Source organism: Azonexus hydrophilus, assembly GCF_905120355.1.
In the GTDB taxonomy this organism is placed as follows: Bacteria; Pseudomonadota; Gammaproteobacteria; order Burkholderiales; family Rhodocyclaceae; genus Azonexus.
In genome coordinates, this window is the sequence record NZ_CAJHOB010000012.1 from 1 (window position 1) to 57671 (window position 57671).

A 57671-nucleotide genomic window follows, 5' to 3' on the forward strand; every position below is an offset into this window, starting at 1 on the left:
TATCGCCCCTCAATTCAAGATTCTATCGAAGCGACAACTATTCTGACCCAGGGGGGCTGCGTGGGAAACTTCTCCAAAATGGCCGTTTGGGGGGATGAACTGTCGAACTCGGGGGGGCAGATCGTAACGCTGTTTGCGCTGGCCAATCTGTGGCTGGTGCGCAGGCGATTGCTGCCTCTGCTGGGCGAGGTACGTCCGTGAAGTGGGAAATACCGGGGAAAACTCCGAAATTTCACGGTCGACCGTCGAAAACCCTCTGTTTTTCATCCTCTTTATGACAGCCTCCGCAAAAACAACGGGTTGTTCAGAGAATCCCTAGGTGCAGTTCTTGAACTATCGAGAGAACAGTTGAAGCACTCGATCAAACTCAACAGACGGCGTACCTTGCTCAATATGTTTCAGAATTGCCACATATTCAGCCGTGACGCGGTATTGATTCAGTGTCGGCTTTTTGGGGTCAACATACTCTTCGATCACTTTGCCCTTTAGCAGCGTGGGGAGATATGCTCCTGAGAACGGCTTGCCCTTGATGAACTCTTGTTTCTGAGGGTAGAAGTTGCCTCTCGACAGAAAGAGGTTGAACATCTTGGTTAGGCCTGCTCGGACTTCATCTGTTCGTCTCTCAGCAGACTCTTCTCTCTTGGCAATAATGTGAGCGATGCCAGAAGTGTTGCAGGTGTTCGAGAATGTCTTTGGATAAAAAGTCGGATTGACGCCTTTTCTTGGTTCAAGGAGGTTGAACGTACATTCCTCAAAGCGGGTAAATTCGTCGATGGAGCATTCCCAAAAGAAATCAAACCGCTCGAAGTGGCAATTTTCTAGACGAAGGCCGCGAAAATCAAATATTGGCTTAGTTGCAGAATTGCTTCCAACATTGATAAGAGACAGCCTGCTCACGATATTCTTTTCCTTGAAGAAATCGTTCATCGCCTCTGTGCAGAGACTCATGTCAAATTTATTTTTAGAATTTCTCAGCAAGCTCAGATAAAGCGAAAATACGCCAGAGCACGCCCTCTGCTGAAGAGTTTCATCTTTCTCTTTCAGCGTTGGGTTGCTGAACTGAATCGCCTCAATCGTTTCTGAAAGGAACAGAAAAAGTTCATCATTCAAACTTATGCGGTCACAAATTGATTTGACGAATTCGCTATCAAAACGCAAGTAGTCTGCGGCAATATTGATCATTTTCCAGTCCAAAGCGTCTATTGAACACGTTAGGAAATAGTCAACCGCAAAGAGTGCTTTGAAATATTCATTGAAAAAGTCATATCGGAAGGCTAGTCGATCATTGCGCAACGCTAGCAACGGATGACCTTGCAACCGCTGAATCTCATCTGCCTCAAGCTCTGCACCTTGGCCGGATACCTTCGCGAGAACGTTTTTCACATCATAAATAGATATCTCTCCTTCCTCGGCAACCGACAGTTCCGCGAAAAACGCAATTTGCGTTGCCACCGACAAACTGTCCAGTTTTATGATTTCACGATGGCAGACATTTGCTACCAGAAAGTCATTGGATAGCTCAAAATTGAGCAGCCTTTTCGGGCCAGGTAGCGCATTTAAGTCCCCATTTGCGGGAGAGTCGGGGCGTCGCTTGATGAGATAAACAATCAGGTCAAGGATGTATGGGATATAGATCTCATCTTGTAGCTGCTTGTTGCGCAGTGCGAGTTTGTCGGCAGTCGCCATCGCGCGATCGATTTTTCCAGCCTCGACCGACTGGCGGAAAAAATCCTCCGCCATGACTCTAGTGAAGGGTTGCAAATCTAGGTGCTCAACAGGGGCAGTGTGCTGTCTCGAGTCCCAGAAATAGTCGCGACAAGTAATCAAGATCTTGGCACGCTTCAGATTGGTCGAGTACCCGGTAGAAATGGAGTTGATGAAGCTGATGCTGTCAAATTTTTGCCCGAGTTTCGCGATGACCTCATCGATGCCATCAAGAACGATCACGAGGCTACCATTGTCCACCGAAAGCGATAATAGGTCCTTCGACAGCGGCGTGTCGTCTACCGAATGCCTTTCATGTTGTGCATGGTAGAAGTCATATACGTCGTCGATTTTTTTCTTCAGTCGTGATCGTTTCTCTAACTCTCCGATGATTTCATGAGAATCGATAAATAGAATGCCGACCTCGCTATTTTCTTTGTAAATTTCATTTAGAAATTTCTTGACGAGGGTCGTTTTACCTATGCCACCATGGCCCTTGACGATCAAAAGAGGGTTAGCTTCAAATTTGTACCATTTCTTCAGCTCTTGCAAAGCGGATGCAGATTGAGTCGATGCCGAAGTTTCTGCTGAGCCCTCGATGTAGACGGGCAAGGTAAATGGGATGAATTCTTTAATGTGGTCACGATAAAGAAACTGACTACCAAATTCATCAATGAAATAGACGGTCGGCGTCCCAAACTGGGCGCGAAGATTGTTTTTTCTCTTCTCGACGTCTAGAACACTTGCTGGTTTCTCCGTCAAAATGACGAGGTTAGATTCTTTTGAAACGATCTGATTATTGATGAGATATTGGTGAGTAGCGCTCTGGCTTGCTTCCTCATGAAAATACAGGAATTGTCGTGTCCCCCCAAGTTCATCGGTCAAGAGATAAAACTCAAAGATGACATTCGTATTCCAGTCTCGTCGGACTAATGGATAGCCCACTTCGATGGTCAGACTAGAGTTCTTTGCAATATATGCATCAACGGTGCTTCGAATCCCCCGTTCGGGCTTCGCCTCCCCCCGGTCGACTTCAAGCAAATTACTATTTTGATCAAGGTGGCCTGCTCGGAGGCTTCTGCTGCTATCCCTGCTAGGCGACGAATTGCGAGTCAGTCGGAATCGGGAAATTGTAGCTACGCAAAGGTCAGCAGCTTCGCGCGCAGCATGCTCTTGGTTTCGCTCTTTCTCCGCGCGATCGACGTTTTTCTTGTATCCCCAGTCACAGATACCTTTAACGATGATCCAATCAACGGTATGTTCTACTCTCTTAAGTGCCCTGAGGAGGCCACTGCCCTCCATTTCTCCACCAACAGCCGTGGGCTCCGCTTTCAGAATCGCAGTGCGCGCATCTAAGCTGTCAAATAAAGTTTCGATGGAAAGAAGCAGCCCTTCGTGCACGCGTTTACCGCTGATTTCCGCAGCAGTAGAGAAAGTCTTAATTAAAGTGCCACGGGCAGACGAGACGTCTCCTCGTAAGTGGGTCCCTCCATCAGTCACCTTGTGGTGTTGGGCATCTCGGATTTGAGTCGAGATAAGCACGTCACCGATCTGCTGGCCGTCAGCATCACGCGCACCCCAAGCAATACCTACAGCCACTATTACCAAGGGACTAAAATCCGAAACCGCATTGCTTACAGTATCGAATGATGCCCCGTCTCCTGTAGCGCCCATCAGAGACTTGGCGACGACAACCTTCTGTCCGTTCAAATCACCGTAGTCCCAGTAAATCTCGTTGCTCGGCCCCTGCACTGGAGCACCATCGCAGCCAGTTTTATCCTTCAGTGCTTTGCGAAGCTGCGCTTGTTCGTGCGCGTTGACTGTGAGAAGAATGACATCCGCTTTAAGTTGATCGAACATTGTATTTTCTAATACTCCCTAAAAATTTCTCGGATGGCACAGCACATCCTGTGATATTCCACTCTAGTGGACGATTGTAAGTCGGCTTGTGCCCCAACCGCACACTGTGTTGAATCGACCTCGTGAGCATCGTGAGTGCATAGCACCGCATCTCGGCGGCAGATCAAAAGCGCGCCAGCGGCAAGGAATCGCAAGAGTCCCGCGTTTAGGTGAGCGATTCGTCGAATGCGAACGAACGTCTGGTTGCGGATGATGTCCGCATTCCGATGCCCAGCCGTCGTTCATGAAATACGGCTTCACCGTCCGCTCAGGCCGATCAGTTGTCGGTGAGCAGAAGTATCGTGCGACTGCTCAACTTAGAAACCTGCCGTTGGCCAGCGGTGGCAACAGGTTAGTGGCTCCAGTTCGCAGGATGCAAGAGTGGTCGTTCGCCGTTGCCTGACGGTCGAGCGACAGGCGACCACCACATTGCTACCCGACTTCACCCCACAGGCCACCAAATACTGAGGCCAACGAGCCAAAATCATGCTGCCAGCAGCGATCCCTCATCAACTAGCCTATTGCCAACTTCGCCGCAAGCTTCTCGGCTTGCAAGTGGGTATAGCGTTTCAAGACTTGTAGGCTTTTGTGCCCACTGACAGCGGCCAGTTCGAGTACTGAAAAATCTCCTCTTTCCGCCAGGCGGGAAAGCGCTTCGTGACGCAAATCGTGAAACGTCAGTTCGCTGATTTCTGCTCGTTGGCAGGCGCGCTCAAAGGCCTTGTACAAGGTCATGCGTGATAGAGGCAAGACTTCTCCTGTCAATGCTGTCGGCAAGCCTTGCAACACGGCTAGCGCGGCAGGCGACAGCGGAATCGTGCGAGCTTCGCCATTTTTGGTCATGGGCAGAAGGGCAATGCGTCGTTTGAAATCGACATGCTTCCAGTTGAGGGCGAGCAGTTCGCCCTGTCGCATTGCGGTTTCAATCGCCAGGCGAACGGCTGCTCCCAGCCAAGGATTGCCCGAAGTATCGCACTCCGCCAAAAGACGCTGCTCTTCGTCGCCGTGTAGGCGCCTCTCCCTGCCTTGCCCGCCTTGTGGTTTGCGTACCCCTTTGACCGGATTGCCATTGGGTAGGGTAATGCCAAATTCCTTGCTGCCGACATCAAGCACCTTGGACAACAAGTCAATTTCAGTCTTGACCGTTGCCGGAGACACACGAGGCGCAGCCTTGGGATCGCTACGAAAACGTGGATCAGGCTGTTGCAGACGTTCATCGCGGTAACTTGCCACCAGCGCTGATGTGATGGCGGCTAGCGAATATTTGCCAAATGCCGCTATCAAATGTTGCAACTTGTATTTCCAGCCATTGCCTCGATAGTGGTGGGGGGCGAATTCGGCCTTGAAACGTTCGGCCAGTTCTTCAAAGGTGGTTTTTTCTGCTTCCCGGCGTGGCAAATATAGACCTCGATCCAGTTCGGCCTCCATCTGGCGCGCCCATTTCTCGGCATCGCTTTTGTAGTTGAAGGTTTTGAACATTGGTGGCTGACCTTTGCGTCTGACCTGCACACGCCAGCTGTATTCGCCTCGTTTGGTAATCGTCGCCATGGCACACTCGGAAGTTGTGTTGTGCCAAAATTGTGCCATTAAATTTTTAGTGCGTCGATAATCCTTGTGGTTAAGCTATTTTACACTCCCCTGCTAAGGGAGCATGCGGGCAAAACCTGCATCGAGGGTTCGAATCCCTCCGTCTCCGCCAGAAGTTTTGCAAAAAAGCGCCTTTTGGGCGTTTTTTTGTTTTGTGCGCCCAGCATGGGCGCACTCCTGCGGGTGTAAGTCCCGCCCAACTGCGTGAGGCTGACCGAGCGTGGGGAGGGCGAGGCAGGGTTTCGCAACGCATGCGTTGCGCTGCCGCAGCTGGAATCCTGTGCAAAGGATTCCGTGGGCGGCGTGGAACGTAATCTGCGAGCCGATGAACAAGAATCGGATAGAAGGTGCTGTGAAGCGGAGCGAGAAGTTAGCAGAGGCCATGGTGGTTGCCTGTTTGGGGCGAAGGGCCGAAGGAATGGGGGAGTGGCTACCGAGTTTTCGAGAGCGGGGAGTCCCAGATGTTCACTAACCTGGAGCTCGCCATATATTCAGGGTGGGTGAAGCCCTCAATGGTCTGGCAGCGAGATAACCAATCTTGCTGAACTCGAACTGGCGAAACCGGGAGTGTGCGGGAGGGTTTGCCTGCGTACCACCTCAACCATTCCAACCGCCCGGTGCGGGCCCGCATGCCGGGTGGTGTGGCAGGGGCGCAGTCTACAATGGCTGCCCCCTATCCCGATTGCGGTCGCACCGGGAGTGACTGGTCTTTACCGATGGAATCAGCGGTTCATTGTGCCGGGAACAAATCGGTAAAGCGCGGTCAAATAAAACCGGTGCAGGTGGCTGGTGTCAGCTTGTGCGCCGATCAGTTCTGTTGCTCCAGTTTCTGTCTGATCTCAACTTTTCCCGATTTTGTAACGAACTCCACTCCCGCGACTTGTTGGAGTGCCTGCAGCGCCATGTTTTCGTCGTCAATCAGGAACACGCCGCTGATACGTATGCTCTCCAATGGCGGATCAGAGAGTTTGATCGGGGTTTTGCGGTAGCGGTTTAATTCCTCCACGACCGCCGCCAGCGGCGCGGCATCGAACAGGAGCTGCCCGGTTGCCCAGGCTAGTGCAGTCGTATCTACCGGGCGGGCATTGGATATGTTCCGCGCGTTAAATTCGGTCATTTCGCCAGCACCGACTCTGTGCGGCGGCGTATTGGAAGAGGGAAGGTCGATCTCGACCATGCCTTCGGCCACGGAGACGCGTGTCCGAACCTCGTCGACATCGACTTCAAAGCGGGTACCGATGTCTCGGATCACGCCTGCGTCGGTGGCTACTTCAAAGGGGCGCGAGCGGTCGCTGGCGACCGCGACGACGATCCGTCCCTTGTCGAGTTCGATACGACGCCGTTCAGTATCGAATTTCACCCATAGGCGCGTTTCCGGAGCCACGTCTAGAATGCTGCCATCAGCTAGCGTTACATGCCTCAATTCGCCCGAATCGGTTGCCATTTGACCATCGAGCCATCCCAGACTGACCCAGCCACTGATCAATGTGATGCCGGCAAGTCCGGACAGCGTCCGCAATACCTGCCTTCGCCGGGGCTTTGTTGGGCGAAGCTCGGCAGATGCATCCCACATGCGCTGGAAAGCGTCATATTCACTGCGATGACGTGCATCGGCGCTGAGCCAGGCGGCGAAGTCGGCATGTTCGGAATCGGAAACCTCGTCGCCGCGCAAGCGCGCAAACCACAACGCAGCTTCCTCCTGGATGCGTTCGTCGACAGGAGAATTCGTGGTGTGTGGCGAAGAAGCAACTGGCATGCGTGGAATTTTCCGACATGGCACAGGTGGCTGTCAAAAGCAATACACGCTCAGGTCGACCAAAGACGGCGCAAATACAGTATGGCGCGGGCAAAATTGGCCTCTACTGCCTTGACCGATATGCCGAGTCGGAAAGATATCTCAGTTTGTGTCAACCCTTCGAAACGATGCAGGAAAAACACTTCGCGACATCGTGCCGGCAAGGTGTCGATGCCGTTTGCCAAGACTCGCAGGCGTTGGCGTGCTTCGGCAATACGCGCCGGATCGGACACCGGATCAACTAGTACGCTTTCGTAGTCCTCAATGGGTTCGATGGTCGGCCGTATGCGTTGGGCACGCATAAGATCAACGGCAAGGTTGTGCGCCGCGCGCAGCAGAAAACCTCGGGGATTCACAATCGGAACGCTCAGTGGATGCAACAGGAGGCGCAGAAAGATGTCCTGGGCAGCCTCTCGCCCGGCCTCCGGGCATCCCAGCCTGCGGGCGAGAAAAGTGCGTACTACGCCGAAATGCTCTCGATAGAGCTCTGGCAGTAGCGTCTCGGCAGAAGAGGTAACGGAATCGGTGACGTCAGACATGGCTGGATCGTAATGCTTGTTCCCCCTGTGCTAGTGCGGCACGTTGTCGCACTAGCGTAAGCGGACATAGGGGAGGGGGGAAAAATTTCGTCTGTATGGGTAGAGGGCGCTTTTTGCCTCGCATTCATTGATCCAGGGAGAAAACATGTTTCGAAGCAAGTTGACCGCCGGGGGGCGGAACACAATCGCCACCACTTTATTGATTACGGTACTGTGGGCCACCCCGGCTTGGGCCGGTCCTTCCGCCAGTTTCGACGTTCCCGAGCAGCCGCTGTCCTCGGCCTTGCGCGCTGTAGCCAGTCAGGCCGGCGTACAACTGGTATTTACGCCGGAAACCGTTGGCGCTGCCCAGGGGGCGGCGGTCAAAGGCGAGATGAGCGTCGAGATGGCGCTTGAGCAACTACTTGCCGGCAGTGGCCTGAAATTTCGGCGGGAAGGCGAGCGCAATTACGTGATAGCAGATGTTTCCAGACCAGCGAACGACAGTGTGCTGTCGGAAACGGTGGTTACGGCGACGCGGACGGAGCGACGGGTAGATGAAGTGCCCAGCAGCGTTACAGTGATCGATAGTCGGGATATCGCAATTCAGCAACCGCAGCATGTGGCTGATTTGTTGCGTAATGTCGAAGGGGTGGACGTGCTCGGCTACGGTTCTCCAGCCTCCCTTCCTAACGTGACTTTACGTGGTGTGGGCGGTTCATTTGGTGGTTCGACCAGTCAGATGCTTATTGACGGCATGCCCATCGAATCGCCGGTGGCAGGGATCCATCTGGGTATGCATTCCCTGGGGTTACAGGATTTGGAGCGGGTGGAAATTCTGAGGGGGCCTGCCTCGGCTCTCTACGGTCCCAGTGCAGTTGGGGGTGTAGTGAACTTCATTCCGAAACGTTGGCAGGGGGCTCCGGGGGCCGAGATCAATCTGGGTGCAGGCTCCCATGGAGCCACTCAGCTTGCAGGAGCTATAGGTGGAGTCTGGGATGTGATTGACTTTCGCCTTTCCGCGAGCAATTACCAAACTGACGGCTATAAACCTCAGCGCGATGCTGATCCCTGGGGTTCAAGGGATTTGTCTTCTCGGGAGGGTAAGCAGAGGAAAATGGGCCTGACGATAGGTTTGCGGCCGACTGATAATCAGGAATTGACCTTGGTTGCTCGCAGTGGCGATGGCAGCTCCGACTGGCTGGGAGGGCATTCTAATTACCGATTCGATAACGAATCCGAGAGCTACGATCTGGGGTACCGCTACGAGACAGACAGCGGAAGTGCCTTTAAAGTCCGCTATCGCCATACTCGTCAGAAGACTCATATTCTTTTCGACGACGAACAAGTCAATGGCAATGCCGGTAGCCTGATTCTGGCAGAAGTGGATGATCGTGTCGAAGATAGCGACTATTTCGACTTGCAGGCAGACCTGCGCCTGCATGCGGCCAATACCCTGACTCTGGGTTATACCTACAACGTCGGGAAATACACTTCGCGTTGGGAAGATGTGATCTTTGGGGGCGGTGGCAAGAGCGTCTCAAAGAGTCGCCTGAGCGGCATCTTCCTGCAAGATGAACACCATTTCTCTGATGCTTTGACGCTCTTCGCTGGCGGACGCTGGGATCATTTCAAATTCCACGGGGATACGCAGGATGGCCGCCCTACCGGCAAGAACTCCAGTGACAGTGTTTTTAATCCGCGTCTGGGCGTCCGCTACAAATTGAATGAAAATTCATCGCTCTATGTGACCGCTGGCACGGCCTATGTGCCAGCGCTCAATTTCCTGAAGTTCCGCAGCAATGCCAACTGGCTCGACAACCCAGGGCTGGATCCGGAAACCTCGACTTCTTATGAGGTTGGTGCCAATCATCTCCAGGGGAACTGGTCGATACGGGCTGCTCTGTTCCATACTGACTACGAGGACAAAATTTCTTCCATCCGAGTTGGCAATCGTTGGCAGTTCCAGAACATTGGCAAGGTGGAGGTAGATGGGCTGGAACTGGCCGTGGAGGGGCGGCTGGGTAACTGGCATCCCTATGCTAACTACAGCTATACGGATTCGCGCATCAAGAAAAACCCCAGCGACCCATTGACCGAAGGCAAAAGGGTGCAGCGGATTGCGCCACATAAATTCAACCTCGGTGTGACCTATGCTCCCTCCGGTCAATTTTATATCCGGGTCTCGGGTCGTTATGTGGACGACTACTACTTCAACGATCGTAACACCGCTGTCGCCCGCAATCCCGCCCATTTCGTCGCCGACGCCAAGATCGGCTGGCAACTGCCCGGACTGAGCCTGATGCGCAAGGCCGAACTCAGCCTGGCGATCAACAACCTCTTCGACCGGCACTACCGCGAACAGCAGTACGAGTACGCGGATCGCCGCAATGTCTGGCTTGGTTTGTCTGCCCGCTTCTAGGCGTCAACTCCGCCCCCCCCTTTTTGTCCGGCCATTTCACAACGTAGTTCTTTCTTGAATCAAGGGATCCATCATGCAAATCGAAGAAATCGTTTTTGAAGCTCTCGAAGACTGCAATGAAGCATGTGAAGAACTGACCGCCTGTGTTTGCTGTGGTACCCGAGGCGGCAACATGTGTGGTTGTGGACCGAAGCGCTGATCCCTGTAAGGCAGTAACTGTTCTTTAGGAAGTAAAGCCCGAAATGGCCGGGCATCCCATTACAGGAGCATCACGATGATTCAGCGTCAGGACTTCCACGTATTCGCCAGGGGCGACCAGCACTACCTTTTTCTGACCCAGCCGGTCGCCCTGTTCAAGGTGGATGCAGAGACGGGAGCAGCCTTGCAGCAACTGGAAGCAGGCGAGTCCGTAGCCCTGGGTGCGGCAGGTGAACGGGCCCGAGAGGCTGCCGCCTTTATGGATGATTATTGCCGCAAGGCGCCGCCTGCCAGGAAACTGCGGGCGCCCGGGGACATCTCCGACAAGGTCTGGGGGCTCTACCTGTTCGTGTCGCAGGAGTGCAACCTTAAATGCGCCTACTGCTACGGTCATGAAGGCGAATACGGCCAGCGGGGGCGCATGAACGAGACCACCCTGTGGCAGATCGGACAATGGCTCATCGCCTGAGTAATTTCACATGGTAAGAAACGGTGGGTGGTCAATACTGTTTCTTGCGAGCGCTGTCTGGGCAAGTAGCGGGGAGGATATTTCACTCATCACCGCCGCCGACATTGCACGTGAAAAACCAGCGGATGTGATGGAAATGTTGCGAGCCCGCGTCGGGCTGGACGTGAGCAACAGCGTTATCACCATGCGCGGCGTGAAGGGTATCGCCGTCTTCGTCGACGGCTTCGCCTCTTCGTCCACCGAATTTTCCCGGTTGCGTCCCGAACAGGTCGAGCAGATCGAGATCTTACGGGGAGCTGCTTCGGCCCGTTTCGGTGCCGAAGCCATGGGGGGCGCCATTGCTATCACCACGCGTGGCGCCCACCGCGTGCACGGTAACCTGACTCAGGGTATCGATTCACGCAATGGTCGCTTCACCCGTATTGCTGGTGGCGGAGAAAATGGCCGGTTTGGTTGGTCGCTGATGGCGGAAGACAAGGTCGACAACGGCTTCCGTACCGTACCGGACTCCCCCTTCCCCTACCAGATTACCGTTGCCGATGAACGCGGCAAGACGCAGTTGATTGATGGCAAATTCGGTTGGCGTGGCCGCAGTCTGGAAGCTTCGTTGAACATCAAGCGTACTGATGGCTGGTCTTTCTTCGGCCGCCCGAGTTGGGCTTTCGATTGGCGAACCGACAATATTCGCGCCCAGATGACTTGGCAGGTATTCGATAGATTTGCGGTCGAAGCCTCTCTTGGTGAGGAACGCTACGAAACAACCGGCGTGCGCGACCGTGGCACCGGCGTCGACGCGGTGGGCCTGGCTCCGCAAAATCGGTTGGTCAGCAGTTACCGTCAGAGGGAGTTGACCCTTGCCGCAAGCATGCGCGACCGTACTTGGAGCGTACGCAGTGGCATCAACCGCGTTCATCTTGCGGAGAATTTCGCCAATGCTGATTACGCGACGCATTTGGAAAAAATGTCGGCTGACTCGACTATCCGCAAGGAGGCGTTATTTGCTTCTGCGGAGTTCCCGGTCGGCGCAGGCCGCCTGGAACTGGGCCTGCGTCGCGACTTGCAGCGCTATCTGTCATCGCGGGTCTACAACGCTGGACCGCCAGCGCAGACAACGGAAGGGGGAGGTGCGCTGAAATCCGCGACCAGCCCGAAGATCGCTCTCTCCTGGCCGTTGGGGGATGGAACCCGGTTGCGTGGTAGCCTTGGTAGTGGTTTTTCGCCGCCGCAGGCATCCCAACTCTACAACGGCTACGTCAGTGCTGGTAGCGTCACGCTGGCTAATCCTGGTCTGAAGCCCGAGATGTCCGCGACCGCTGATTTGGGGCTGGCACATACCGGTCCGACTGGCGATTGGGGACTTACACTCTTCGCCACACGCTGGCAAGACAAGATTGCTACACGTATCGTCAGTTACGGCATGCCCAACGTTTCCCAGCCGCAGAATGTCGGTGAAGTGGTAGCGCGGGGAGTGGAAGCGAACTGGTCACGGCGCATGGCGAATGGCTGGTCGTTGGCAGCGAACTACACCTATAACCGAACCCGTGTCCTGAAAAACGAAGCAGATCCGTCAGTGGTCGGTAACGAACTCCCAGACATGCCGCGCCACAAGGCAAATCTCTCTTTTACTTACGAGCCATCAGCCGGGTTTGCCGTGCGAATGAAACTGCGGGCGGTCGGTAGTGCCTTCACCGATGACGCGAACACCGTCGTCGATGGCCGGGGTTACCGCTGGAAAAAAGCAGGTTATGCCGTACTCGATCTGGCTGCTACCTGGCGGCGGCCGTGGTGGGAACTCACTCTTGCCCTGGACAACGCGACCAACCGTGATTACGTCCAAGGGTTCTTCTGGCACGGTGAGCCACGCATTCTGCGCGGCGAACTGATCTTGCGTTACTGATGGAGGTACTTAAGCATGAAAGCAACAATCGTCATTTTAATGACAGCAGTTCTGCTCGGCGCTCTTTCCCTTCCGGCTTCTGCCTGCCGCCCCTTTGGCTCCTACCAATTTGCCGAAGACATGGATGGCGGCATTTGGTTCACCGAGGGCGACAACAATTCAGTTTCTCGCTTGGCGCCGGATGGAGCGGTCATTGCGCACAAGCTGCCGACTCCGGCTGCTGAACCATCGTCCGTGACCGTGGATGCCAAGGGCAACGTCTGGTTCGTCGAGTCGGATGCGGCCAAGATCGGTCGGCTGGACAAAGATGGGAGCATCGTTGAGTTTCCCGTACCAAATGGTCATCCGATTTCCGTGAAAGTCGACAGCCGTGGTGAGGTATGGTTTAACCAGATGGCGGGCAATGAAAACGGCAAGGAACACGGTGACCACGCCAGTCATGGCAATCATCGTGTTGCTGCAATCGGGCGAATCGATACCAAAGGCAACCTGCATATTTATCCGACTCCAGCAGGTTGGCCGACCTCTGTCGTATTGGGGCCGCGTGATGAAGCTTGGGTCACGTTGCTTATTCCTGGCGGCAAGGAGGGGAGTCCGGAGGGGCAATTGGCGAGGTTGTCACGTTCTGGCCAGTGGACCATCGTCGAGACGTGGAAAAATAGCTGCCCTAGTTGGTTGACGCGCGATGCAGGCGGGGGGCTTGCTTTTTCTGACCATTGTCGGGGAATACTTGGTCGTGTGTTCTCTGGAGAGAGAGTCGTGGAACAGCGTCTTCCGGGAAAAACTTACATTCAACAAATGGCAGCGGCACCGGATGGCACGCTTTGGTTCACTGGCGACGAGAAAAGTCGCTTAGGTCGCATTGCCCCGAATGGGGACGTGACCTATCTTGACCGACCGGAAAACGGTGATACCACCATGGCCTTGCTGGTGACGCGTAAAGGTGATGTGGTGTTCTCGGAGTTCTACAACTACAACATCAATCGCCTGACGAGGAACGGCGAATACGTTGAACATTTGGTAAGCATCGATGAACGCAAGGACGAGCGCGAAGTGAAGGAAGGCGAGGTTTGCTACGTGCAATTCGGCGCGCGTATTGCTGCCAAGGCCGAGATGGATGCGAAGCGTGCCGAGGAAGTCAGGAATGGTCGTTTCAAGCCGGACGGCAAGGGCACCGAGAAACTCGTCGAGCAGAAGTGTCTGATTTGCCACGATAGCCGCCGCCTGCTGCTTTCGCGGCGCAGTGATTGGACGCCAAGCCTGACGCGCATGCATAGCTATCGTGACCTGCGCGGTGTCGAGCAGTTGACTGCTGATGAAACGACTCGGTTGGTGCGATATTTCAACGAGTACTATGGCTTGGAGCGATAATCTACAGGAAGGGGGTAATCTCCCCACTTCTGGCAGCGGTCAGAAGTAGAGTGGGTTGATGGCCAAGTCCTCCCGGTTGAAATCGTCGATGACATTGAACGAGCTGTAACTCCGGTACTCGGCTTGGCGTGACATTCACGTGCCCCCCCTGCCTGCAAGGCTGTGTCGCGCTCTAATCAACAAAAAACGCTCTTCAGGCACTTTTTTGTTTTCCGCTGACTCAGTTGGCGCAAGGCGAACGGCTGCGCTGCAGTCCTTTTAGCGCATCTCGAAGGCTTCCTGGTGGAAGCGCAGGCGTGTCTGCCCTAGGGTTTTGATTCCCTGACGTAACACTTCGGCCAGCCCGGATGGGCCGCAGAACCAGATTTCGCTGGCATTTTCCGGGGCGACGTTCCTGAGTAGGGTGCTGGCGTCCAGGGTATCGCCCTGCTGCGCGCCGTGGATATGTAGGCGGATCGTCGGCAGGCTGGCGCACAGCGAAGTCAGTTCGGGCACGAAGGGGTCATTGACACAATTGCGCGTGCAGTAGTGCAGGTCGGCGCTCGGGGCGTCGTCTGCTTTGCTGTGCAGGGCGTTGAGCCAGGCCAGGAAGGGCGTGACGCCAATGCCGCCGGCGACCCACAGTTGCTGCGCCTGGCGATTGATGCGGCGCAGGTCGAAGCGACCGTACGGGCCTTCAATGTCGACGGATTGGCCGGGCGACAGCAGCGTTGGTAATTTCCGGGTGTGGTCGCCGAGTGCCTTGATGCGGAATTCGATGCTGCGATCGTCGCGGTTGGCGCTGGCGATGGTGAAGGGGTGTGCGCCTTCGGCGGCGGAGAAGGTGACCAGGGCGAATTGTCCGGCATGGTGGCCGGGCCAGCTTGCCGGCAGGCGACAGCTGACGGAAACGACATCGCTTGCCGGACGGGTGACGGCGAGAATTTCTCCGCGCACTCGCCGGGCTTTGCCGATGTTGCCGAGCAGTGAGCGCAAAGCGCCATAAATGCCGGCAGCAAGCAGTCCGGCCAGCAAGCAGCCGACGGGCTGGGTCCAGTAGTCGCGTGGGGCTAGGAGCGCCGAATGAAAGGCGAGGCCGAGATAAATCACCGGCATGGCCCGGTGCAGGAAGCGCCATGGGCGATACGGGAAGCGCTTCCAGAGCGTGAGTGCGAGTAGCGCCAGCAGGATGTAGAAGCCCCATTCGCCGAAATCCTCGGCCAGATCCTGCAGGCTGTCGAGTAATCCGGTCGCGCTATCCTTGGGAACGCGGCCTGCGCGACCAATGGTCGATTTGAGGAGGTCGTCGGACATTTCGACCAGCCAGTGCAGGATGGCAAAGCTGCCGCCGAGGATGCCTGCCCATTTATGCGTGCGGTAGACGCGGTCCATGCCGCCCAGGGGCGTTTCCAGCCAGAGCGGGCGGGTCGCCAGGTACATCGCCAGCGACATCAGGCCGATCGAGAGCAGACCGCTCAGATAGAGTGCTTCCTGGCGTGCCAGCCAGAGAGGGTGGGCGGGTGAGGCTGCAGCCTGCAGCACATCCCAGCCCCAGGCCAGCCCGAGCAGGGTGGCCAGCAAGGCAAGGACAGTCCGGGTCATCAGCGGCTCCCGGCAGGGGTGACGGGCATATCGTCACGGCAGCGACGTTTGTTGCATTCGCTACCCTGGTCGCCGTGGCGCTCGCTCTGCTGTCTGCTGCGGCGTTCGTACGCACGCGGTTTGGCGACGATCTCACCGGTCCGTGCATCCAGCAGCAGTTTGCTGCGCTCGCCCTGGCTATTGGTCGCTCGCACTTCGTAACGGCCATCTTCGCGCTCGATCTTTTCGATATTCCGGTAGCCGGCAGCCTCCAGTTTTTCGATCACGCGTGACAGCGGTAGCCAGCTGCCCGACGTATCCGTATCGGCGCGGCTTGTCTGGGAAAACATCAGGACACCTGCCAGCAGGCCTGCGGAGAGTGTCAGTGAAAACATGCGGTAGATGAGTGACATGGTGATGACTCCTTGATTTTTGTGGTGAATGGGCGGAGGGCTTTAGTCCTCGTAGTGGCCAAGTTCGGCGTCGGCGTGGCAGGCAGTGCAATTGGCCTTGCTGCGGACATCCTTGTGCCGCCATTCCCAGTCCGGGACTTCGCGGTGTTCGCGCACCCATTTGGGCAGGCTGGTGATGCGCTGGGGGGCACTTGCCGGGGTGACACCACGCAGCAGTTTGCTGCCATAAGCCTGGCCGCCGGTGTCGCCGGCATTGGCGACGAGATAAGCGGTGATTTTTTTGGCGAGGGCCGGATCGACCGAGGCATTGTCGCCAAAGTGGTTGTCGAGTTCCTGCATCATGCGCTGCCATGACGCGGCAGGTAGCATTGAAGCCGGAAAGGCGAGGTGACAACTGCCGCACTCTTCCTTGACCACGGGGTCGGTGACGGGCGGGTAGTAGTGGCCACCACCAGCTTGGGCGCGGCTGAAGATCAGGGCGGAAAATCCTACGGCGAGTAGGCCGAGGACGAGGGGACGGGTGGGGAATGTCATGTGATGTCCTCCGGTAAGTTCAGCGGCTGCTGACGAAAGTCAGCCAGTCGCCCTTTTCGAGCGGGCTGCAGGCCCGGCCGAGTACTTCGTTGCAGTTGCGCTTGAACCATTTTTCTACTTTGGCTGGATCGGCATAGCGGCCAGGCGACGCCGACAGGGCGACCGGTTCGATGCGCTTGCCGGTCAGGGTGTTGCCGCTACTGCGCGGATCGGAGCCGTGGCAGGTGGTGCAGGCAGGGGTGTCCGGTTTGCCCAGGGCAAAGCGGGTGGTATGGAGTTTTTCGCCGCGGGCAGCGGAGAAACCGGCAAATGCCGGATTGGCGATCTTGGCGGCAGCGGCATAGGTGGTGAGTTGCTCTTCCAGGGGGCCGGCACTGGCGACCAGGGAGTGGCACAAGGCTGCGAGGCAGCACAGGGCAAGGCGAAGTTTCATGGCTGACATCCTGCAAATGAGTGACGCAGCGAACTATGCCGTTTTGCCCCTGAACATAACCTGAAAGTCATGTTCAGCGAATATTCAGGTTTTCCCTGCGGGCATGAAAAAGGCGGGGCTCATGCATGAGTCCCGCCAGAAAACGCAAGGATTACGACAGATGAGTGACGGTTGCTTGTTGTTTGTATCTGTCAGTACGGAGGGGGGGAGCCGTTGCTTGCGCCTTATTTGCGTAATTTTGCAAATGCCGCGGCCATGGCGTTGCCGGCCGGGGGCGGGCTGTTATGGCGTGCCTGCTGGCGTGACAGCGGGGCACCGCGAGCGGTATCGCGATCGCGCGGGCCACTCTTGCCCGGTTCGTCACTCATGCGCATGCTGAGGGCGATGCGCTGCCGCGCCAGATCGACTTCCAGTACCTTGACCTTGACCACTTGTCCGGCCTTGACCACGCTGTGCGGATCCTTGACGAAGGTATTGGACAGGGCGGAAACGTGTACCAGGCCATCCTGGTGTACGCCGATGTCGACGAAGGCGCCGAAAGCGGCGACGTTGGTGACCACGCCCTCGAGAATCATGTCGGGTTGCAGATCTTTGACCTCGGTGACGCCGTCGGCGAAGGTGGCGGTCTTGAATTCAGGGCGCGGGTCGCGGCCGGGTTTTTCCAGTTCGCGCAGGATGTCCTGCACGGTGGGCAGGCCGAAACGTTCGTCGGTGTATTTGGCCGGGTTCAGCCCTTTGAGTGCGCGTGTGTCGCCCAGCAGGTCGGTGAGTGGGCGGCCCAGGTCGACGATGATTTTTTCCACCAGCGGGTAGGCCTCCGGGTGGACCGAAGAGCGGTCGAGCGGATTGTCGCCGTGCGCGATGCGCAGGAAACCGGCGGCCTGTTCGAAGGTTTTTTCGCCCAGGCGCGGCACTTTTTTCAGGTCGCTACGGGTGCGGAAGGCGCCATGTGCGTCGCGGTGGCTGACGATGTTGGCCGCCAGCCCGGCGTTGAGGCCGGAGATGCGGGTCAGCAGGGGCACCGAAGCGGTGTTGACGTCGACGCCGACAGCATTCACACAGTCCTCGACGACGGCGTCCAGTGAGCGGGCGAGCTTGGTCTGCGAGACATCGTGCTGGTATTGGCCGACGCCGATGGATTTGGGGTCGATCTTGACCAGTTCGGCCAACGGGTCCTGCAGGCGGCGGGCGATCGATACTGCGCCACGCAGGCTGACGTCGAGCTCCGGGAATTCGCGGGCGGCCAGCTCGGAGGCGGAATAGACCGAGGCGCCCGCTTCCGAGACGACAATTTTTTGCAGTCGGGCTTCCGGATACTTCTTCATGACGTCCTGCACCAGCTTGTCGGTTTCCCGGCTGGCCGTGCCGTTGCCGATGGCGATCAGGGTCACCCCGTGCTGACTGGCCAGGCGGGCAATGGTGGCGATCGAGCCGGCCCAGTCGTTGCGCGGTTCGTGCGGGTAGATGGTGTCGGTGGCCAGCAGTTTGCCGGTGGCGTCGACCACGGCGATCTTGCAGCCGGTGCGGATGCCGGGATCGATGCCCATGGTCACATGCTGGCCGGCGGGCGCGGCTAGCAGCAGATCTTTCAGGTTTCTGCCAAAGATCTGGATGGCCTCTTCTTCGGCGCGTTCGCGCAGGGCGCTGACCAGTTCCAGTTCGAGGTGAGTGTAAATCTTCACCTTCCAGGTCCAGCGCACGGTATCGGCCAGCCATTTGTCCGCCGGACGGTTTTTCTGGCTGATGCCGAAGCGGGCCGCGATGCGTTGTTCGCAGGGGTTGCTGGCCGGCTTGCTGTCATCGGCCGCCAGTTCGGAATCGAGCACCAGGGCGAGATTGAGGATGCCTTCATTGCGCCCGCGCAGAAGGGCCAGGGCGCGGTGCGAGGGAATGTGGGCGATGGCTTCGGCGAAATCGAACCAGTCGCGGAATTTGGCCCCCTCATTTTCCTTGCCTTCGATCACGCTTGATTTCAGATGGCCGTGTTCGAGCAGGTAAGTGCGCAAGGTTTGCAGCAGTTCCGCATCCTCGGCGAATTTTTCCATGAGGATCTGGCGGGCACCGTCGAGGACGGCCTTGGTGTCGGCGAAACCGGCATCGGCATTGAGGTAGCTTTCCGCTTCTGCTTCCGGTGTCAGTTCGGGGTTGTCCAGCAGCGCCAGCGCCAGCGGCTCGATGCCTGCTTCGCGGGCAATCTGCGCCTTGGTGCGCCGTTTTTGTTTGTAGGGCAGGTAGAGGTCTTCCAGACGCTGCTTGGTTTCGGCGTTTTCGACTTCCTGGCGCAGTTCCGGCGTCAGTTTGCCCTGTTCCTCGATGCTGGTGAGCACCGCCGTGCGCCGCTCTTCCAGTTCACGCAGATAGCCCAGACGCTCGGCCAGGGTACGCAGCTGCGTGTCATCGAGCTCGCCGGTGGCTTCCTTGCGGTAGCGGGCAATGAACGGCACGCTGGCGCCTTCGTCGAGAAGATTGACGGCGGCCTGGACTTGCGCCGGACGCACGTTGAGTTCGAGGGCAATGCGATGTTCGATGGGTGCGAGCATGGTCGAGGGAGCAAAAGAAAAGGGCGCAATGATGCGCAAGGCGAATGAAAATTACAACCCAAGGTGGAGTGGTGTAGGATGTGGGCGAAATGCCCATATTCTTGAAGAGGAGGAAGCAGATGCAAGTACAAACCTATCTTTTTGGTACTGTCGAAGTGCCCGCCGAGCGGGTGATCACCTTTCCGCAAGGCCTGATCGGTTTTGAAGGCCAGACCCGTTTCATTCTGGCTTCTGAAGAGCAGGCCGGTGAACCGGTCAGCTTTACCCTGCAGTCCCTGGATGATACGAACTTGGCGTTCCAGATCATTGCCCCGACAGCACTTGGTTTCGGCTATGAGCTGGAACTGAGCGACGCAGAAGAAGCGTTGCTGAAGAAGCCGGCGGCCGAAGACGTGGCCGTGATGATCGTGCTCTACAAGCAGGCCGAAGGCGGCACTATTGCCCCCAGCCTGCGTGCGCCGCTGATCATCAACCTCAAGGAGCGCATTGGCCTGCAAAAGGTGCTGAACAAGGTCACCACCAACGTCACCCTGTCCAATCTGGTGGCCAAGGTCTGAGTTTGTCGTGCCGGCTGGTCCGGCAGAAATGGAAATGCCCCGCCTCGTTCTGCGGGGCGTTTTGTTTTTGCCGCTGCTGGCGTTGATGTGTTGCTGATCCTTGTTGCCCATGGTTTTTCTCCGCCGTATCGCGCACCTCGACATGGATGCTTTTTTTGCTTCCGTCGAGTTGTTGCACTACCCGATGCTGCGTGGCCAGGCGGTGGTGGTCGGGGGGCGTTCCGTCATGCGGCCGCAGCAGCTGGCCGATGGCAGCTGGCAGTTTGCCTGCCTGCGTGACTATGTCGGACGCGGGGTGGTGACGACGGCGACGTATGAAGCGCGTGAATTTGGCGTGCATTCCGGCATGGGTTTGATGAAGGCGGCCCAGAAAGCACCGGATGCCGTTCTGCTGCCGGCCAATTTCGAGGCATACCGCGACTTTTCGCGCCGCTTCAAGGCAGCGGTGGCGGGGATTGCGCCCGTGATCGAGGATCGCGGTATCGATGAAATCTACATCGATCTGACGGATTTCACTGAAGACAGCGTCAGCCTGGCCCGGCGCATCAAGGCGGCCGTGCGCGCGGCGACCGGGTTGAGTTGTTCGATCGGGATCACACCGAACAAGCTGCTGGCCAAGATTGCTTCCGATCTCGACAAGCCGGACGGCATCTGTGTGCTGACAGTGGAAGACGTGCCAACGCGCATCTGGCCTTTGCCGGTCCGCCGCATCAATGGCATTGGCCCGAAAGCGGGGGCGCGCCTGCAGGCGATGGGAGTGAACACGGTGGGTGAACTGGCGGCGGTGGCGGAAAGCGTGCTGGTCGCTGAATTTGGCGGCAGCATGGGGCGCTGGCTGTACCGGGCAGCGCGTGGCATCGACGAACGACCACTGGAAACCGTGCGGGCAAGCAAGTCGGTCAGTCGTGAGACGACGTTCGAGCGGGATCTCGATGTGCTGCGCGACCGGGTGGTGCTGACGGGAATTCTCGATGATTTGTGTGTGCGTCTGGAAGACGACTTGCGCAAGAAAGACTTGCTGGCGCGCACCATCGGGATCAAGCTGCGCTTTGCCGATTTCACCAGTGTCACGCGCGATATCACCTTGCAGGCGGCGGTCGGCAGCGCCCGGGAAATCCGGCAGGCAGCGCGCCAATGCCTGAAACGCATCATCTTCGAACAACGCATGCGCCTGCTCGGCGTGCGCGCCTCCGGCCTGCAGGCGCGGGTGCCGGTCATGACACAGGGCGATCAGGGGGAACTGCCGCTGTGATCGCGCTGCCATAGCCGGCATCCTGCGTGTCACTTCCGCTCCGAAACACCATGCCTTATCTGCTCATCGTCAATCTCATCTGGTCGTTTTCCTTCAGTCTCATCGGGGTGTACCTGGCGGGGCGGGTGGATAGCGATTTTGCGGTGCTGGTGCGGGTGCTGGTGGCGGCGCTGATTTTTCTGCCGTTCGTACGCTGGCGCGGTTTGCCGCGGCGGTTGCTGGCCGGTTTCTGGCTGGCAGGTGCCTTGCAGTTCGGTATTACCTACCTGTGCCTGTACCGCAGCTTCAGTGTGCTGTCGGTGCCGGAAGTGCTGCTGTTTACGGTGCTGACGCCGATCTACGTCACCTTGCTCGAGGATGCCCTGGTTGGTCGCCTGCATCGGCCCGCCCTGCTGGCCGCCGCCGTGGCCGTACTGGGTGGGGTGCTGATCCGCTATCAGCCGCTGGCAGGAGATTACCTCTGGGGATTCCTGCTGTTGCAAATCGCCAATGCGACCTTCGCTGCCGGCCAGGTGCTGTGTCGTCGCCTGTTGCTGTGGCACCCGCAGGCGGTGCCGTTGCCGCATTTGTTCGGACATTTCTTTTTCGGGGCGCTGTGCATCGTCATTCCGTCCTGGTTTTTCTTTGGCGATCCGGCGTTGCTGCCACAGACGGCGACGCAATGGGCAGTATTGTTGTGGATGGGCGGGTTCGCCACGGCCCTGGGCATGTTCTGGTGGGTCAAAGGCAGCGTCCAGGTCAGCGCAGGTACGTTGGCGGTGATGAACGAGTTGCACGTGCCGCTCGGGCTGCTGGTCAATGTGTTGATCTGGAACCGCGATGCCGACCTGCGACGGATGCTGGTGGGTGGCCTGGTCATCGTTTTTTCATTGTGGTTGTGCCGTTTTGCCGGACGGCAGGCCCGCCCCGCAGGAGATGGACATGGCTAAGACATTTCCGTTGCATCCCAAGCATCCCGAGCGCATCTGCTGGGGCTGCGATCAGTACTGCGCCAGCGCCGACATGAAGTGTGGCAACGGCTCCGGTCGTACGCAGCACCCGGCGGAGCTACTGGGGGAGGACTGGTATACCTTCGGCGACTGGGGTATCGAGGTCGAGGCAGAGCGTGCTGAGGACAAACAGAGCGGGGAGGCGTAATTTCCCTCCCCATGTCGTTCGATTCGCCGGGTGTTTTGCGTTGTCTCAGTGCTCCCGCCCGTCGATGCGGGGGCGCAGCAGGTAAGGCGTGTAACGCCAGCCCAGCAGCACGAAAGCCAGCAGCCAGCAGGTGGCTGCGGCGTGCACGGTGGCGAGGTATTTTTCCGGGGCAAGTTGCGGAACCAGTACGCGGATCAGCAGGGCGGCCAGCATGAGGTAGAGGACGCTCTTGTCCAGCGGGCCAAACACCACCTTGCGTCCGGTATGACCGTTGGCGATGCGGACGATCATGGCTGGAATGATGCAGCCCATGGCGCCGAAGGTGAACAGGTGGGTCGCGACCGTGCCGACCGTGCCGAGATGGGTGAAGGCCATGGCCGCCACCAGCAGCAATTGGCCGACGATGGCGAGGTAGCCGACGTACATGATGCCGATGTCGATGCGCCGAGCAGCCAGCAGCGGCTTCCAGAAAGCAAAGCGAATCAGCAACAGCACGGCCAGGAGCAGCGAGAGCAGGGCGCTGACTGGCGGCGGCAGGAGAAATCCGCCGACCAGCAGCAGACCGAGCAGCTTGATGGCCATGTCCAGCGCTGGCTGGCGCAGAATCTGCACCTGAAAAACGCCTTTCATGAATTGTGTCAGGGTGCGTTCGAACATGACCAGGAAAGCCAGGCGGAACAGCGCCAGCGCCATGTCGCTACCGGCTTTGAAATCGCCGAAGAGCATCATCTGCTTGGCCAGGATGAAGGCGGGCAGGAGGATGAAGAAAACTGGGTTGTCGGCGTAGCTGTCCTGTTTGCGGTGGCGGATCAGTGTCCAGAGCAGCATGAGGATGATGCTGCCCAGGAAGAGGTTGCTGGATAGCAGGAACAGCGAGGGCGGCCAGTGAGCGCCCAGGGCCATGCCCAGGCGTTCGAACAGCCAGGCGCCAACCAGGAAGATCAGCCCGGCGCCGTGGTGGCCACGGACATTGACCCAGTTCTTGGTCGAAGTCAGCAGGAAGCCGCCCAGAATGGCCCAGCCGAAACCAAAAAACATTTCGTGCGCGTGCCACTGCAGGGGGCTGACCGGGCTCGCCGGGAGCCCTCCGTGGCCGGAGAAAAACATCGCCCAGGCGAGCGGCAGCAGGGCGCCGGACAGACAGCCAAGGAGAAAAAACGGGCGAAAACCTACCAGCCAGAGGGGGTGATGAATGAGGGACATGGGCAGATCGTTGGGGAAAGTGTGTTTCAGGTCGAAAAACCGTGGCAACTATAACAAGTTGCCCGGGGCTGGGTTTTGATTTACCCCAGAGTACTCCACAGGAGGGGGGGCAATCGCGTAGAATCAGGGTTTTCCGGGCCGGTCGACGCCGGCCCGCAGGCTTTTTAAGGACAGCAATGAAGCGTGTGGATGATTTTCGCTTGCGACTGGGCAAACATGAGTTGGTTCCGATCATGATCGGCGGCATGGGGGTGGATATTTCCACCGCCGATCTGGCGCTGGAAGCCGCCCGTCTGGGCGGGGTTGGCCATATTTCCGATGCGATGATCAATACAGTCGCCGACCGCCGCTACGACACCAAGCACGTCAAGGAAAAGCTCGCGTTCTACAAGTACAACGTCAATAACGAGGACAAGTCGCCGGTCAAGTTCGATCTCGGTCGACTGGAAGAGGCGACCCGCTTACACGTCGAGGCGACCATGGCACGCAAGACCGGCAGTGGCCTGGTCTTCATCAATTGCATGGAAAAGCTGACCATGAACGCCCCCAAGGAAACCTTGAAGGTGCGTCTGACTGCAGCACTCGATGCCGGTATCGAGGGGATTACCCTGGCCGCCGGCCTGCACCTGGGTTCCTTTGCCCTGATCGAGGACCATCCCCGGTTCCGCGATGCCAAACTCGGCATCATCGTCTCTTCGGTACGTGCCTTACAGTTGTTCCTGAAGAAGAATCAGCGGACCAACCGTCTGCCTGATTTCATCGTTGTCGAGGGGCCGCTGGCTGGCGGCCACCTGGGTTTTGGCATGGATTGGGCGCAGTACGATCTGGCCGCCATCGTGGCCGAAGTTCTCACCTATTTGCGGGCTGAGCAGCTTGATATTCCGGTGATTCCGGCGGGTGGCATCTTTACCGGTACCGATGCGGCGCAATTCCTCGACGCGGGTGCTGGTGCCGTGCAGGTTGCGACACGCTTTACCGTTGCGGCTGAATGCGGCCTGCCGGACAAGGTCAAACAGGAGTATTTCAAGGCCACCGAGGACGACATTGAGGTCAACCAGATCTCGCCGACTGGCTATCCGATGCGCATGCTCAAGGGAAGCCCCGGGATCGGCGATGGCATCCGCCCCAATTGCGAAGCCTATGGTTATCTGCTCGATGCCAGCGGCAAGTGTTCCTACATCGCTTCCTACAACCGGGAAGTGGCTGCGCATCCTGGTGCACGCAAGGTCAAGGTGATGGACAAGACCTGCCTGTGCACGCATATGCGCAATTTTGACATCTGGACCTGTGGCCAGCTGACATGGCGCCTGAAAGACACCACCGTGCGCCAGGCCGATGGTAGTTACCACATTCCTTCGGCGGCACACATCTTTCAGGATTATCAGTTCAGTACCGAACAGCAGATCGCCCTGCCGGCACTCCTGTAACGCGCGGTGCGTGTGGGTATGAGTGGGCTGTGGCGCCTTCTGGCATGTACCCTGGCCTGTTGTCTGGCCGCCTCGGCTGGTCGTGCCGAAAGCAGTGGTACTGGCGTCAACGAAACTTTCCGGATCAGCGGCTTCGGTACCCTGGGGGCGGTGCGTACCACGTCCGATGATGTCGAGTTTGTCCGTGACTTGTCGCAAGCGCGCGGTGCCAGCACAGAATGGAGTGCAAAAACTGACAGCATGCTCGGTCTGCAGGCCGACTGGCAACCGTCGCCGAAGTGGCAGGTAACGCTGCAGGGACTGAGCCGCTACCGCTTCGACCGGACCTTCCGCCCGGAGTTTTCGTGGGCATTCATCAAATACCAGCCGGATCCGAACATCAGTTTGCGCGTTGGCCGTCTGGGTACGGAATTCTTCATGCAGGCGGATTCGCGCTGGGTCGGCTATTCCTTCCTCAGTGTGCGTCCGCCCGGGGACTACTTCTGGTATCTCCCTTTTCATGTCATTGATGGTGCCGATGCCAGTCTGAACCAGGTGCTGGGTGAGGGCGTCCTGCGCAGCAAGCTGTTCTACGGAATTTCCCGTGGCAAGGCGCCGCTGGCTGACGAGCAGTGGAATATCAGCGGTTCGCCGATGCTGGGAGGCTATCTGGAATATCAGCATGGCCCCTGGACCGGGCGCCTGGGGTACGCCAGCATTCGTTTTGCCCACGATCTGCCGTTGGCGCCGATGCTGGCTGCAGCAGGAGTGCCGCTGTCGGCACAGGATGCACGTTTGCTGCGGCTCGAGGGCCGGCGCAGCCATTATTACTCGCTGGGCCTGGTCTACGATCAGGGGCCGGTGTTGGTCAAGGCCATGCTCAACCAGATCGATCAGGGAACGCTGGCCCTGGAAGATTCGAGTGCGGCGTATCTGTTGGCCGGCTACCGCGTGGGACCTTGGACGCCTTATCTGGGGGTGTCGCGCGTCTATTCCCGGCGCGCAGGTCAAGCTCAGGGGCCGGTGGTGGCGGCAGTGCGCGCCGAATCGCATAGCAATCAAAAGACCGTGTTCCTGGGGGCGCGCTGGGATTTCTCCCGCGACCTGGCACTCAAGGCGCAGTGGGATCGTGTGCGCGGGCGACCGTCATCGGTCTTTCCCTACCGTATGGAAATACCGGGGCGTTGGGATGGCAAGGTCGATGTGTTCTCCCTGAGCCTGGATTTCGTGTTCTGAACCCATGCGCCACCTCTTCCTCTGCTTCGCTTTGTGTATGGGTTCCGGGTGGCAGTCGGCGTGGGCGGATCTGGTGGTGATCGTAAATGCCCGCAGCGGTGTGGCGGCGATGACACGCAACGAAATCGTGCATATATTCCTTGGGCGTAACCGCCTGTTTTTCAACGGTCAGGAAGCCGTGCCCGTGGATTTGCAGGGGGATCACCCGTTGCGTGCGCAGTTTTACCGTCTGCTGGTGGGCAAAGAACTGGCCGAGATTGATGCCTACTGGTCGCGCCAGCGCTTTACCGGTGGTGTCAGCCCGCCTGTGCGTTTGCATGGCAGCGAGGAGGTCCTTGATTGGGTGGCAAATCGCCCCGGGGCGATAGGTTTTGCCGAGTTGTCACGCACCGATGCGCGGGTGCGGGTGGTGCACAACCTGTCGCGCTGAAATTGGCCGCAGATTAAAAGCGGCGATCTATTGCGCAATCTCGGTTGGGTGCCCACAATGTGTTTCCTGTAGCAAAATATTCCGAATGTGCAGTCATCGGAGACTAAAAGGAGACAATTGATGGCAATCCGGATCATTCGCGAGGTAATCGCCGAACATCCCCTGGTCAGTGCACAACCTGGCATGAGTGTGCGTGAAGCCTGTCGCCTGATGGTGGATAAGCATATTGGTGCGTTGCTGGTGCTGGAAGGTAAGCGTATTGTCGGCATCTTCACCGAGCGCAACGCCCTGACCCGCATTCTGGCTGCCGGACGTGACCCGGACAGTACGACGGTGGGCGAAGTGATGGTGGCTGATCCAGTGTGCATCACGGAAGACAAACCCCTGACCCAGGCCTTGCTGCTGATGGCCGATGGGGGATTTCGCCATGTGCCCGTCCTCGATGCCAGCGGTCAGGCTGTCGGCATGGTGTCGGCCCGCGACGCGCTAGGTCACGAATTGATTGAAGTCGGACGGGGAATGACAGCGTTTTCGCGGCTGGAAAGTACGCTCGCTTATTGAGCTGGCCAGCCAAAGCGCTCCAGCAAGGTGGCGAATTCGCCACTGAGCGGAGCGCGCAGAGCGAGTTGTTCCTGGGTGACGGGGTGCTGCAGGCGCAGTGCCGAGCATGCCAGTAGCAGACGCTGGCAGCCCAGGTGTTCGGCGAAATAACGATTGTGCCGGCCTCTGCCGTAAGTGGAATCGCCAATGATGGGGTGGGCGATGTGTTTCAGGTGGCGGCGGATCTGATGCGTGCGCCCGGTGACCGGGGTCAGTTCGAGCAGGGCATAGCGGCTGTGCGGGTAGCGCTCGATGGCGACCGGTATCTCCGTGGTCGCCAGCCGGCGGAAATGGGTTAACGCCGGCTGTGCCGCCTGGCTGCTGCGTTCTCCCTGGAATTCGTAATCGTCGCGTTGACGACTCAAGGGGTGGTCGATGCTGCCGCTTTCTGCCGGGTGACCTCGCACGACCGCGAGATAGCGCTTGCTGACGCTGCCGGAAGCGAACTGTTCGCCCACTGCGGCAGCCACTTGCGGACTGAGGGCGAATAGCAGGACGCCCGACGTGCCGCGGTCGAGTCGGTGCGCCGGCCAGACCTTTTGCCCGATCTGATCGCGCAGAAGCTGCACCGCAAAGCGGGTTTCGTGGCGATCAATCTCGGAACGATGCACCAGCAGGTTGGCTGGCTTGTCGATGGCGACCAGGTCGGCATCGCGGTAGAGAATGGGCAGCGCAGCGGATTCAGGCAAAGAAAGCTTCCCGGGCTGTAGAGGGAATCTGCATGCCGGTGATGTGGGCGCGTTCGAGGAGCTCCCAGTAATAGCGGTAGGAGGCGCGGTCGTGCAGTGTGCCGGCGTGCTGGATGGGGCCCCAGTCTGTATCCCGGGCGGCGATGAGGATGGCTGTGGCCATTTCGACCTCGGAAAAATCGGGGCGCATGGCCTCGACGATGGGCACGATCTGTTTGGGATGAATGCTCCACATGCGCAGATAGCCGAATTCATGGCGCGCCCGCCGGGCATCGTTGCGAATCATCTCGATGTCCTGCAGCTCCGTGGTGACGTTATGCGATGGCACCACGCCGCAGGCCAGGGCGGCGGCAGCGATTTCGCACTTGGCGCGGGCCACCAGCGGGTGGCCGAATTGACCTGGGCTCTTCATGGCACTGCCGGGAATGGCGCCGTGGTGGCCGGAAACGAAATCCATCAGACCGAAATCGAGCGATTCGACGCTGGGCAGGGCGGCAATCTCCCATACTTCGCGCAGGGCACCGTGTGTTTCGATCAGGACATGCACCGGAATACGGCGCTCGATACCGTATTCGCTTTCCGCAGCCCGCAAGGCTTCGATCTGTGTCGCGACATCGCCGGCGCTGCACGGTTTGGGCAGGGTGATGAAGGGCAGGCGATTGCCGGCCTGGCCGACCAGAATGTCCAGATCCTGCTGCCAGTGCGGGTGCGTGACATCGTGGATGCGGGCGGCGACACGATTGAAACGGTTGTGCTCACTGTTGATCAGGCGGGCGACCATTTCAGCATGCTGCCGCTCGGCGCCAGCATGCGCACCATCTTCGCAGTCGCAGGTGATGTCGAACACCGGCCCCAGTTCCTGCTGCAGTTGCATGGCTTTCAGCATCAGTTTTTCCGAGCCGGCGTAGTGGTCGACGGCAGGCAGGATCGGAAACGGTTTTTCACCGGCGAAAAGGACGTGCTTCGGGTGGCGCATGCGGCAGACTCTCTGGAATGAAGAGGCGATTTTACGAAAAAAAAGCCGTGGTGCGAGACCACGGCTTGGACAGGAGTGAAAACGCTTACTTCAGCATGTCGGCAACAGCCGCGCGCTCGTCTTCCAGTTCCTTCAGGGTGATCGCGATCTTGCCCTTGGAGTATTCGTCGATTTCCAGGCCCTTGATCAGCGTGAAGGTACCGTTCTTGCACTCGCACGGCAGGCCGAAGACCAGGCCTTCCGGGATGCCGTAACCGTTGTCGGCCGGGGCGGGGATGCCCATCGTGACCCACTCGGTCGAACCGAGGTGCCAGTCGCGGATGTGGTCGATGGCGGCGTTGGCGGCGGAGGCAGCAGACGACAGGCCGCGGGCGTCGATGATGGCGGCGCCACGCTTGCCGACGGTCGGCAGGAAGACGTCGTTGTTCCAGGCGGCGTCATTGATGATCGCCTTGACGTTGTCGCCGTTGGAGGTGACGAAACGGTAGTCAGCGTACATCGACGGCGAGTGGTTGCCCCAGACGACCAGTTGCTTCAGCGACGAGACCGGGCGACCGGCCTTCTGGGCCAGTTGGGTCAGGGCGCGGTTGTGGTCGAGGCGGAGCATGCCATGGTAGTTGTTCGGGTTGGTACGGCCGACCTTGATCGCTGCGGCGCGGGCGATGTAGGCGTTGGTGTTGCACGGGTTGCCGACGACCAGGACCTTGACGTCTTCCTTGGCGTTCTCGGCGATGGCCTTGCCCTGGACGGTGAAGATGGCGCCGTTGGCCTGCAGCAGGTCGGCACGCTCCATGCCCGGGCCGCGCGGACGGGCGCCGACCAGCAGACAGACGTCGGCATCCTTGAAGGCGACGTTCGGATCATCGGTGGCGACCATGCCGGCGAGCAGCGGGAAGGCGCAGTCGTCGAGTTCCATCATCACGCCCTGGACGGCTTTCTGGGCCTGCGGCAGGTCGAGCAGTTGCAGAATGACCGGCTGGTCCTTGCCGAGCATTTCGCCCGAGGCAATGCGGAACAGCAGGCTATAACCGATCTGGCCGGCGGCGCCGGTAACGGCAACGCGCATGGGGGCTTTGGACATGTATCGCTCCTGGAATCTTGGGTTGAACAGCAAATTTAGTGTCTGGTGTAAGCGTGCATCGCGCAGCAGAAGTGTCTGAAGTCACCAGTGCAACAATTTTGACACACGAAGCGCGATGGTAGAAGCTCGCTTTCTGCCTGTCAATTCTATGTCTTATATAAGACAGCTTTTTATGGACGCTGGGATGATTTTGTGCTGAAATCCACGGCCATGACACAGGATATTTCTCCATCCGTTGCGCGTGCGACGGCGCCGACCTTCAGCCCCCTCTATCGCCAGATCAAGGATTTTCTGGTCGATTGCCTGGCGCGTGGTGAATGGGGGCCGGGGGCGGCGATTCCCAGCGAGGCTGAGCTGGCACAGCGGTTTAACGTGAGCCAGGGAACGGTGCGCAAGGCGATTGACGAAATGGCAGCGGAAAATTTGCTGGTGCGGCGTCAGGGCAAAGGGACCTTCGTGGCCTCGCATGACGATCCCCGTTCGCACTATCGCTTCCTGCGCCTGATACCTGACGATGGCAGCATGGTCGAGTCGCACAGCGAGCCATTTGCCTGTGCTGTTCAGGAGGCCGCGCCGGAAGTGGCGGCGGCACTGCAACTGGAAACCGGGGCGCCCGTCATCGTGATCAAGCGCTTGCTCAGTTTTGCCGGCAAGAGCGTGATCTATGACCAGATTTACCTGCCCGCCGGCCAGTTTCCGGGGCTGACCCTGGAAACCTTGCGAGCGGGTGAGCGCTCGTTCTACAGCCTCCTGGAGAATGATTTCGGCGTGCGCATGATTCACGCCGAGGAGCGTCTGCGCGCTGTCGCCGCAGATGCCGAAAGTGCCGGCTTGCTGGCGGTGGCCGAGGGATCGCCCCTGCTGCTGGTTGAGCGTACGGCGTACACCTATGGTAACCAGCCGGTCGAGTGGCGGCGCGGTCTGTATTTGACGACGGCGCATTACTATAGGAATGATCTGGGGTGATTTTCAGCCTGTGCCACAGCGTCATAAGCGCGTTTCGTGGCCCTTTGTAACGGTTTTTGTCTGTATAATTACCGCTCTTTTCAAACCACGTAGAAGCGGAAAACCGCACTTCTTACACGCGAGGGATGACGTTCATGGCAGAAATGTCCATCAAGAAGAAGCGTCCAAAAAACTTGGACCTCACCACGATCAAATTGCCGTGGAGCGGCAAGGTATCGATTCTTCACCGGATTAGCGGCGCGGGTTTGTTCCTGATGCTGCCGTTGATCATCTGGTTGTTTGGTGCCAGCTTCACCGCACCGGAAACCTTTGCTGCAGTCAGTGGCAACATTCTCGTCAAGGTGATCATTGCTGGCTTGATCTGGGCGTTTACGCACCACTTCTGCGCCGGTATCCGCTTTTTGCTGATTGACCGTCATATCTGCGTCGAAAAAGAAGCAGCCCAGCAATCAGCGCTCGTGGTTCTGGCGGTCAGCATTCCGCTGACACTTGTTCTGTGGGGGATTCTGCTGTGATCAATCGTATCGTTGTCGGCGCGCATTATGGCCTGAAAGACTGGATCATTCAGCGTGTAACTGCCGTCATCATGGCGCTCTACTCGGTCGCCCTGCCGGTTGTCCTGTTGGTGCAGCGCCCTTCTACGTTCGAAGCCTGGCGTGAGCTGTTCGCTTCCTGTGGTCTGCTCAAAATGGCGACCTTCCTGTTCTTCGTCAGTCTTTTCTACCATGCCTGGATCGGCATGCGTGATCTGTGGATGGACTATGTCAAACCGGTGGGCCTGCGCCTGACCCTGCATGCTGTGACCGTTGTGGTACTGGTGGTGTACACCGCTTGGGTTGCCACGATTCTCTGGAGGCTGTAAGCGTGAGTATTCCTGTTCTCAAATTTGATGCCGTGATCGTGGGCGCCGGTGGTGCCGGTCTGCGCTCTGCAATCCAGCTTTCAGAAGCTGGTCTGAAAACTGCTGTTCTATCCAAGGTTTTCCCGACCCGCTCGCATACCGTGGCGGCGCAAGGTGGGGTGGCTGCCTCGCTTGGCAACTCCGAGGAAGATCACTGGCACTGGCACATGTACGACACCGTCAAGGGGTCCGACTGGCTCGGTGACCAGGATGCGATCGAGTTCATGGTGCGCAAGGCCAACGAGTGCGTGGTCGAACTCGAACACTACGGCATGCCGTTTGACCGTACCGACAATGGCAAGATCTACCAGCGTCCGTTCGGTGGTCACATGTCGAACTTCGGCGAAAAGCCGGTGCGCCGCTCCTGCGCCGCTGCGGACCGGACTGGTCACGCCATGCTGCACGCGATGTACCAGCGCAACGTCAAGGCCAACACCCAGTTCTTTGTTGAATGGATGGCGCTTGACCTGATCCGCGACAGCGAAGGTCACGTTCTCGGTGTGACCGCCATGGAAATGGAAACCGGCCAGGTGGTCATCTTCCATTCTCGCGCGACCATTTTCGCAACCGGCGGTGCCGGTCGTATCTTCCACTCCTCGACCAATGCCTTCATCAATACCGGTGACGGCCTGGGCATGGCGGCGCGTGCCGGCATTCCGCTGGAAGACATGGAGTTCTGGCAGTTCCACCCGACCGGTGTGGCCGGTGCCGGTGTGCTGATCACCGAAGGCGTTCGTGGCGAAGGCGGTATCCTGCGTAATGCCAACAAGGAACGCTTCATGGAGCGTTACGCGCCAAACGCCAAGGATCTGGCGTCGCGTGACGTGGTGTCCCGCGCCATGACCACCGAAATCAACGAAGGTCGCGGTTGTGGTCTGAACAAGGACTACGTGCTGCTCGACATTACTCACCTTGATCCGAACGTGATCATGAAGCGCTTGCCGGGTATCCGCGAGATCGGTCTGCAGTTCGCCGGCGTCGATTGCATCAAGGAACCGTTGCCGGTTGTGCCGACCTGTCACTATCAGATGGGCGGTATCCCGACGCATTACTCCGGTCGTGTGGTCGTGCCGCAGGACGGCAATCCGAATACCATCGTGCCCGGCTTCTATGCGGCCGGCGAATGTGCCTGCGCTTCGGTGCACGGCGCCAACCGTCTTGGCACCAACTCGCTGCTTGATCTGCTGGTGTTCGGCAAATCCGCCGGTGACTCGGCTGTGGAAGACCTCAAGGCAGGCAAAGCTCACCGCGATCTGCCCAAGGATGCGGCCGAAAAATCGTTGTCGCGTATCGCCGCGATCGACAACCGCAAGGGTGGCGCCAATGTGCACGAAACCCGTCTCGCGATGCAGCGCACTATGCAGACCCATGCCGGTGTGTTCCGTTTTGGCGATTTGCTGAAAACCGGCGTCGAGAAGATCCTCGAAGTCGAAAAGGCGGCGCGCGAACTGGAGATCAAGGACAAGTCGCTGGCCTGGAATACGGCTCGCAGCGAAGCCCTGGAAATGGAAAACCTGATCGAGGTTGCCAAGGCAACAATGCTCTCCGCCGAGGCCCGCAAGGAATCGCGCGGCGCTCACGTGCGCGACGATGCCCCGGATACTCCGGAATTCCCGAACGGCCGTAACGACGCGGAATGGCTCAAGCACACACTGTTCAATCCAGTGGATAACAGCATCAGCTACAAGCCGGTGAACATGCAGCCGCTGACCGTCGAAACCATCGCGCTGAAGACGCGTTCGTACTAATCGGAGAAAAAAATGAGCAAACGTACGGTTCAATTCAGCATCTACCGCTACGATCCGGATAAGGACGACGCACCCTATATGCAGGATATTTCGGTCGAGCTCGAGCCGACCGACCGCAAACTGCTTGACGCGCTGGTCAAACTGAAGGCGAAGGACGATTCCCTGTCCTTCCGTCGCTCCTGTCGTGAAGGTGTCTGTGGCTCTGATGCCATGAACATCAATGGCAAGAACGGTCTGGCCTGTCTGATCAATGTCGAGGATCTCAAGCAGCCGATCGTGCTGCGCCCGCTGCCGGCACTGCCGGTCATTCGCGACCTGATCGTCGACATGACCCAGTTCTTCAAGCAATACCACTCGATCAAGCCCTATCTGATCAACAACGATCCGCCGCCGGAACGCGAGCGTCTGCAATCGCCGGAAGATCGTGAGGAGCTCGACGGTCTCTACGAATGCATCCTGTGTGCCTGCTGTTCGACGGCTTGCCCGTCGTTCTGGTGGAATCCGGACAAATTCGTCGGTCCGGCCGGCTTGCTGGCAGCTTATCGTTTCATCGCCGATACCCGTGATCAGGCCACCAACGAGCGTCTGGATAACCTGGAAGATCCCTACCGCCTGTTCCGCTGTCACACCATCATGCACTGTGTCGATGTCTGTCCGAAGGGTCTCAACCCGACCAAGGCGATCGGCAAGATCAAGGACATGATGGTCAGTCGTGCAGTCTGATGGAGCGTGCTGATTACGAACGCCTGCGCTGGCGTTGCATACGCCGTGCCCTGCTCGAGCTCGATATCACGCTGACGCGTTTTCTCGATGCCGGCTTCGCTGACCTCAGCGAAGCCGAGCAGGCGGCCTTCGTCGATCTCGTCGCGCTGGAGGATCATGAACTCTGGTATCTGGTCAGCGGCAAGGAGGAGTGCGAGGGCGACCTCGCCCATTTCGCGCCGCTGGTTGAAAAGATTCGTAAGTGTTCAGTAAGGTTGGCGGATTAACTTTCGCCTGCTAACGAGACAAATAGTTTTGGCAGTGCAGTGATAAACCAATACCTGTAAAGGGAAAGAAACCCATGACGACCGAACGCAAGGCAACTCTGAGCATCGACGGACAGTCCCCCGTCGAATTCCCGATCATGACCCCGACCCATGGCAACGATTGCATCGATATTCGTAGCCTGGGGGCCAAGACCGGTTTGTTTACTTACGATTCTGGTTTTCTCTCGACTGCCAGCTGTAAATCCACCATTACCTACATTGATGGTGACAAGGGCGAACTGCTCTACCGCGGCTATCCGATCGAGCAATTGGCTGAGAACTGTAGCTTCCTGGAAGTGGCTTACCTGCTGAAAAATGGCGAGTTGCCCAACGCCAAGGAAAAAGTCGATTTCGAGACGGTCATCAAGAAGCACTCGATGGTGCATGATCAGCTCACCCGCTTCTTCAATGGTTTCCGCCGTGACGCACACCCGATGGCCGTCATGGTGGGGGTCGTCGGTGCGCTTTCCGCCTTCTATCACGAAGCGATGGATTTCTCCGATGCCGAGCATCGCAGCATCAGCTTCAACCGTATCGTTTCCAAGTTGCCGACCATCGTCGCCATGGCGTACAAATACAACAAGGGCATGCCCTTCATGTACCCGGACAACGAACTCGATTACACCGCCAACTTCATGCGCATGATGTTCGGTAGCCCGTGCGAGAAGTACGTGCCGAATCCGGTGCTGGTCAATGCGCTTGACGTGATCTTCACGCTGCATGCCGACCACGAACAGAATGCCTCGACTTCCACCGTGCGCCTGGCCGGCTCCTCCGGTGCCAATCCGTTCGCCTGCATCTCGGCCGGTATCGCCTGCCTGTGGGGTCCGGCACACGGCGGTGCCAACGAAGCCTGCCTCAACATGCTGGAAGAAATCGGCGATGTCTCGCGCGTGGGTGAATACATCAAACGCGCCAAAGACAAGAACGATCCGTTCAAGCTGATGGGCTTCGGTCATCGTGTGTACAAGAACTTCGACCCGCGCGCCAAGTTGATGCGCAAGGTCTGCAACGATGTTCTTGGCGAACTGGGTTTGCAGAACGATCGTCTGTTCAAGCTTGCCATGGAACTGGAAAAGATCGCTCTGGAAGACGACTACTTTGTCGAGAAGAAGCTCTATCCGAATGTGGACTTCTACTCGGGTATCGTGCAAAAGGCGATCGGTGTCCCGACCGAAATGTTTACCTGCATCTTCGCACTCGCGCGTTCGGTGGGCTGGATGGCGCAGTGGGAAGAAATGATCTCCGACCCGGAATACAAGATCGGTCGCCCGCGTCAGCTCTATGTCGGTGCTGCCAAGCGCGATGTCGTACCTCTCGCCAAGCGCGGTTGATCGCATGCAATACGGGCGGCCGCAAGGCCGCCTTTTTCACATGTAGGGTCTTGTTGCTCTGCACAAAATGAAGGAACGCTGGTGGAGGCGCCTATGAATACGATGAACGATAAGTTTGATAGCTCGCTTTATTTTGGTGGCAATGCCCCATTCGTCGAAGAGGTCTACGAAAATTACCTCAACGACCCGAGCTCAGTTTCCGCCGAGTGGCGTGATTATTTTGACCGCCTGGCCCAGATGCCGGGTTTTGTCGCACGCGACGTGGCACATACGCCGGTGATTTCGGCGTTTGCAGAACTGGCGCGTGATGGCGGATTCCGCCCGACCGTCGCACCAGCTGCGGGTGCTGAAAACAAAAAGCAGTCGGCGGTGGGCCAGATGGTGACCGCTTACCGCTCACTGGGCACCCGCTGGGCCGACCTCGATCCGCTCAAGCGTTTGCCGCGTCCCAAGCTCGATGAGCTGGAGCCCTCTTTCTACGGGTTTACCGATGCCGATTTGAAGCAGGTGTTCAATGTCGGTTCGCTCAAGGGATTGCCGGAAAATTCGCAGCTGTCGGAAATTCTGGAAACCTTGCGCCAGACGTATTGCGGCACCATCGGTGTCGAGTACATGTACATGACGGATTACGATGAGAAGCGCTGGCTGCAGGACAAGCTGGAAAGTATCCGCTCGCGGCCGACCTTCAACAGCGAACAGAAAAAACGCATTCTCGAACGTCTGACCGCTGCTGAAACCCTGGAGCGCTACCTGCATACCAAGTATGTCGGGCAGAAGCGCTTCTCGCTCGAAGGTGGCGAATCACTGATCGTTGCCATGGATGAAGCCATCCGCTGTGGCGGTTCGCTTGGTGTTGATGAGGTTGTGGTTGGCATGGCCCACCGTGGCCGCCTCAACGTGCTGGTCAATACCTTGGGCAAGGCCCCGTCGATGCTGTTCGAGGAATTCGAAGGCAAGAAAAAGAGCGATCTGTCGGCGGGCGATGTCAAGTACCACATGGGCTTCTCCTCCGATGTGTCCACGCCGGGAGGCCCGTGCCATCTGACGCTGGCTTTCAACCCGTCGCACCTGGAAATCGTCAATCCGGTGGTCGAAGGTTCGGTCTATGCCCGCCAGGTACGGCGCGGTGAAGGCAGCAAGCAGAAGGTGATGCCCATCCTCATTCACGGCGATGCGGCGGTGGCTGGCCAGGGTGTCAACCAGGAAATGCTCAACTTCTCGCAGACGCGCGGTTACGGTGTGGGGGGTACGCTGCACATCGTGGTCAACAACCAGGTGGGCTTCACGACATCCGACCCGCGAGACTATCGCTCCGGTCATTACTGCACCGACATCTTCAAGATGGTCGATGCGCCGATCTTCCACGTCAATGGTGACGATCCGGAAGCGGTGGCGCTGGTGACCCAGATTGCGGTCGAATATCGCCAGACCTTCCACAAGAATGTGGTGGTCGACATCATCTGTTATCGCAAGCTCGGGCACAACGAGCAGGACGAGCCGATGGTGACGCAGCCCTTGATGTACAAGATCATCAACAAGCATCCGGGGACGCGCAAACTCTACGGCGACAAGCTGATTGCCGAAGGTATCCTGGTAGCCGAGGGCCCCGATCAGATGATCGCCGAATATCGCGCTCACCTCGACAAGGGGGAACTGCTGTACAACCCGGTGCTCGCGGGCTACAAGCACCCGATGACGATTGACTGGGCTCCGTTCCTGACCAAGCGTTATATCGAAACTTGCGACACCACCGTGCCGATGGCTGAGTTGCAGCGCCTGGCGCAGCGACTGACGACGATTCCCGAAGGCTTTACCCTGCATTCCCGGGTCAAGAAGATTGTCGAGGATCGCGCCGCCATGGGCGAGGGCAAGCTGCCGGTTGACTGGGGCATGGCTGAAAACCTGGCCTACGCCTCGTTGCTGGTTTCTGGTTACGGTGTGCGTATTTCCGGCGAGGACGTCGGTCGCGGTACCTTCTTCCACCGCCATGCTGCCTTCCACGACCAGAACCGTACCAGTTGGGATGCCGGCACCTATCATCCGCTGAAGAACTTGCAGGAGAAGCAGGCCGGCTTCCAGTGCTTCGATTCGGTGCTGTCGGAAGAGGCTGTGCTGGCTTTCGATTACGGCTACTCGTCGGCCAACCCGTACGAACTGGTGATCTGGGAAGGCCAGTTCGGTGATTTCGCCAACGGCGCCCAGGTCGTTATCGACCAGTTCATTGCTTCCGGTGAAGCCAAGTGGGGTCGTGCTTCCGGTCTGGTCATGCTGCTGCCGCACGGTTACGAAGGCCAGGGGCCGGAGCACTCCTCTGCCCGTCTGGAACGCTTCATGCAGGCCTGTGCCGAAAACAATATGGAAGTTTGTGTGCCGACTACGGCGGCTCAGGTCTTCCACATGCTGCGTCGTCAGGCGGTGCGCATGCAGCGCAAACCGCTGATCGTGATGTCGCCGAAGTCGCTGCTGCGCCACAAAGATGCCGCTTCGTCGCTGGAAGAACTGGCCAACGGCGAGTTCAAGCGTGTCATTGGCGAAGTGGATGATCTTGATCCGAAGAAGGTCAAGCGCGTGATCCTGTGCAGTGGCAAGGTCTATTACGATCTGGTCAATGCCCGTCGCGAGAAGAAGATCAACGACATCGCCATCGTGCGTCTGGAGCAGCTCTATCCGTTCCCGAAAGATTCGCTCGAGAAGGAAATGGCCAAGTATCCCAAGGCGACCGAAATCGTCTGGGCGCAGGAAGAGCCGCGTAATCAGGGCGCCTGGTACTGGATGGCTTCGCGCCATCATCTGGTGAGCCAGATCGGACCGAAGCAGAAATTGCTGCTGGTGGCGCGCCCGGCATCGTCGTCGCCGGCCGTGGGGTATCTCGCCAAGCACAACGAGCAACAAAAGGCATTGATCGAGTCCGCTCTGGGCAAGATCGACTACCAATAACTACTACCGCAGAGTGGAGTCATCATGAGCATTATCGAAGTTCAAGTTCCGCAACTGTCCGAGTCCGTCGCCGAGGGCACGCTCGCTACGTGGAAAAAGAAGGTGGGCGAAGCTGTCGCCCGCGACGAAATCCTGGTCGATATCGAGACCGACAAGGTCGTTCTGGAAGTGCCCTCGCCGGGTGCCGGTGTGCTGGTGGAAATCATCAAGGGTGATGGTGACACGGTGGTTTCCGGTGAATTGATCGCCAAGATCGATACCACCGCCGTTGCGGGCGCCGTGGCGCCGGCAGCGGAAGCGCCGAAAGCAGCCGCACCGACGCCGGCTGCTGCTCCGGCTGCGAGTGCTCCGGCGGGTAGCGCCAGCCCGGCCGCCCGCAAGATTCTCGAAGAAAAGGGCGTTGCGGCTGCGGATGTGGCCGGTTCTGGTCGTGGCGGCCGCGTGACCAAGGAAGACGCCGTTGCTGCCCAGGCACGGGCTGCAGCACCGTCTGGTCCGGTGGCTGCGGGCAAGAGCGCACTGGCTTCCCTGCCGGTACCCAATTCCGGTGTGGCTCTGGGTGATCGTCCGGAAGAGCGTGTGCCGATGACCCGTCTGCGCGCCCGTATCGCCGAGCGGCTGATTCAATCGCAGCAGACCAATGCCATCCTGACCACCTTCAATGAAGTCAACATGGCGCCGGTCATGGCGTTGCGCAAGCAATATGGCGAGAAGTTCGAGAAGACTCACGGCGTGCGTCTTGGCTTCATGGGCTTCTTTGTCAAGGCGGCCGTTGCCGCTCTGCAGCGCTTCCCGATCCTGAACGCTTCGGTCGATGGGAACGATATCGTCTATCACGGCTATATTGACATCGGTATCGCCGTCGGTTCGCCGCGGGGTCTGGTCGTGCCCATCCTGCGCAATGCTGATCAGATGTCGATCGCCGATATCGAGAAGAAGATTGCTGAATTCGGCCAGAAGGCCAAGGATGGCAAGATCTCCATCGAGGACCTGACCGGTGGCACCTTCTCCATCTCCAACGGCGGCATCTTCGGCTCGATGATGTCCACGCCGATCATCAATCCGCCGCAGTCGGCCATTCTCGGCATTCACGCCACCAAGGATCGTGCCGTGGTCGAGAACGGGCAGGTCGTGGTGCGGCCGATGAACTATCTGGCCATGTCCTACGACCACCGCATCATCGACGGCCGCGAAGCGGTGCTCGGTCTGGTGACGATGAAGGAAGCGCTGGAAGATCCGGCGCGTCTGCTGCTCGCAGTCTGATTACTGCCAGCGCGGAATATGCAGTACCAGGCATGGGGGGTAGGGCGCAGGTTTCTCGCCTTGCTCCCCATGCTTTTTGAATCGTTATGAAAAGTGGATGGCTGCACCCTGCGCAGCTTGAGTGCGAAGCGGTTTTCCGCATTTCAAGTTATGTCAGCGCGGCTGTTCGCTCAGGAGAATTAAATGTCCAGTAAACAATTCGATGTGCTCGTTATCGGCGGTGGTCCTGGTGGCTATGTCGCCGCCATCCGCGCCGCCCAGCTCGGTTTCAACACCGCTTGCGCCGAATCCAACGCCTATGCCGATCCGAAGGGCGAGCCGCGTCTCGGCGGTACCTGCCTGAACGTCGGCTGCATCCCGTCCAAGGCGCTGCTGCGCTCTTCCGAACTGTACGAGGAAGCCAATCACTCCTTCGCCATGCACGGCATCTCGGCCAAGGGGGTCAGCATCGATGTGCCGACCATGATCGGCCGCAAGAACACCATCGTCACCCAGCTGACCGGCGGCATCCGCGGCCTGTTCAAGAAGAACAAGGTCACCGGCCTCAACGGCCACGCCAGCTTTGCCGGCAAGGAAGGCGAGCTGTACAAGGTCAAGGTGGGCGAGGAAGAAGTCCTGGCCAAGCACGTGATCATCGCCACCGGCTCCAAGCCGCGCCACCTCGACGGCATCCCGGTCGACAACAAGGTCATCTGCGACAACGTCGGCGCGCTCGATTTCGACGCTGCACCGAAGCGTCTGGGCGTCATCGGTGCCGGCGTCATCGGCCTGGAAATGGGTTCGGTCTGGCGTCGTCTCGGTACCGACGTGACCGTGCTCGAAGCCGCGCCGGACTTCCTGCCGTTCGCCGACCAGGACATCGCCAAGGAAGCGCTCAAGCTGTTCACCAAGCAGGGCCTGAAGATCACCACCGGCATCAAGCTGGGCAAGGTCACGGTGACCAAGAAGGGCGTCACCGTTGCTTATGAAGACAAGGACGGTGCCAAGACACTTGAGTGCGACAAACTGATCGTTTCGGTCGGCCGCATCCCGAACACCGATGGCCTCAACGGCGACGCCGTAGGCCTCAAGCTCAACGAGCGCGGCCAGGTCGAAGTCAATGGCCACTGCCAGACCAACCTGCCCAACGTCTGGGCGGTCGGCGACGTCGTCCGTGGTCCGATGCTGGCGCACAAGGCTTCGGAAGAGGGCGTCATGGTTGCCGAATTGATCGCCGGTCAGGCTGGTCATTGCAACTTCGACACCATCCCGGGCGTGGTCTACACCCATCCGGAAATCGCCTGGGTCGGCAAGACCGAACAGCAGCTCAAGGCCGAAGGCATTGCCTACAAGCCGGGCAAGGTGCCGTTCATGGCCAGTGGCCGTGCCCTCGGCCATGGCGACGCCAGCGGTTTTGTCAAAGTATTGGCCGATGCCAAGACTGACCGCATCCTGGGCGTGCACATCATTGGTAACAACGCCTCTGAACTGATTGCGGAAGCCGTGGTCACTATGGAGTTTGCCGGTGCATCCGAAGACCTCGGCCGCATCTGCCATGCCCACCCGACGCTGTCGGAAATCGTGCACGAAGCCGCACTTGCCTGCGATAAACGCGCTCTGCATTTCTGATTGTGCGCTTTTCCCCTAAAAGCGGTTGCGGCAACGTGACCGCTTTTTCTTTTGAGATTCGAATCCATGCCAATCATTCTTGCCAACCCGCGCGGTTTCTGTGCTGGCGTCGAACGCGCCATCGCCATTGTGGAGCGCGCCCTGGAAAAATTCGGGGCGCCGATCTACGTGCGGCATGAGGTGGTGCACAACAAATTCGTCTGCGATGATCTGCGCAGCAAAGGGGCAGTGTTTGTTGAGGAACTGAGTGAGGTTCCCGCAGGAAATACGGTGATTTTCAGTGCCCATGGGGTGTCGCAGGCCATACGGAGCGAGGCGGAACAGCGCGGTCTCAAGGTCTTTGATGCAACCTGCCCGTTGGTGACCAAGGTGCACCTCGAAGTCGGCCGCATGCGCAAGGGGGAGCGTGAAATTGTGATGATTGGCCACAAGGGGCATCCGGAAGTCGAGGGCACCATGGGCCAGGTGCAGGGCGGCATGTATCTGGTGGAAACACCGGAGGATGTGGCAACCCTGCAGGTCAAAGACCCCGAGTATCTTGCCTACGTGACCCAGACGACACTGTCGATCGACGATGCCGGGCGGGTGATTGCCGCTCTGCGCGCACGTTTTCCAGCGATTCAGGGGCCGAAGAAGGACGACATCTGCTATGCCACGCAGAACCGCCAGGATGCGGTCAAGGCCCTGGCCGATGTCTGTGATCTGGTGATTGTCGTCGGTAGTCAGAACAGTTCGAATTCCCGCCGCCTGAAGGAAGTGGCTGCCGGGCGCGGTATTGATGCTTATCTGGTGGATGCGGCGGATGAAATCGATGCGGGATGGCTGGTCGGGAAAACACAAATCGGTGTGACTGCCGGTGCATCAGCGCCGGATGTGCTGGTGCAGCAGGTCGTGGCGCGCCTGCAGGCATTGTCCGGTGCGCCCGTCGCGCAGTTGCAGGGCGTGGAGGAGGCGGTTTATTTTCCGCTTCCCAAGGAGTTGGCGGGCTGACTTGCCGCGCAAAAAAAGACCCCGGCCGTGGCCGGGGTGAAGGCAGAGAATAAGGGTTCCGCTGGATTAGAAGTTGTAGTTCATCTGCACCGAATACAGGTTGGCGTGGGTCTTGAACTTGCCATGGACGGTTTGCAGGGTGACCGTTTCGCTGGTGTCGGTGACGGGGCGTGCCGTATCCGAGTTCTTGAAGAAGATGCGCGCATAGCCGAAATCGAGCGATGCATTCTTGTTCACCTGCCAGCGGGCGCCGAAAGCGAGCCAGGTGCGGTCGGAGTCTGGCACGGTCATTGTCCGGTGCTTCGAATCCGGTACCGGCGACTCATCGTAAGCAATGCCGGCGCGCAGATTCCAGGCGTTGTTCAGCTGATATTTCGCGCCCACGCCCACCCGCCAGGTGTCTTCAAAGTTGTAGCGCAGCGGGGCCGTCGCGCGGCCTTTGGTATCGGCAAAAACGGGCATCAGCGCGTCAACGGAACTCCAGCCGGTCCAGGTGGCGTCGGCCAGCAGTTCGAGACGATCATTCAGCTTGTGGCTAATGGCGAGAGAAAAGTTATCCGGGGTTTCCAGCGTTGCCTCGATGTCGCGATTCATCATGAAAGCCGGTACTTTCTGGCTGCCTTCCAGGTCAAACTTGATCTTGGAACGGTAGGCCAGACCGATTCTGGTGTGCTCGGTCGGCTGCAACATGACACCCACGTTCCAGCCCCAGGCCGTGTCGTCGCCCTTCAGCGTACCCTGCGGGCCGGCCAGCGAGACCGGGGTGTGCTGGCGGAATTCGATCTCGCTCTTGGCGAAGTTGAGGCCGAAACCGATGGAGAGTAGGTCATTGACCTTGTAGGCGAGCGACGGGTTGAGGTTGATCTGGTGGATGGAGGTGTATTTACCGGAGAAGCGGCCGGCGAAGTTGTCGTCATACTCGGTTTCGCTGCCGAAGGTCACGGAGACGCCAACGCCAGCGCGCAGGGCCGGGGTGATGGCGTAGCTGTAATAAAAGGCAGGGACAACGGAAGTGCCGCCACCGTTGCCGCCGTTGTCACCGACCGGATGGAACAAGCCGGTAGGCGCGCCGGCGGCAGTCAGTACCGGCATGCGCGTTGTGCCGGTGTCGGAAAAACGGACCGAGCGCTGGATGGCTGTCGCGCCGAGGGAAATGCTGTGACCCATGGGCAGATAGGTCATCCCGGCTGGGTTGAAAAAGATCGTGCTGGCGTCTTCGGCGACGGCAGCGGCACCGGCATAGGCAACGCTGGTGCCGGCAGCGTTCTGGTTTTGCAGTTGAAAGCCGGAAGCGGCTGCGGTGCCGGCGAAGGCCATGCTGATCAGGCCGGGAAGAAGGCGTACGGCAAGGTGCTGGTTCATGGGTTTGTCTCCTGGTTTTATGGATTAGGGAATTTCTTCCCGATGGGTGAAACTATTAAACATCAAACAAACGTTTGAAATACTGTTTGTTTGTAAAAAAACCGGGCGTGTGTTGTGTTAGTGCAACACTCGCCCGGCAGGGGATGTCAGCGGCTGGTTTGCCAGTGCAACGGGCCGCCGGTGAAGGGGGCGAAGCCGGTACCGAAAATCACGCCGGCGTCGGCAAGATCGGCGTCGGCGACAATGCCGTCGGCCACCAGGCGTTGGGTGCGGGCGATGAGCGGGGCTACCAGTTCTTCCGCCAGCCCGGAGGGGGCACTGCTTGCTGCGGTTTTCTGCGGCTTGCCATTGTTCCAGGTGTAAAAACCCTGACCACTTTTCTTGCCCAGTTGCTGTTTTTCCACCCGCTGTTGCAGGCAGCGTGGTGCTTCGGCGCCATCGGCAAGTTGTTGCCCCGCCGCTAGGGCGATGTCGAGGCCGACCGTGTCGATCAGTTCGATCGGGCCCATCGGCATGCCGAAGGTGAGCAAGGCGGCGTCGATGCTTTCCGGTGCGATCCCACGGTCCACTGCGCGCATGGCGGCGAGCATGTAGGGGGCGAGGACGGCGTTCACCAGAAATCCCGGGGCGCTGCGGACGGGGAGCGGTAGTTTGTCGATCTGGCGGACGAATGCGCAGGCGGCACGGATGGCGGTGGGGTCGGCTGCCTCGGCGGCAACGACCTCGACCAGCGGCATCATCGCAACCGGGTTGAAGAAATGGATGCCGACCAGCCGTTCTGGTCGTGCCAGCACCGGGCGCAGATCTTCCAGACGCAGGCTGGATGTGTTGCTGGCCAGCAGGGCGCCTGGTTTCATGCGCGGTTCGAGCGTGCGGAACAGGGCGTGCTTGGCCTCTGCATTCTCGAAAATTGCCTCGATCACCACATCGGCGTGGACCACGCCGGCGCCGGTGGGATCGGGTAGCAGACGATCGCAGGCGGCACGCACCGCCAGGGGGTCACGCAGTTTTTTCTGGAACAGTGCTTGGGCGCGTTGCAGGGCGGGCGCGATACGGCTGATGTCCTGATCCTGCAGACTGACGGTCAGGCCGCGCAGGGCGCACCAGGCAGCAATGTCGCCGCCCATGACGCCAGCGCCGACGACGTGCACGCGGCGTGCCACGAAATCTCCTCCGGGTTCGCTACTCTTGCCAAAGCTCTTCAGGCGCTCCTGCAGGCGGAATACCCGCAGGAGGTTTTTCGCGGTCGGTGAAGAGATGATGCGGTCAAGCACTTCCGGTGCGTCCAGGGCGTTGCCACCCTGTTTTTGCCACAGGTCGATGATGGCGTAGGGGGCTGGATAATGTTCAGGCCGCGCCTTCTTCGCCACCTGTTTGCGGGCGCCATTGGCGACCACCGCCTTGAGCGGGCCGGACAGCAGTTTCTGCATGAAGGGTAGGGGACGGCGAGGGGTATTGGAGAGCAGCAACTGGCGCGCCGCCATCTCCATGACCCGGGGCGGCACGCAGTCATCGGCTAGCCCCATTTTCCTGGCGCGGCGGGCATCCAGCCCTTTACCGGTGAGCATCAGATCAAGCGCCGCCGGGGCGCCGATGCGCTGCGGCAGGCGGGACATGCCACCCCAACCAGGAAAGATGCCGAGCATGACTTCCGGTAGGGCCATTTTCGTCCCTGGCTCATCTACCGCCAGCAGGTAACGGCAGGCCAGTGCCAGTTCCAGGCCGCCGCCAAGACAGTGACCGCGCACCAGTGCCAGTGTCGGGTAGGGCACGGCGGCCAGGCGGTTGAAGAGTTCCCAGCCGCGCGCGACCAGTTGCCGGCCTTTGTCCGCCGTGTCGAGACGGGAGAATTCATCAATGTCGGCCCCGGCGATGAAGCCCGCCGCCTTGCCGGAACGGATGATCAGCCCAGCGGGGGGCGAGGCTTCAAGCTGGTCGAGCAGTTGCCCGAGTTCCGTCATGACTGCTTGTGACAGGGCGTTGGTGCTCTCGCCGGCGCGGTCGAGGGTGGCAATGGCGATGCCGCTGCTTTCGCGGTGCAACTGCCAGTGGGTGAAGGTGTCGTGCATGATCGGTTCTCTCATTGAATACGGTGACTGGCGGCAGCAAAGGCCAGCGACAGTGCCCCCGGGCCGACATTGATGGCGGCGGTTTTACTCATTGGCGCCAATTGGATGGTGACGTCGTGTTCAATGGCAGTGCGTGCCAGCCGGCCATAACCTTTGAGGTCGCGTACCGTTTCCAGCGGGCCACCATAGCTGATGCAGATCCACGGCGCGTCCAGTCCCTGTTCGATTTGTTCGGCAGCACGGTTGAAGAGATGTTCGGCGCCACTGGAAAAGCCGCGCACCTTGCCGACCGTGTGGGTTGTGTCGCAGTTGTAATGCAGGAGGGGCTTCACATCGAGTAGCGAGCCGAGGGCGTAGGCGCCCCAGCCCAGGCTGCTGTCCCCCTTCTTCGAGGCGCGGTTATAGATGTGGTGGAGATCGGCCGGGACCAGGTAGGTGTGGGTATGTTCGATCAGCTGCGTCAGCCGCGCACCGATCACACTGGGCGGGCAGCCCTCGGCGATCAGTCGGGTGGCTTCTGCTGCCGGCACGGATTGGCCGGTGAACAGGTTGCGGGTGGACAGCACGGCCAGGCCGAAAGCATCGTTGCAGCCTGCGCTGCGGCGGATCTCCCGGTATTTGCCGAGCACGCTGCGCGCTGCCTGCTGTGCATGCATGAAAATGGGGCTGCGCATGCCGCTGATGGTCAGGCAGAACACGTAGTCGTATTCGAGGACCAGGCGTTCGAGAAACAGGGTTTCGATCTGTTCCGGTGAGTAGGGGATGGATTCGGCGTAGTCGGCATGCCCTTGATCGAGGCGCCAGGCGTAGAACTTCTGGGTTTCGACCGGATCGCGCCAGTCCTCGACGAAAACATCACCGATGCGCAGGGTGATCGGCATGATCTGAATGGCGTGCTGGTCGATGAACTCGCGCGGCAGGTCGCAGGCTGAATCGACGACGATTCCAATCCGCATGTCAGAAGGCCTCGACCAGCATGGCGCCGCCCAGGCCGCCGCCGATGCAGATCGTTGCGATACCGCGCCGCGCCTGGTTGCGGCGTAGTACGTGCAGCAGGTGCAGGACGATGCGGGCACCCGAGGCGCCGACCGGGTGACCGATGGCGACGGCGCCGCCATCGACGTTGAGGCGCTCGCTGGGAATGTCGCCGAGGGCGCCCGGTAGTTCGAGCTGTTCGCGGCAGTAGCGCTCATCGCGCCAGGCAGCCTGGCAGGCAAGCACTTGCGCCGCAAAAGCTTCGTTGAGCTCCCAGTAATCGATGTCAGTCAGCGCCAGGCCGTGCCGTTGCAGGATCGGGGTGGATGCATGCACCGGCCCCAGCCCCATTTGCTCTGGCTCAAGGCCAGACCATTGGCTATCGACGATTTTGCCGATCGGGCTGAGGCCCCATTTCTCCACCGCCTCTGCCGACGCCAGCAGCACCCAGGCGGCGCCATCGGTGATCTGCGAGCTGTTGGCGGCGGTGATGTTGCCGTACTTCTTGTCAAAAAACGGTTTCGGCTTGGCCATGCCGGCCAGATCGGCATCGGCGCGAACCCCGTCGTCTTCGGCATAGATCTTGCCCTTGCCATCGACCAGCGGCACGATTTCGTCCAGATGCCCGGCTTGCCGCGCGGCAAGTGCGCGCTGGTGGCTGCGCACGGCAAACTCGTCCATCTGCCGCCGGTCGATGCCGAATTTCCAGGCCAGGTTTTCCGCTGTCTGCCCCATCAGCAGGCCGACCACCGGGTCGGTCAGGCCCTTCATCAGCCCGATCACCGGCGTCAGCAGCGCGGCTGGGCGTAGCTTGAGGAAATGACCGAGTTTCTGCCCCATCGTCCGCATTGTCATCATGCCGGCGAACCAGCGCACCATCGCATCCGAATAGAGTAATGGCGCTCGGGAGAGCGCATCGACGCCACCGGCCAGCACCAGTTGCGAACGGCCGCACTGGATGTTGGCGATGGCCGAGTCGATGGCCTGCATGCCGGAAGCGCAGTTGCGCATCACCGTCCAGCCCGGCACCTTTTTGCCGCAGCCGAGTCGCAGCGCGACCATGCGGCCGATGTTGGTTTCATCCGGCGACGGTGCGGCGCAACCGAGAATGACCTCGTCTAGATCGGACGGCAGGAAGGGCTGGCGCAGCAGCAGCGCGCGTCCGGCTTGCGTCGCCAGATCGGAGGCGGCGAACGGTCCGGGGCCTTTCTGCGCTTTGAGGAAGGGCGTACGGGCGCCATCCACTACGTAAATCGTTGTCATGGGTTTCCTTTGCGAACGCTGGAAATGGCTGATAGCGGCACGGACTTTGTGCGTGCTGCCAGTGTTTGCGGCTGGCCATGGGGGCGTGCTGTCATGCCGCCATCCGGTCGGGGGCGGGTTTGTTCGCCGTGGCTACGCCGAAGTCGAAGGGGAAATCGTCGACCCGTACCACGATGTCGCGCAGGTGCGTGCGTCGCTGCATGATCTCGAATTCGGCAGCGGTGATGACGCCCAGTTCAGCGGCGACCTGGGCGATGTCACGGACGTTGGCGCGCGGGTTGTTGGCAAAGCGGCCGGCCTTCTCGGCGGCGCGGATCTTGGCTTCGATCGGCTCGGCAGCCAGGGTGGCTTGCAGGGCCAGTTCGATGGCGCCAACCGGCTCTTCCTCGTGTAACGGTACAAAGCATTCGGCCGTCAGGCGGTCCCGTGTCGCCGAGGGCGAGAGCAGCGATTTCGCAACCTGGTGGCCGAAGGCATCGGACGGCACCACGTAGGGATGGCCCCAGGGGAAGATCACGCGCTTGACCAGGGCAGCGATGAAACGCACCGGGAAATTGGCCAGCACCCCATCGAACGCCTGCTGCGCCTTGTACATGGCGTCCCAGATGGCCCAGTGGGCAAGCGGTGCATCGGCCTGTTGCCGGCCTTCCGCCTCATAGCGTTTGAGGGTGCAGGAAATCAGGTACATCTGCGCCAGGATGTCGCCCAGGCGGGCCGAGAGTTTTTCGCGCCGTTTGACGCTGCCGCCCAGCACCAGCAGGGATACATCGGAAAGGAATGCGAAGGCGGCGGAGAAACGCGTCAGTTGCTGGTAGTAACGGCGCATTTCCGGCGCCACGTCGGTGTTGACGCTGACGAAATGCGAGCCGGTGATGCCCTGGCGGAAAGCTCGCCAGGCATTGCTGATGGTGAAGCCGATGTGGCCGAATAGCGCCCGGTCGAAATCGATCAGCCCCTGGCGGGCATCCGGATTCTGCGCCGCGCGCATTTCCGGCAGCAGGTAAGGATGGCAGCGGATGGCCCCCTGGCCGAAGATGATCAGCGAACGGGTCAGGATGTTGGCGCCTTCGACGGTGATCGCCACCGGCACCTGCTGGTAGGCACGACCGAGGAAATTCGACGGGCCGAGGCAGATGCCTTTGCCGCCGATGACATCCATGCCGTCGTTGACCACCTGGCGGGCGCGTTCGGTGACGTGGTACTTGGCAATGGCTGACACCACCGAGGGTTTTTCGCCGAGATCGACGGCGCCGGCCGTCATCTTGCGCACCGCGTCCATCAGGTAGGTGTAGGCGCCGATGCGGGTCAGTGCTTCTTCGACGCCTTCGAACTTGCCGACGGCCATGTTGAACTGCGAGCGCACCCGGGCGTAGCCGCCGACAGCGCGCGCCGTCATCTGCGCCATGCCGGTGTTGGAAGAGGGCAGCGAGATCGAGCGGCCAGCTGCCAGACACTCCATGAGCATGCGCCAGCCTTGGCCCGCCATCGCCGGGCCGCCGATGATGAAATCGAGCGGCATGAAGACCTCGGTGCCACGCACCGGGCCGTTCATGAACATGGCGTTCAGGGGAAAGTGACGGCGGCCGGTGTCGACGCCCGGATGATCGTAAGGGACCAGGGCGCAGGTGATGCCGATGTGCTTCTTGTCGCCCAGCAGCCCTTCCGGGTCGTAGAGGTGAAACGCCAGGCCGAACACCGTGCACAGCGGGGCCAGGGTGATGTAGCGCTTGTCAAAGGAGACGCGCATGCCCAGGACTTCCTTGCCCTGATAAACGCCCTTGCAGACGACGCCGGCATCCGGAATGGAGGCGGCATCCGAGCCCGCCCACGGGCTGGTCAGGGCAAAGGCGGGGATTTCGATGCCTTTGGCCAGGCGTGGCAGGTAGTGGTTCTTCTGTTCTTCGGTGCCGTAGTGCAGTAGCAATTCGGCCGGGCCGAGCGAGTTGGGCACCATGACCGATACCGAGAGTGCGGAAGAGCGGGTCGATAGCTTGGTCACCACCTGCGAGTGGGCGTAGGCGGAAAATTCCAGGCCACCGTATTTCTTCGGGATGATCATGCCGAGGAAGCCACGCTCCTTGATGTAGCGCCAGGCGTTGGCGGGGAGATCGTAGAGTTCGTGGGTGACCTGCCAGTCATCGACCAGGCGGCAGGCTTCCTCGCATTCGTTGTCGAGGAAGGCTTGTTCTTCGGCAGTCAGCTTCGGCACCGGGTAGGCGTGCAGCTTCTGCCAGTCCGGCTTGCCGCGGAACAACTCGCCTTCCCACCAGACTGTGCCGGCTTCGAGCGCATCGCGCTCGGTATCCGACATCTGCGGCAGGACCTTGCGGTAGGCGGCAAAGATGCCGCGGGTGAGGATGGCACGGCGCAAGGGCGGCAAGGTGAACAGTGCGCCCACGGCGAGGACAACGGCAAGGCAAGCCCAGAGGGCGGGATGAACGGGCATGGTGATGTCTCCTGGTTTGTTTTTGTAGGATCAGTGATCGGTGAATTGCGGCAAAGGGGCGCGCAACCCGCCAATCAGGAAAGAAATGAGACGAGGCAGCAGGCGGTCGAGGCGGTCTTCACTATCTTCCGCTTCGATGCCCCAGTCGGTTACCAGACGCAGGGCGTCGGTGCCGGCGATGGCATAGGAGGTCGCGCCGAGCATGAAATGGAAGCGCCAGACGATTTCTGCCTTGGGGACATCCGGCAGTGAGCGGAACAGCGCCTCCTTGTAGCGCTCGACCACGGTTTTGTATTCGTGCGCCAGAAAGGCGCGGATGAAATCCGAGGGTTCGGTCAGGGTGCGCCCGAGCAGGCGCAAGAAAATCACGCCGCCACGCTCTTCGTCTTCCGCCATGCGGATCATGGTGCCGAAAAAGGCATCGACGATCTGCGAGGGTTTGAGCGGTTGTCCATCGGCAGTCGCCTCCAGTTCGTCGAGTGCCCGCATGCGTTCTTCGTTCAACCAGTTCAGGCGGCGGCGGAAAACTTCCTGGATCAATGCTTCCTTGGAGCCGAAGTGGTAGTTGACGGCGGCGAGATTGACCCCAGCCTCGCCGGTGATCTGGCGCATCGAGGTGCCATCGTAGCCGTGCGCCATGAACAGGCGTTCGGCGGCATCAAGGATACGGGCGCGGGTATCGGACAAGCGGTTGTCTTGCATTACATCCTCTGTGATTCATACGTTCGTTTGAATTATGGGGAAAAAAATTGCGCACGGCAAGCACAGTGCGCAAATAGTCGGGTTTCTGTCAGATGGCCTGGGCTTGCTGGCGGCTGCAGTCCATCAGGGCGGCAAGGCGCAGCCACAGTGGCTGGATTATTGTTTCTGTGTCAGCGCGTTAGACCCGGGCAGAGAGGGGGCGCCGTGGATGGCGTCACGGGTGGGGTGTGGCTGTGGCGGGTTCGTCCTGTGGCAGCGGCGGTTGCGGTTTGCTGACGACGTAGAGTACACCGGCGCAACAGGCAAAAAAGGCGATGCAGGCGAGCAGGCTGGGGGTCCAGGTGTCGGCGAGGCCGTACTCGAACCAGACCCAGAAAAAAGCCAGCAGTGCCGGCAGTATCATGGCTGCACAAAAGAGGGCGCTGGCGAGGGCGATTTTTTGGCCAATATGACGGGAAAGTGGCATGCGGCACTCCTGGATGGGTTGCGGATGGCTGATTCTAGCGGGCAGTGGACGGTGTATTTTTGATCTGTCTGAAAGAGAGGGATTTATCCGCCAAATACGGCAGTCATGCCGGCGCCTCTCGGGTAAACTGTGCCGCTTTATCCGTGGGCTGCGGGCTGGTGCTGGCTGGCGCGCAGGCCGAATCGATTTCATCAACCAGGGAGATTAGCCATCATGGCGAAAGTGAAGTTCTACGGCGCGGAGTCGTTTCCGCTCGAAATGCACAAGGTCCGCATCGTTCAAAAACTGAATCTGCCGCCGGTTGAGCGGCGTCTGGCGGCGGTGGCGGAAGCCGGCAACAACACCTTTCTGCTCAAGAATGCCGATGTGTTCATGGACATGCTCACCGACAGCGGTGTCAACGCCATGAGCGACCAGCAGATGGCGGCCATGATGATTGCCGACGACAGCTACGCCGGCAGCGCCACGTACACCCGCCTGGAAAGCAAGCTCCAGGAAATCTTCGGCATGGACTATTTCCTGCCGGCACACCAGGGCCGTGCCTGTGAAAACATCCTGGCGCAAGTGCTGGTCAGCGAAGGTTCGGTGGTGCCGATGAACTACCATTTCACCACCACCAAGGCGCACATCACGCTGAATGGTGGCCTGGTCGAGGAAATCGTCAGCGACGCCGGCCTGGAAGTGGTCAGTGTCAATCCCTTCAAGGGCAATATGGACGTGGCCAAGCTGCAGGATGTGGTGGCCCGCTTCGGTGCCGAGCGGATCGCCTTCGTGCGGATGGAGGCCGGGACCAACCTGATCGGCGGCCAGCCTTTCTCGCTGCAGAATCTGGCCGATATCCGCAAGGTCTGCGACCAGCATGGTCTGATGCTGATCATGGATGCCAGCCTGCTGGCCGACAACCTGCACTTCATCAAGACGCGCGAAGAAGCCTGCAAGGCCATGAGCATCCGCGAGATCACCCGCCGCATGGCGGATCTGTGTGATGTGATTTACTTCTCCGCCCGCAAGCTCGGCTGCGCCCGGGGCGGCGGCATGTGCATGAAGAGCGAAGAGCTGTACCGGAAAATGCGTGGTCTGGTGCCGCTGTACGAAGGCTTCCTGACCTACGGGGGCATGTCGGTGCGCGAGATGGAGGCGCTCACCGTTGGTCTGGAAGAAACGATGGACGAGGATGTCATCAATCAAGGGCCGCAGTTCATCGGCTACATGGTGGATGAACTGGTCAAGCGGGGCATTCCGGTCATCACGCCGGCGGGTGGCCTGGGCTGCCACATCAATGCCATGGAATTCGTCGATCACGTGCCGCAATCGCAATACCCGGCCGGCGCACTGGCCTCGGCACTGTACATCGCCAGCGGCATCCGTGGCATGGAGCGCGGCACCCTGTCCGAACAACGTGAGCCGGACGGTACCGAGATTTTTGCCAACATGGAGTTGGTGCGTCTGGCCCTGCCGCGTCGGGTGTTCACCCTGTCGCAGGTCAAGTATGCGGTCGATCGTCTGGAGTGGCTGTACGCCAATCGCAAGCTGATCGGTGGTTTGTCTTTCGTCGAAGAGCCGGAAATCCTGCGTTTCTTCTATGGCCGCCTGGCGCCGGTGTCGAACTGGCAGAACGAACTGGTCGCCCAGTTCAAGAAAGATTTCGGCGACAGTCTGTAAGCGGTTTGCGCCAACAAAAAACCGGGGTCTTCATGCCCCGGTTTTTTTGTGTGCTTTTTTTGTGTACATGTGCAGCCTGTGAAGGCGGTAGCGTTCAGGCTTTCTTGACGAACTGCGACTTCAGTTGCATGGCACCGATGCCGTCGATCTTGCAGTCAATGTCATGGTCGCCATCGATCAGGCGGATGCTCTTCACCTTGGTGCCAACCTTGACGACCAGCGACGAGCCCTTGACCTTGAGATCCTTGATTACCGTGACGGCGTCACCATCCTGCAGGACATTGCCGACCGCGTCACGGACGACCTTTTCTGCTTCCTCGGCGGTGATTTCTTCCGCTACGCTGGGCCATTCGTGTGCGCATTCCGGGCAGATGTAGAGCGGGCCGTCGCTGTAGGTGTAGGCAGATGCGCACTTGGGACAGGCGGGTAAATCGGACATGGCAATCTCCATTGGCTTGGATTGGGTGGGCATGCTGCGCGGCGGCAGGCGTTCAATTCATGCGCGCGGCAGGCGCTGGCCGAGGGCTTCGCCCAGGCGTACGGCTTTGGCCGGTGCCCAGGACGGGTCGAATTCGAGCGTGTTTTTGGGCCACAACAGGACGACGGTGGAGCCGAGGAGAAAGCGCCCCATTTCATCGCTCTTCTTGAGCAGGACACTGTTCTCACCGTCGTAACGCCATTCGCGGACGACGCCGGGGCGCGGGGGATTGACCACGCCATGCCAGGTGGTGGCCATGCTGCCGACGATGGTGGCGCCGACTAGCACCAGGGCGAACGGGCCGGCCGCGGTATCAAACAGGCAGACGACGCGTTCATTGCGGGCGAAAAGGCCAGGAACACCGCGCGCAGTGGTCGGGTTGACCGAGAACAGTGCGCCGGGCACGTGAATCATGCGGCTCAGGCGACCATCGCAAGGCATGTGGATCCGATGGTAGTCGCGCGGGCTGAGGTAGATTGTGGCGAAACTGCCGTTCTCGAATGGCGCGGCGAGTTCGCGGTCACCCCCAAGCAGTGCGGTGGTTGAATAGCTGTGGCCCTTGGCCTGGAAAATCTGGTCGCGTTCGATCGGGCCGAACTGGCTGATGGCACCGTCCACCGGGCAGAGGAAATCGGCGGTGGCCGGCAGGCGGACACCATCGCGCAGGGGGCGGGTGAAGAACTCGTTGAAGCTCTTGTAACTGGCAGGATCGGGGTTGGCCGCTTCTGCCATGTTGACGTTGTAACGGGCAATAAAGCGGCGGATCAGGGCAGTGGTCAGGCCGCCCAGTTCAGCGCCGGCAAGCTTGCCGGCGAGCTGGGTCAGAAGTTGCTTGGGGAGCAGATATTGCGGTAGAACAGCGAGACGATCAGACACGGGCTTCCTTGAAATCAAACCAGTCCCAGGCTTTCCGTCACGCCCAGGTGTACGTTCATGGCCTGTACGGCAGCGCCGGAGGCCCCTTTACCGAGGTTGTCGAGGCGGGCGATGAGCAGCATGCGTTCGGCATTGCCATAAACAGCCAGGTCGACACGGTTGCTGCCGTTATTGGCTTCGACATCGTAGAAACCATTGACGGTGGTGGTGTCGAGGTCTACCGGGTGGACCTTGATGAAGGCTTCGTCGGCATAGTAGTCGGCCAGAATCTTCTGCACGTCGGCTGGCCCGGCAGTGCGGGTGAACTGCGCCGGATGCAGGTAAACGGTCACGGCCAAGCCTTTGTAGAAAGGTCCGACGATGGGCTGGAAAATGGGGGCTGCAGTCAGGCCGGTGTACGCCTGCATTTCCGGCAGATGTTTGTGGGCAAGAGCCAGTGCGTAGGCGCGAGGGGCCTTCAGCGCCGTGCTGCCGCTGGCGGCCTCGTATTCGGCAATCATGGATTTGCCACCGCCGGAATAGCCGGTAATGGAATTGGCGGCAAGCTGGGTATCGGCGGCAATGAGGCCGGCGTCGATCAGGGGGCGAACCGCCAGGATGAAGGCGCTGGCGTGGCAGCCGGGGTTGGCGATGCGCTTGCTGGCGCGGATCTTGGCGCGCTGCTCCGGACACAGCTCGGGTAGGCCGAAAACCCAGTCAGGATGCACCCGGTGTGCCGTGGAAGCATCGATGACGCAGGTGCGAGGATTGTCCACCAGTGCTACGGATTCTTTGGCGGCGGCATCCGGCAGGCACAGGAAGGTGACGTCGGAGGCATTGATCAGCCGCTTGCGTTCGGCCAGATCCTTGCGCTTGTCGGCAGCAATTTTCAGCAGTTCGATATCGGCGCGTTGGGCCAGATATTCGTTGATTTGCAGGCCGGTTGTGCCTTCCTGGCCGTCGACAAAGACTGTGTAGCGCATGGCGGAAAAATGGGGAAAAGGTAAATGGAAGGCGGGGCACTGCCAGGCAGCGCCCCGGGCGGCCGGGTGTTTTACTTGGTGCGGCTGCGGTATTCGTCGGTACGGGTGTCGATTTCGATCTTGTCGCCGATTTCAACGAAAGCGGGTACTTGCAGTTCGAAACCGGTGGGTTTGATGCGGGCCGGCTTCATGACTTTGCCGGAGGTGTCGCCCTTGACTGCCGGCTCGGTGTATTCCACTTCGCGCACCAGGGCGGTCGGCAGTTCGACCGAGATGGCCTTGCCGTCGTAGAACACCACTTCACAGGCCATGCCGTCGTCGAGATACTTGAGGGCGTCGGTCATGTTCTCGGCTTCCACCTCGAACTGGTTGTAGTCGGCGTCCATGAACACATACATGGGGTCGGCAAAGTAGGAATAGCTGGCTTCCTTCTTTTCCAGCACGACGACTTCAAACTTGTCATCTGCTTTGTACACTGCTTCCGACGGATTGCCAGAGAGCAGGTTCTTGAGTTTCATCTTGACCACGGCAGCATTGCGGCCGGATTTGTTGTATTCGGTTTTCTGCACCACGAGCGGCTGACCGCCGACCATGATGACGTTGCCGGAGCGGAGTTCCTGAGCGATCTTCATGTTGCACTTATCCCAAAGCAGAAAAAAACGCGCAATTATACCGTGTTGCCACAAAGGCGGGCCAAATGGCACGGGATCTTTGTGCTAACTGCATGAATCAGTGGGGGTTTGTTCCTGGATAAGCTCTGCCGTCATGCGGCAGGCCGTGGCCTTGGAAGCGCGTCGGGTGCCGCAGGGATTATCCGGCGTGCGGCGGTTTGCCACAGTCGTCCGAAAATCGATTAAATTTGCTGTCCTCAACCCAACATCCTTGCAGGAGATACTTCATGTCGGCAGCTAAATATCGTCTGGTCACCCGCAGCGACTTCGATGGCCTTGTCTGTGCCGTACTGCTGAATGAGCTGGAAATGATCGACGACATCAAGTTCGTCCACCCCAAGGACATGCAGGACGGCAAGATCGAGATCAGCGGGCGCGATATCACGACCAACCTGCCCTATGTGCCGGGCGTGCATCTGGCGTTTGATCATCACCTGTCGGAAACCGTGCGCAATACCGGTGAGCGTCCGGAACACATCATCCTGCCTGATGCGCCTTCCGCTGCGCGCGTGGTGTATGAGCATTTCGGCGGCAAGGCGCGTTTTCCGGCGGCCTTCGACGACATGATGGCTGCTGTCGACAAGGCTGACTCAGCGCAGTTCTCGCGCCAAGAAATCCTTGATCCTGAAGGCTGGGTGCTGCTGAACTACCTGATGGACTCGCGCACCGGCCTTGGCCGTTTCCGCGAATTCCGTGTCAGCAACTACCAGCTGATGATGGATCTCATCCAGTACTGCCGCAATCACGGCATCGATGACATCCTGCGCTTGCCCGATGTCAAGGAACGGGTGGATCTTTACTTCGAGCATGCCGTCCGGGCCAAAGAGCAAATCCAACGCTGCGCCAGCGTGCATGGCAATCTGGTGGTACTTGATCTGCGCAACGAGGACATCATCTACGCGACCAACCGCTTCATGATTTACGCTTTGTTCCCGGCGCAGAACATCTCCATCCACGTCATGTGGGGGGTACAGAAGCAGAATACCGTTTTTGCCACCGGCAAATCGATCCTTGACCGTAGCTCGCGGACCAATATTGGCGAGCTGATGCTGCACTA

General features: G+C 59.2%; 49 protein-coding genes and 1 pseudogene (1 of these 50 running past the window's edge). 26 read left to right on the plus strand and 24 right to left on the minus strand.

The annotated features are described in order from the left end of the window. Positions 1–201, plus strand: a pseudogene (locus JYJ39_RS10345) (hypothetical protein); the annotation flags it as partial. A gap of 132 nt (positions 202–333) precedes the next feature. Here the strand turns inward: JYJ39_RS10345 and JYJ39_RS10350 are convergent. From JYJ39_RS10350 to JYJ39_RS10365, 4 genes are all read right to left on the minus strand, one after another. After that, positions 334–3564 carry an NACHT domain-containing protein gene (locus JYJ39_RS10350; protein ID WP_205204142.1) on the minus strand — a complete coding sequence of 1077 codons (3231 nt, stop codon included), beginning with the start codon at positions 3562–3564 and terminating at the stop codon, positions 334–336. 552 nt (positions 3565–4116) lie between these two features. Beyond that, entirely contained in the window at positions 4117–5151 is a 1035-nt protein-coding gene (locus JYJ39_RS10355) for an integrase (RefSeq protein WP_205204143.1), read from the minus strand. Between the two features lie 847 nt (positions 5152–5998). Continuing rightward, positions 5999–6946, minus strand: coding sequence for a FecR family protein (locus tag JYJ39_RS10360; protein ID WP_205204145.1), 948 nt, complete (start codon positions 6944–6946; stop codon positions 5999–6001). A 50-nt stretch (positions 6947–6996) separates the two neighbouring features. After that, complete coding sequence (locus tag JYJ39_RS10365) at positions 6997–7524, minus strand: RNA polymerase sigma factor (protein WP_205204146.1); 528 nt, start codon at positions 7522–7524, stop codon at positions 6997–6999. A 145-nt stretch (positions 7525–7669) separates the two neighbouring features. On the opposite strand from JYJ39_RS10365, the gene JYJ39_RS10370 reads away from it, so the two are divergent. From JYJ39_RS10370 to JYJ39_RS10385, 4 genes are all read left to right on the plus strand, one after another. Beyond that, the gene (locus JYJ39_RS10370; protein ID WP_205204147.1) at positions 7670–9925 is read left to right on the plus strand and encodes a TonB-dependent receptor domain-containing protein; all 2256 of its coding nucleotides are present in this window, start codon (positions 7670–7672) and stop codon (positions 9923–9925) included. Positions 9926–10199: 274 nt separating this feature from the next. After that, positions 10200–10592 (plus strand): hypothetical protein, encoded by a 393-nt coding sequence (locus JYJ39_RS10375; RefSeq protein WP_205204148.1) that lies wholly within the window; start codon positions 10200–10202, stop codon positions 10590–10592. A gap of 10 nt (positions 10593–10602) precedes the next feature. Further along, entirely contained in the window at positions 10603–12489 is a 1887-nt protein-coding gene (locus tag JYJ39_RS10380; protein WP_205204149.1) for a TonB-dependent receptor plug domain-containing protein, read from the plus strand. Positions 12490–12504: 15 nt separating this feature from the next. Then, positions 12505–13860, plus strand: a complete 1356-nt coding sequence (locus JYJ39_RS10385; RefSeq protein WP_205204150.1) for a virginiamycin B lyase family protein — start codon at positions 12505–12507, stop codon at positions 13858–13860. A 258-nt stretch (positions 13861–14118) separates the two neighbouring features. Here the strand turns inward: JYJ39_RS10385 and JYJ39_RS10390 are convergent, their stop codons facing one another. From JYJ39_RS10390 to JYJ39_RS10410, 5 genes are all read right to left on the minus strand, one after another. After that, on the minus strand, positions 14119–15441 hold the full coding sequence (locus JYJ39_RS10390) for a ferredoxin reductase family protein (RefSeq protein ID WP_205204151.1): 1323 nt from the start codon (positions 15439–15441) through the stop codon (positions 14119–14121). Further along, complete coding sequence (locus tag JYJ39_RS10395) at positions 15441–15833, minus strand: PepSY domain-containing protein (protein WP_205204152.1); 393 nt, start codon at positions 15831–15833, stop codon at positions 15441–15443. Before JYJ39_RS10395 ends, JYJ39_RS10390 begins: the two co-directional genes overlap by 1 nt. 42 nt (positions 15834–15875) lie before the next feature. Continuing rightward, positions 15876–16367 (minus strand): diheme cytochrome c, encoded by a 492-nt coding sequence (locus JYJ39_RS10400; protein ID WP_205204154.1) that lies wholly within the window; start codon positions 16365–16367, stop codon positions 15876–15878. Positions 16368–16386: 19 nt separating this feature from the next. Continuing rightward, positions 16387–16800 (minus strand): DUF1924 domain-containing protein, encoded by a 414-nt coding sequence (locus JYJ39_RS10405; RefSeq protein ID WP_205204156.1) that lies wholly within the window; start codon positions 16798–16800, stop codon positions 16387–16389. Between the two features lie 224 nt (positions 16801–17024). After that, complete coding sequence (locus JYJ39_RS10410; RefSeq protein WP_205204158.1) at positions 17025–19340, minus strand: Tex family protein; 2316 nt, start codon at positions 19338–19340, stop codon at positions 17025–17027. 119 nt (positions 19341–19459) lie between these two features. On the opposite strand from JYJ39_RS10410, the gene fliW reads away from it, so the two are divergent. From fliW to JYJ39_RS10430, 4 genes are all read left to right on the plus strand, one after another. Then, a complete protein-coding gene (gene fliW, locus JYJ39_RS10415) occupies positions 19460–19897 on the plus strand; it encodes a flagellar assembly protein FliW (RefSeq protein ID WP_205204160.1) in 438 nt (145 codons plus the stop codon). A gap of 109 nt (positions 19898–20006) precedes the next feature. After that, positions 20007–21149: a DNA polymerase IV gene (dinB, locus tag JYJ39_RS10420; protein ID WP_205204163.1), complete on the plus strand. Its 1143-nt coding sequence runs from the start codon at positions 20007–20009 to the stop codon at positions 21147–21149. A gap of 50 nt (positions 21150–21199) precedes the next feature. Further along, on the plus strand, positions 21200–22078 hold the full coding sequence (locus JYJ39_RS10425) for an EamA family transporter (RefSeq protein WP_205204164.1): 879 nt from the start codon (positions 21200–21202) through the stop codon (positions 22076–22078). Next, complete coding sequence (locus tag JYJ39_RS10430; protein WP_205204165.1) at positions 22071–22286, plus strand: DUF3079 domain-containing protein; 216 nt, start codon at positions 22071–22073, stop codon at positions 22284–22286. Before JYJ39_RS10425 ends, JYJ39_RS10430 begins: the two co-directional genes overlap by 8 nt. 45 nt (positions 22287–22331) lie before the next feature. On the opposite strand, the gene JYJ39_RS10435 is transcribed toward JYJ39_RS10430, so the two are convergent. After that, a complete protein-coding gene (locus JYJ39_RS10435; RefSeq protein WP_205204166.1) occupies positions 22332–23489 on the minus strand; it encodes an NnrS family protein in 1158 nt (385 codons plus the stop codon). Between the two features lie 176 nt (positions 23490–23665). Here JYJ39_RS10435 and JYJ39_RS10440 point away from each other — a divergent pair, with 176 nt between their 5' ends. From JYJ39_RS10440 to JYJ39_RS10455, 4 genes are all read left to right on the plus strand, one after another. Continuing rightward, complete coding sequence (locus JYJ39_RS10440) at positions 23666–24916, plus strand: nitronate monooxygenase (protein ID WP_205204167.1); 1251 nt, start codon at positions 23666–23668, stop codon at positions 24914–24916. A gap of 18 nt (positions 24917–24934) precedes the next feature. Continuing rightward, positions 24935–26131 carry a porin gene (locus tag JYJ39_RS10445; RefSeq protein WP_205204168.1) on the plus strand — a complete coding sequence of 399 codons (1197 nt, stop codon included), beginning with the start codon at positions 24935–24937 and terminating at the stop codon, positions 26129–26131. 76 nt (positions 26132–26207) lie between these two features. Next, positions 26208–26561, plus strand: a complete 354-nt coding sequence (locus tag JYJ39_RS10450) for a hypothetical protein (protein ID WP_205204169.1) — start codon at positions 26208–26210, stop codon at positions 26559–26561. 120 nt (positions 26562–26681) lie between these two features. Continuing rightward, a complete protein-coding gene (locus tag JYJ39_RS10455) occupies positions 26682–27122 on the plus strand; it encodes a CBS domain-containing protein (RefSeq protein ID WP_205204170.1) in 441 nt (146 codons plus the stop codon). Here JYJ39_RS10455 and JYJ39_RS10460 read toward each other — a convergent pair. The 3 genes from JYJ39_RS10460 to JYJ39_RS10470 all read right to left on the minus strand — a co-directional run bounded on the left by JYJ39_RS10460 (position 27116) and on the right by JYJ39_RS10470 (position 29907). Continuing rightward, positions 27116–27850: a tRNA pseudouridine(65) synthase TruC gene (locus JYJ39_RS10460; protein ID WP_205204172.1), complete on the minus strand. Its 735-nt coding sequence runs from the start codon at positions 27848–27850 to the stop codon at positions 27116–27118. The genes JYJ39_RS10455 and JYJ39_RS10460 overlap by 7 nt on opposite strands. Then, entirely contained in the window at positions 27843–28826 is a 984-nt protein-coding gene (locus JYJ39_RS10465) for an HpcH/HpaI aldolase/citrate lyase family protein (RefSeq protein ID WP_205204174.1), read from the minus strand. The genes JYJ39_RS10460 and JYJ39_RS10465 overlap by 8 nt, the downstream gene beginning before the upstream one ends. Positions 28827–28911: 85 nt before the next feature. Next, positions 28912–29907, minus strand: coding sequence for a malate dehydrogenase (locus JYJ39_RS10470; RefSeq protein WP_205204176.1), 996 nt, complete (start codon positions 29905–29907; stop codon positions 28912–28914). 210 nt (positions 29908–30117) lie between these two features. On the opposite strand from JYJ39_RS10470, the gene JYJ39_RS10475 reads away from it, so the two are divergent. The 11 genes from JYJ39_RS10475 (at position 30118) to ispH (ending at position 42682) form a co-directional block, all read left to right on the plus strand. Next, complete coding sequence (locus JYJ39_RS10475; RefSeq protein ID WP_205204276.1) at positions 30118–30873, plus strand: GntR family transcriptional regulator; 756 nt, start codon at positions 30118–30120, stop codon at positions 30871–30873. A 134-nt stretch (positions 30874–31007) separates the two neighbouring features. Continuing rightward, positions 31008–31388 (plus strand): succinate dehydrogenase, cytochrome b556 subunit, encoded by a 381-nt coding sequence (gene sdhC / locus JYJ39_RS10480; RefSeq protein ID WP_205204178.1) that lies wholly within the window; start codon positions 31008–31010, stop codon positions 31386–31388. Then, on the plus strand, positions 31385–31735 hold the full coding sequence (gene sdhD / locus JYJ39_RS10485) for a succinate dehydrogenase, hydrophobic membrane anchor protein (protein ID WP_205204180.1): 351 nt from the start codon (positions 31385–31387) through the stop codon (positions 31733–31735). The genes sdhC and sdhD overlap by 4 nt, the downstream gene beginning before the upstream one ends. A gap of 2 nt (positions 31736–31737) precedes the next feature. Beyond that, a complete protein-coding gene (sdhA, locus tag JYJ39_RS10490) occupies positions 31738–33522 on the plus strand; it encodes a succinate dehydrogenase flavoprotein subunit (protein WP_205204182.1) in 1785 nt (594 codons plus the stop codon). A gap of 12 nt (positions 33523–33534) precedes the next feature. Further along, positions 33535–34245, plus strand: a complete 711-nt coding sequence (locus tag JYJ39_RS10495) for a succinate dehydrogenase iron-sulfur subunit (RefSeq protein WP_205204183.1) — start codon at positions 33535–33537, stop codon at positions 34243–34245. After that, positions 34245–34511, plus strand: a complete 267-nt coding sequence (locus JYJ39_RS10500) for a succinate dehydrogenase assembly factor 2 (protein WP_205204184.1) — start codon at positions 34245–34247, stop codon at positions 34509–34511. The genes JYJ39_RS10495 and JYJ39_RS10500 overlap by 1 nt, the downstream gene beginning before the upstream one ends. Before the next feature lie 74 nt (positions 34512–34585). Continuing rightward, a complete protein-coding gene (gene gltA, locus JYJ39_RS10505) occupies positions 34586–35884 on the plus strand; it encodes a citrate synthase (protein WP_205204185.1) in 1299 nt (432 codons plus the stop codon). Between the two features lie 93 nt (positions 35885–35977). After that, positions 35978–38821, plus strand: a complete 2844-nt coding sequence (locus JYJ39_RS10510) for a 2-oxoglutarate dehydrogenase E1 component (RefSeq protein ID WP_205204186.1) — start codon at positions 35978–35980, stop codon at positions 38819–38821. Between the two features lie 24 nt (positions 38822–38845). Further along, positions 38846–40084, plus strand: coding sequence for a 2-oxoglutarate dehydrogenase complex dihydrolipoyllysine-residue succinyltransferase (gene odhB / locus JYJ39_RS10515; protein ID WP_205204187.1), 1239 nt, complete (start codon positions 38846–38848; stop codon positions 40082–40084). Between the two features lie 183 nt (positions 40085–40267). Beyond that, on the plus strand, positions 40268–41692 hold the full coding sequence (gene lpdA, locus JYJ39_RS10520) for a dihydrolipoyl dehydrogenase (RefSeq protein ID WP_205204188.1): 1425 nt from the start codon (positions 40268–40270) through the stop codon (positions 41690–41692). A 66-nt stretch (positions 41693–41758) separates the two neighbouring features. Further along, the gene (gene ispH, locus JYJ39_RS10525; RefSeq protein WP_205204190.1) at positions 41759–42682 is read left to right on the plus strand and encodes a 4-hydroxy-3-methylbut-2-enyl diphosphate reductase; all 924 of its coding nucleotides are present in this window, start codon (positions 41759–41761) and stop codon (positions 42680–42682) included. A gap of 66 nt (positions 42683–42748) precedes the next feature. Here ispH and JYJ39_RS10530 read toward each other — a convergent pair whose 3' ends face one another. From JYJ39_RS10530 to JYJ39_RS10560, 7 genes are all read right to left on the minus strand, one after another. Then, positions 42749–44044: an OmpP1/FadL family transporter gene (locus JYJ39_RS10530; RefSeq protein ID WP_205204192.1), complete on the minus strand. Its 1296-nt coding sequence runs from the start codon at positions 44042–44044 to the stop codon at positions 42749–42751. Positions 44045–44190: 146 nt separating this feature from the next. After that, positions 44191–46128 carry a 3-hydroxyacyl-CoA dehydrogenase NAD-binding domain-containing protein gene (locus JYJ39_RS10535; RefSeq protein WP_205204194.1) on the minus strand — a complete coding sequence of 646 codons (1938 nt, stop codon included), beginning with the start codon at positions 46126–46128 and terminating at the stop codon, positions 44191–44193. Next, the gene (locus JYJ39_RS10540) at positions 46125–47069 is read right to left on the minus strand and encodes a DegV family protein (protein WP_205204196.1); all 945 of its coding nucleotides are present in this window, start codon (positions 47067–47069) and stop codon (positions 46125–46127) included. Before JYJ39_RS10540 ends, JYJ39_RS10535 begins: the two co-directional genes overlap by 4 nt. A gap of 1 nt (position 47070) precedes the next feature. Continuing rightward, on the minus strand, positions 47071–48351 hold the full coding sequence (locus JYJ39_RS10545; RefSeq protein ID WP_205204198.1) for an acetyl-CoA C-acetyltransferase: 1281 nt from the start codon (positions 48349–48351) through the stop codon (positions 47071–47073). A gap of 91 nt (positions 48352–48442) precedes the next feature. Further along, positions 48443–50797, minus strand: coding sequence for an acyl-CoA dehydrogenase (locus tag JYJ39_RS10550; RefSeq protein WP_205204200.1), 2355 nt, complete (start codon positions 50795–50797; stop codon positions 48443–48445). Positions 50798–50827: 30 nt separating this feature from the next. Next, complete coding sequence (locus JYJ39_RS10555; protein ID WP_205204202.1) at positions 50828–51499, minus strand: TetR/AcrR family transcriptional regulator; 672 nt, start codon at positions 51497–51499, stop codon at positions 50828–50830. Between the two features lie 214 nt (positions 51500–51713). Then, entirely contained in the window at positions 51714–51965 is a 252-nt protein-coding gene (locus JYJ39_RS10560) for a hypothetical protein (RefSeq protein ID WP_205204203.1), read from the minus strand. Positions 51966–52178: 213 nt separating this feature from the next. Between JYJ39_RS10560 and JYJ39_RS10565 the strand changes: the two genes are divergently transcribed. Continuing rightward, positions 52179–53627 carry a tryptophanase gene (locus JYJ39_RS10565; protein WP_205204204.1) on the plus strand — a complete coding sequence of 483 codons (1449 nt, stop codon included), beginning with the start codon at positions 52179–52181 and terminating at the stop codon, positions 53625–53627. Positions 53628–53721: 94 nt separating this feature from the next. Here the strand turns inward: JYJ39_RS10565 and JYJ39_RS10570 are convergent, their stop codons facing one another. From JYJ39_RS10570 to efp, 4 genes are all read right to left on the minus strand, one after another. After that, positions 53722–54066: a zinc ribbon domain-containing protein YjdM gene (locus JYJ39_RS10570; RefSeq protein ID WP_205204205.1), complete on the minus strand. Its 345-nt coding sequence runs from the start codon at positions 54064–54066 to the stop codon at positions 53722–53724. A gap of 57 nt (positions 54067–54123) precedes the next feature. Then, on the minus strand, positions 54124–54981 hold the full coding sequence (gene asd / locus JYJ39_RS10575; RefSeq protein ID WP_205204206.1) for an archaetidylserine decarboxylase: 858 nt from the start codon (positions 54979–54981) through the stop codon (positions 54124–54126). A gap of 14 nt (positions 54982–54995) precedes the next feature. After that, positions 54996–55943 (minus strand): N-acetyl-gamma-glutamyl-phosphate reductase, encoded by a 948-nt coding sequence (gene argC / locus JYJ39_RS10580; RefSeq protein WP_205204207.1) that lies wholly within the window; start codon positions 55941–55943, stop codon positions 54996–54998. A 71-nt stretch (positions 55944–56014) separates the two neighbouring features. After that, complete coding sequence (gene efp, locus JYJ39_RS10585; protein WP_205204208.1) at positions 56015–56575, minus strand: elongation factor P; 561 nt, start codon at positions 56573–56575, stop codon at positions 56015–56017. Between the two features lie 266 nt (positions 56576–56841). Between efp and JYJ39_RS10590 the strand changes: the two genes are divergently transcribed. Continuing rightward, positions 56842–57671, plus strand: partial view of an exopolyphosphatase gene (locus JYJ39_RS10590; protein WP_205204209.1) — the 5' portion only. Its footprint extends 103 nt past the window's final position; only the first 830 of its 933 coding nucleotides appear in the window; the start codon lies at positions 56842–56844; the stop codon falls past the right edge of the window.

Bases quoted from the DNA above. Each gene is read 5' to 3' on its own strand.
- JYJ39_RS10350 (WP_205204142.1), bottom strand. From the start codon at position 3,564: ATGTTCGATCAACTTAAAGCGGATGTCATTCTTCTCACAGTCAACGCG.
- JYJ39_RS10355 (WP_205204143.1), bottom strand. From the start codon at position 5,151: ATGGCGACGATTACCAAACGAGGCGAATACAGCTGGCGTGTGCAGGTC.
- JYJ39_RS10360 (WP_205204145.1), bottom strand. From the start codon at position 6,946: ATGCCAGTTGCTTCTTCGCCACACACCACGAATTCTCCTGTCGACGAA.
- JYJ39_RS10365 (WP_205204146.1), bottom strand. From the start codon at position 7,524: ATGTCTGACGTCACCGATTCCGTTACCTCTTCTGCCGAGACGCTACTG.
- JYJ39_RS10370 (WP_205204147.1), top strand. From the start codon at position 7,670: ATGTTTCGAAGCAAGTTGACCGCCGGGGGGCGGAACACAATCGCCACC.
- JYJ39_RS10375 (WP_205204148.1), top strand. From the start codon at position 10,200: ATGATTCAGCGTCAGGACTTCCACGTATTCGCCAGGGGCGACCAGCAC.
- JYJ39_RS10380 (WP_205204149.1), top strand. From the start codon at position 10,603: ATGGTAAGAAACGGTGGGTGGTCAATACTGTTTCTTGCGAGCGCTGTC.
- JYJ39_RS10385 (WP_205204150.1), top strand. From the start codon at position 12,505: ATGAAAGCAACAATCGTCATTTTAATGACAGCAGTTCTGCTCGGCGCT.
- JYJ39_RS10390 (WP_205204151.1), bottom strand. From the start codon at position 15,441: ATGACCCGGACTGTCCTTGCCTTGCTGGCCACCCTGCTCGGGCTGGCC.
- JYJ39_RS10395 (WP_205204152.1), bottom strand. From the start codon at position 15,833: ATGTCACTCATCTACCGCATGTTTTCACTGACACTCTCCGCAGGCCTG.
- JYJ39_RS10400 (WP_205204154.1), bottom strand. From the start codon at position 16,367: ATGACATTCCCCACCCGTCCCCTCGTCCTCGGCCTACTCGCCGTAGGA.
- JYJ39_RS10405 (WP_205204156.1), bottom strand. From the start codon at position 16,800: ATGAAACTTCGCCTTGCCCTGTGCTGCCTCGCAGCCTTGTGCCACTCC.
- JYJ39_RS10410 (WP_205204158.1), bottom strand. From the start codon at position 19,340: ATGCTCGCACCCATCGAACATCGCATTGCCCTCGAACTCAACGTGCGT.
- fliW (WP_205204160.1), top strand. From the start codon at position 19,460: ATGCAAGTACAAACCTATCTTTTTGGTACTGTCGAAGTGCCCGCCGAG.
- dinB (WP_205204163.1), top strand. From the start codon at position 20,007: ATGGTTTTTCTCCGCCGTATCGCGCACCTCGACATGGATGCTTTTTTT.
- JYJ39_RS10425 (WP_205204164.1), top strand. From the start codon at position 21,200: ATGCCTTATCTGCTCATCGTCAATCTCATCTGGTCGTTTTCCTTCAGT.
- JYJ39_RS10430 (WP_205204165.1), top strand. From the start codon at position 22,071: ATGGCTAAGACATTTCCGTTGCATCCCAAGCATCCCGAGCGCATCTGC.
- JYJ39_RS10435 (WP_205204166.1), bottom strand. From the start codon at position 23,489: ATGTCCCTCATTCATCACCCCCTCTGGCTGGTAGGTTTTCGCCCGTTT.
- JYJ39_RS10440 (WP_205204167.1), top strand. From the start codon at position 23,666: ATGAAGCGTGTGGATGATTTTCGCTTGCGACTGGGCAAACATGAGTTG.
- JYJ39_RS10445 (WP_205204168.1), top strand. From the start codon at position 24,935: ATGAGTGGGCTGTGGCGCCTTCTGGCATGTACCCTGGCCTGTTGTCTG.
- JYJ39_RS10455 (WP_205204170.1), top strand. From the start codon at position 26,682: ATGGCAATCCGGATCATTCGCGAGGTAATCGCCGAACATCCCCTGGTC.
- JYJ39_RS10465 (WP_205204174.1), bottom strand. From the start codon at position 28,826: ATGCGCCACCCGAAGCACGTCCTTTTCGCCGGTGAAAAACCGTTTCCG.
- JYJ39_RS10470 (WP_205204176.1), bottom strand. From the start codon at position 29,907: ATGTCCAAAGCCCCCATGCGCGTTGCCGTTACCGGCGCCGCCGGCCAG.
- JYJ39_RS10475 (WP_205204276.1), top strand. From the start codon at position 30,118: ATGACACAGGATATTTCTCCATCCGTTGCGCGTGCGACGGCGCCGACC.
- sdhC (WP_205204178.1), top strand. From the start codon at position 31,008: ATGGCAGAAATGTCCATCAAGAAGAAGCGTCCAAAAAACTTGGACCTC.
- JYJ39_RS10495 (WP_205204183.1), top strand. From the start codon at position 33,535: ATGAGCAAACGTACGGTTCAATTCAGCATCTACCGCTACGATCCGGAT.
- JYJ39_RS10500 (WP_205204184.1), top strand. From the start codon at position 34,245: ATGGAGCGTGCTGATTACGAACGCCTGCGCTGGCGTTGCATACGCCGT.
- gltA (WP_205204185.1), top strand. From the start codon at position 34,586: ATGACGACCGAACGCAAGGCAACTCTGAGCATCGACGGACAGTCCCCC.
- JYJ39_RS10510 (WP_205204186.1), top strand. From the start codon at position 35,978: ATGAATACGATGAACGATAAGTTTGATAGCTCGCTTTATTTTGGTGGC.
- odhB (WP_205204187.1), top strand. From the start codon at position 38,846: ATGAGCATTATCGAAGTTCAAGTTCCGCAACTGTCCGAGTCCGTCGCC.
- lpdA (WP_205204188.1), top strand. From the start codon at position 40,268: ATGTCCAGTAAACAATTCGATGTGCTCGTTATCGGCGGTGGTCCTGGT.
- ispH (WP_205204190.1), top strand. From the start codon at position 41,759: ATGCCAATCATTCTTGCCAACCCGCGCGGTTTCTGTGCTGGCGTCGAA.
- JYJ39_RS10530 (WP_205204192.1), bottom strand. From the start codon at position 44,044: ATGAACCAGCACCTTGCCGTACGCCTTCTTCCCGGCCTGATCAGCATG.
- JYJ39_RS10535 (WP_205204194.1), bottom strand. From the start codon at position 46,128: ATGAGAGAACCGATCATGCACGACACCTTCACCCACTGGCAGTTGCAC.
- JYJ39_RS10540 (WP_205204196.1), bottom strand. From the start codon at position 47,069: ATGCGGATTGGAATCGTCGTCGATTCAGCCTGCGACCTGCCGCGCGAG.
- JYJ39_RS10545 (WP_205204198.1), bottom strand. From the start codon at position 48,351: ATGACAACGATTTACGTAGTGGATGGCGCCCGTACGCCCTTCCTCAAA.
- JYJ39_RS10550 (WP_205204200.1), bottom strand. From the start codon at position 50,797: ATGCCCGTTCATCCCGCCCTCTGGGCTTGCCTTGCCGTTGTCCTCGCC.
- JYJ39_RS10555 (WP_205204202.1), bottom strand. From the start codon at position 51,499: ATGCAAGACAACCGCTTGTCCGATACCCGCGCCCGTATCCTTGATGCC.
- JYJ39_RS10560 (WP_205204203.1), bottom strand. From the start codon at position 51,965: ATGCCACTTTCCCGTCATATTGGCCAAAAAATCGCCCTCGCCAGCGCC.
- JYJ39_RS10565 (WP_205204204.1), top strand. From the start codon at position 52,179: ATGGCGAAAGTGAAGTTCTACGGCGCGGAGTCGTTTCCGCTCGAAATG.
- JYJ39_RS10570 (WP_205204205.1), bottom strand. From the start codon at position 54,066: ATGTCCGATTTACCCGCCTGTCCCAAGTGCGCATCTGCCTACACCTAC.
- argC (WP_205204207.1), bottom strand. From the start codon at position 55,943: ATGCGCTACACAGTCTTTGTCGACGGCCAGGAAGGCACAACCGGCCTG.
- efp (WP_205204208.1), bottom strand. From the start codon at position 56,575: ATGAAGATCGCTCAGGAACTCCGCTCCGGCAACGTCATCATGGTCGGC.